General features: G+C 57.9%; 56 protein-coding genes and 1 pseudogene (1 of these 57 only partly in view). 39 read left to right on the top strand and 18 right to left on the bottom strand.

Going from position 1 to position 56,211, the window contains the following annotated elements; translation table 11 throughout:
• From JUE30_RS02895 to JUE30_RS02880, 4 genes are all read left to right on the top strand, one after another.
• Window positions 1-426 carry the 3' portion of a GNAT family N-acetyltransferase gene (locus JUE30_RS02895; protein WP_203623541.1) on the top strand. 93 nt of this gene lie to the left of the window's left edge, so only the last 426 of its 519 coding nucleotides appear in the window; its start codon lies off the left edge, out of view; the stop codon is at window positions 424-426.
• 9 nt (window positions 427-435) lie between these two features.
• Window positions 436-1,602 (top strand): cation:proton antiporter, encoded by a 1,167-nt coding sequence (locus tag JUE30_RS02890; RefSeq protein WP_125756082.1) that lies wholly within the window; start codon window positions 436-438, stop codon window positions 1,600-1,602.
• Window positions 1,599-2,252 (top strand): HAD hydrolase-like protein, encoded by a 654-nt coding sequence (locus tag JUE30_RS02885; protein WP_125756080.1) that lies wholly within the window; start codon window positions 1,599-1,601, stop codon window positions 2,250-2,252. Before JUE30_RS02890 ends, JUE30_RS02885 begins: the two co-directional genes overlap by 4 nt.
• Before the next feature lie 268 nt (window positions 2,253-2,520).
• Entirely contained in the window at window positions 2,521-3,222 is a 702-nt protein-coding gene (locus tag JUE30_RS02880; RefSeq protein WP_239061347.1) for a LysM domain-containing protein, read from the top strand.
• 109 nt (window positions 3,223-3,331) lie between these two features.
• Here JUE30_RS02880 and JUE30_RS02875 read toward each other — a convergent pair whose 3' ends face one another.
• The gene (locus JUE30_RS02875) at window positions 3,332-3,778 is read right to left on the bottom strand and encodes a MarR family winged helix-turn-helix transcriptional regulator (protein ID WP_164506187.1); all 447 of its coding nucleotides are present in this window, start codon (window positions 3,776-3,778) and stop codon (window positions 3,332-3,334) included.
• 98 nt (window positions 3,779-3,876) lie between these two features.
• Here JUE30_RS02875 and JUE30_RS02870 point away from each other — a divergent pair, with 98 nt between their 5' ends.
• Window positions 3,877-4,800, top strand: a complete 924-nt coding sequence (locus JUE30_RS02870) for an alpha/beta hydrolase (RefSeq protein WP_203623540.1) — start codon at window positions 3,877-3,879, stop codon at window positions 4,798-4,800.
• On the opposite strand, the gene nrdI is transcribed toward JUE30_RS02870, so the two are convergent.
• Complete coding sequence (gene nrdI, locus JUE30_RS02865) at window positions 4,797-5,249, bottom strand: class Ib ribonucleoside-diphosphate reductase assembly flavoprotein NrdI (protein ID WP_191988014.1); 453 nt, start codon at window positions 5,247-5,249, stop codon at window positions 4,797-4,799. The genes JUE30_RS02870 and nrdI overlap by 4 nt on opposite strands.
• Before the next feature lie 144 nt (window positions 5,250-5,393).
• Between nrdI and JUE30_RS02860 the strand changes: the two genes are divergently transcribed.
• The 6 genes from JUE30_RS02860 to JUE30_RS02835 all read left to right on the top strand — a co-directional run bounded on the left by JUE30_RS02860 (window position 5,394) and on the right by JUE30_RS02835 (window position 10,564).
• On the top strand, window positions 5,394-6,344 hold the full coding sequence (locus JUE30_RS02860) for a hypothetical protein (RefSeq protein WP_125756072.1): 951 nt from the start codon (window positions 5,394-5,396) through the stop codon (window positions 6,342-6,344).
• A 369-nt stretch (window positions 6,345-6,713) separates the two neighbouring features.
• A complete protein-coding gene (locus tag JUE30_RS02855) occupies window positions 6,714-7,187 on the top strand; it encodes an S-ribosylhomocysteine lyase (protein WP_125756070.1) in 474 nt (157 codons plus the stop codon).
• Window positions 7,188-7,350: 163 nt separating this feature from the next.
• Window positions 7,351-7,602: a hypothetical protein gene (locus tag JUE30_RS02850; RefSeq protein WP_203623539.1), complete on the top strand. Its 252-nt coding sequence runs from the start codon at window positions 7,351-7,353 to the stop codon at window positions 7,600-7,602.
• Window positions 7,599-8,723, top strand: a complete 1,125-nt coding sequence (locus JUE30_RS02845; RefSeq protein WP_203623538.1) for a hypothetical protein — start codon at window positions 7,599-7,601, stop codon at window positions 8,721-8,723. The genes JUE30_RS02850 and JUE30_RS02845 overlap by 4 nt, the downstream gene beginning before the upstream one ends.
• A 12-nt stretch (window positions 8,724-8,735) precedes the next feature.
• Window positions 8,736-9,851, top strand: a complete 1,116-nt coding sequence (locus tag JUE30_RS02840) for a hypothetical protein (RefSeq protein ID WP_203623537.1) — start codon at window positions 8,736-8,738, stop codon at window positions 9,849-9,851.
• Window positions 9,852-9,874: 23 nt separating this feature from the next.
• Window positions 9,875-10,564 (top strand): ATP-binding cassette domain-containing protein, encoded by a 690-nt coding sequence (locus JUE30_RS02835; RefSeq protein ID WP_239061349.1) that lies wholly within the window; start codon window positions 9,875-9,877, stop codon window positions 10,562-10,564.
• 47 nt (window positions 10,565-10,611) lie between these two features.
• Here the strand turns inward: JUE30_RS02835 and JUE30_RS02830 are convergent, their stop codons facing one another.
• Window positions 10,612-11,433, bottom strand: coding sequence for an HAD family hydrolase (locus tag JUE30_RS02830; RefSeq protein WP_203623535.1), 822 nt, complete (start codon window positions 11,431-11,433; stop codon window positions 10,612-10,614).
• A 153-nt stretch (window positions 11,434-11,586) separates the two neighbouring features.
• Entirely contained in the window at window positions 11,587-13,008 is a 1,422-nt protein-coding gene (locus JUE30_RS02825; protein WP_203623534.1) for a DHA2 family efflux MFS transporter permease subunit, read from the bottom strand.
• A gap of 460 nt (window positions 13,009-13,468) precedes the next feature.
• Between JUE30_RS02825 and JUE30_RS02820 the strand changes: the two genes are divergently transcribed.
• From JUE30_RS02820 to JUE30_RS02790, 7 genes are all read left to right on the top strand, one after another.
• Window positions 13,469-14,452 (top strand): LacI family DNA-binding transcriptional regulator, encoded by a 984-nt coding sequence (locus JUE30_RS02820; RefSeq protein ID WP_203623533.1) that lies wholly within the window; start codon window positions 13,469-13,471, stop codon window positions 14,450-14,452.
• A gap of 31 nt (window positions 14,453-14,483) precedes the next feature.
• Entirely contained in the window at window positions 14,484-15,650 is a 1,167-nt protein-coding gene (locus JUE30_RS02815; RefSeq protein ID WP_203623532.1) for a galactokinase, read from the top strand.
• 45 nt (window positions 15,651-15,695) lie between these two features.
• The gene (galE, locus tag JUE30_RS02810; RefSeq protein WP_203623531.1) at window positions 15,696-16,691 is read left to right on the top strand and encodes a UDP-glucose 4-epimerase GalE; all 996 of its coding nucleotides are present in this window, start codon (window positions 15,696-15,698) and stop codon (window positions 16,689-16,691) included.
• The gene (locus JUE30_RS02805; RefSeq protein WP_203623530.1) at window positions 16,688-18,151 is read left to right on the top strand and encodes a UDP-glucose--hexose-1-phosphate uridylyltransferase; all 1,464 of its coding nucleotides are present in this window, start codon (window positions 16,688-16,690) and stop codon (window positions 18,149-18,151) included. Before galE ends, JUE30_RS02805 begins: the two co-directional genes overlap by 4 nt.
• A gap of 11 nt (window positions 18,152-18,162) precedes the next feature.
• Entirely contained in the window at window positions 18,163-19,164 is a 1,002-nt protein-coding gene (locus JUE30_RS02800) for an aldose epimerase family protein (protein ID WP_203623529.1), read from the top strand.
• A gap of 160 nt (window positions 19,165-19,324) precedes the next feature.
• Window positions 19,325-20,776: an ABC transporter permease gene (locus JUE30_RS02795; RefSeq protein WP_203623528.1), complete on the top strand. Its 1,452-nt coding sequence runs from the start codon at window positions 19,325-19,327 to the stop codon at window positions 20,774-20,776.
• Window positions 20,777-20,791: 15 nt separating this feature from the next.
• Window positions 20,792-21,472, top strand: coding sequence for an ABC transporter ATP-binding protein (locus JUE30_RS02790; RefSeq protein ID WP_203623527.1), 681 nt, complete (start codon window positions 20,792-20,794; stop codon window positions 21,470-21,472).
• A gap of 67 nt (window positions 21,473-21,539) precedes the next feature.
• Here JUE30_RS02790 and JUE30_RS02785 read toward each other — a convergent pair whose 3' ends face one another.
• From JUE30_RS02785 to JUE30_RS02775, 3 genes and pseudogenes are all read right to left on the bottom strand, one after another.
• Window positions 21,540-22,043, bottom strand: a complete 504-nt coding sequence (locus tag JUE30_RS02785) for a DUF4811 domain-containing protein (RefSeq protein ID WP_203623526.1) — start codon at window positions 22,041-22,043, stop codon at window positions 21,540-21,542.
• Window positions 22,040-23,493 (bottom strand): annotated as a pseudogene (locus JUE30_RS02780) (MDR family MFS transporter). Before JUE30_RS02780 ends, JUE30_RS02785 begins: the two are co-directional and overlap by 4 nt.
• Before the next feature lie 169 nt (window positions 23,494-23,662).
• Window positions 23,663-25,048 carry a hemolysin family protein gene (locus tag JUE30_RS02775; protein ID WP_203623525.1) on the bottom strand — a complete coding sequence of 462 codons (1,386 nt, stop codon included), beginning with the start codon at window positions 25,046-25,048 and terminating at the stop codon, window positions 23,663-23,665.
• 96 nt (window positions 25,049-25,144) lie between these two features.
• On the opposite strand from JUE30_RS02775, the gene JUE30_RS02770 reads away from it, so the two are divergent.
• Window positions 25,145-25,891, top strand: coding sequence for a TIGR02452 family protein (locus JUE30_RS02770; protein ID WP_203623524.1), 747 nt, complete (start codon window positions 25,145-25,147; stop codon window positions 25,889-25,891).
• A gap of 47 nt (window positions 25,892-25,938) precedes the next feature.
• Here JUE30_RS02770 and JUE30_RS02765 read toward each other — a convergent pair whose 3' ends face one another.
• Window positions 25,939-26,514 carry a bifunctional 2-polyprenyl-6-hydroxyphenol methylase/3-demethylubiquinol 3-O-methyltransferase UbiG gene (locus JUE30_RS02765; protein ID WP_203623523.1) on the bottom strand — a complete coding sequence of 192 codons (576 nt, stop codon included), beginning with the start codon at window positions 26,512-26,514 and terminating at the stop codon, window positions 25,939-25,941.
• 60 nt (window positions 26,515-26,574) lie between these two features.
• Window positions 26,575-27,864, bottom strand: coding sequence for a diaminopimelate decarboxylase (lysA, locus tag JUE30_RS02760; protein ID WP_203623522.1), 1,290 nt, complete (start codon window positions 27,862-27,864; stop codon window positions 26,575-26,577).
• 124 nt (window positions 27,865-27,988) lie between these two features.
• Here lysA and dapF point away from each other — a divergent pair, with 124 nt between their 5' ends.
• Window positions 27,989-28,984 (top strand): diaminopimelate epimerase, encoded by a 996-nt coding sequence (dapF, locus tag JUE30_RS02755; protein ID WP_203623521.1) that lies wholly within the window; start codon window positions 27,989-27,991, stop codon window positions 28,982-28,984.
• Between the two features lie 63 nt (window positions 28,985-29,047).
• Here dapF and JUE30_RS02750 read toward each other — a convergent pair whose 3' ends face one another.
• The 3 genes from JUE30_RS02750 to JUE30_RS02740 all read right to left on the bottom strand — a co-directional run bounded on the left by JUE30_RS02750 (window position 29,048) and on the right by JUE30_RS02740 (window position 30,747).
• Complete coding sequence (locus tag JUE30_RS02750; protein WP_203623520.1) at window positions 29,048-29,413, bottom strand: hypothetical protein; 366 nt, start codon at window positions 29,411-29,413, stop codon at window positions 29,048-29,050.
• A gap of 64 nt (window positions 29,414-29,477) precedes the next feature.
• Window positions 29,478-30,266, bottom strand: a complete 789-nt coding sequence (locus JUE30_RS02745; protein WP_203623519.1) for a tyrosine-protein phosphatase — start codon at window positions 30,264-30,266, stop codon at window positions 29,478-29,480.
• 88 nt (window positions 30,267-30,354) lie between these two features.
• On the bottom strand, window positions 30,355-30,747 hold the full coding sequence (locus JUE30_RS02740; RefSeq protein WP_203623518.1) for a helix-turn-helix domain-containing protein: 393 nt from the start codon (window positions 30,745-30,747) through the stop codon (window positions 30,355-30,357).
• A 289-nt stretch (window positions 30,748-31,036) separates the two neighbouring features.
• On the opposite strand from JUE30_RS02740, the gene JUE30_RS02735 reads away from it, so the two are divergent.
• The 3 genes from JUE30_RS02735 to JUE30_RS02725 all read left to right on the top strand — a co-directional run bounded on the left by JUE30_RS02735 (window position 31,037) and on the right by JUE30_RS02725 (window position 33,123).
• A complete protein-coding gene (locus JUE30_RS02735; protein ID WP_125756028.1) occupies window positions 31,037-31,486 on the top strand; it encodes a universal stress protein in 450 nt (149 codons plus the stop codon).
• Window positions 31,487-31,632: 146 nt separating this feature from the next.
• The gene (locus JUE30_RS02730) at window positions 31,633-32,166 is read left to right on the top strand and encodes a DNA-3-methyladenine glycosylase I (RefSeq protein WP_203623517.1); all 534 of its coding nucleotides are present in this window, start codon (window positions 31,633-31,635) and stop codon (window positions 32,164-32,166) included.
• 30 nt (window positions 32,167-32,196) lie between these two features.
• Window positions 32,197-33,123: a DMT family transporter gene (locus tag JUE30_RS02725; RefSeq protein WP_203623516.1), complete on the top strand. Its 927-nt coding sequence runs from the start codon at window positions 32,197-32,199 to the stop codon at window positions 33,121-33,123.
• Window positions 33,124-33,175: 52 nt separating this feature from the next.
• On the opposite strand, the gene JUE30_RS02720 is transcribed toward JUE30_RS02725, so the two are convergent.
• Window positions 33,176-33,364, bottom strand: coding sequence for a hypothetical protein (locus tag JUE30_RS02720; protein WP_125756022.1), 189 nt, complete (start codon window positions 33,362-33,364; stop codon window positions 33,176-33,178).
• A gap of 135 nt (window positions 33,365-33,499) precedes the next feature.
• On the opposite strand from JUE30_RS02720, the gene JUE30_RS02715 reads away from it, so the two are divergent.
• Window positions 33,500-33,994 (top strand): hypothetical protein, encoded by a 495-nt coding sequence (locus JUE30_RS02715; protein WP_203623515.1) that lies wholly within the window; start codon window positions 33,500-33,502, stop codon window positions 33,992-33,994.
• A 3-nt stretch (window positions 33,995-33,997) separates the two neighbouring features.
• Here JUE30_RS02715 and JUE30_RS02710 read toward each other — a convergent pair whose 3' ends face one another.
• On the bottom strand, window positions 33,998-34,237 hold the full coding sequence (locus JUE30_RS02710) for a hypothetical protein (protein WP_203623514.1): 240 nt from the start codon (window positions 34,235-34,237) through the stop codon (window positions 33,998-34,000).
• Window positions 34,238-34,390: 153 nt separating this feature from the next.
• On the opposite strand from JUE30_RS02710, the gene eis reads away from it, so the two are divergent.
• The gene (gene eis / locus JUE30_RS02705; protein ID WP_203623513.1) at window positions 34,391-35,557 is read left to right on the top strand and encodes an enhanced intracellular survival protein Eis; all 1,167 of its coding nucleotides are present in this window, start codon (window positions 34,391-34,393) and stop codon (window positions 35,555-35,557) included.
• A 154-nt stretch (window positions 35,558-35,711) separates the two neighbouring features.
• Window positions 35,712-37,148: an amino acid permease gene (locus JUE30_RS02700; RefSeq protein ID WP_203623512.1), complete on the top strand. Its 1,437-nt coding sequence runs from the start codon at window positions 35,712-35,714 to the stop codon at window positions 37,146-37,148.
• A gap of 73 nt (window positions 37,149-37,221) precedes the next feature.
• Here JUE30_RS02700 and add read toward each other — a convergent pair whose 3' ends face one another.
• The gene (gene add / locus JUE30_RS02695) at window positions 37,222-38,241 is read right to left on the bottom strand and encodes an adenosine deaminase (RefSeq protein ID WP_203623511.1); all 1,020 of its coding nucleotides are present in this window, start codon (window positions 38,239-38,241) and stop codon (window positions 37,222-37,224) included.
• Window positions 38,242-38,358: 117 nt separating this feature from the next.
• Between add and JUE30_RS02690 the strand changes: the two genes are divergently transcribed.
• The 5 genes from JUE30_RS02690 (at window position 38,359) to cydC (ending at window position 45,714) form a co-directional block, all read left to right on the top strand.
• The gene (locus JUE30_RS02690; protein ID WP_203623510.1) at window positions 38,359-39,663 is read left to right on the top strand and encodes a pyrimidine-nucleoside phosphorylase; all 1,305 of its coding nucleotides are present in this window, start codon (window positions 38,359-38,361) and stop codon (window positions 39,661-39,663) included.
• 144 nt (window positions 39,664-39,807) lie between these two features.
• On the top strand, window positions 39,808-41,232 hold the full coding sequence (locus JUE30_RS02685; protein WP_203623509.1) for a cytochrome ubiquinol oxidase subunit I: 1,425 nt from the start codon (window positions 39,808-39,810) through the stop codon (window positions 41,230-41,232).
• Window positions 41,229-42,236, top strand: coding sequence for a cytochrome d ubiquinol oxidase subunit II (gene cydB, locus JUE30_RS02680; RefSeq protein ID WP_203623508.1), 1,008 nt, complete (start codon window positions 41,229-41,231; stop codon window positions 42,234-42,236). The genes JUE30_RS02685 and cydB overlap by 4 nt, the downstream gene beginning before the upstream one ends.
• Window positions 42,237-42,263: 27 nt before the next feature.
• Window positions 42,264-44,006, top strand: a complete 1,743-nt coding sequence (gene cydD / locus JUE30_RS02675) for a thiol reductant ABC exporter subunit CydD (protein ID WP_203623507.1) — start codon at window positions 42,264-42,266, stop codon at window positions 44,004-44,006.
• Complete coding sequence (gene cydC, locus JUE30_RS02670) at window positions 43,993-45,714, top strand: thiol reductant ABC exporter subunit CydC (RefSeq protein ID WP_203623506.1); 1,722 nt, start codon at window positions 43,993-43,995, stop codon at window positions 45,712-45,714. The genes cydD and cydC overlap by 14 nt, the downstream gene beginning before the upstream one ends.
• 162 nt (window positions 45,715-45,876) lie before the next feature.
• On the opposite strand, the gene JUE30_RS02665 is transcribed toward cydC, so the two are convergent.
• The gene (locus tag JUE30_RS02665) at window positions 45,877-46,845 is read right to left on the bottom strand and encodes a polyprenyl synthetase family protein (RefSeq protein WP_125757730.1); all 969 of its coding nucleotides are present in this window, start codon (window positions 46,843-46,845) and stop codon (window positions 45,877-45,879) included.
• 85 nt (window positions 46,846-46,930) lie between these two features.
• On the opposite strand from JUE30_RS02665, the gene JUE30_RS02660 reads away from it, so the two are divergent.
• The 5 genes from JUE30_RS02660 to sfsA all read left to right on the top strand — a co-directional run bounded on the left by JUE30_RS02660 (window position 46,931) and on the right by sfsA (window position 51,491).
• On the top strand, window positions 46,931-47,845 hold the full coding sequence (locus JUE30_RS02660; RefSeq protein WP_203623505.1) for a prenyltransferase: 915 nt from the start codon (window positions 46,931-46,933) through the stop codon (window positions 47,843-47,845).
• 44 nt (window positions 47,846-47,889) lie between these two features.
• Window positions 47,890-48,981, top strand: coding sequence for a metallophosphoesterase (locus JUE30_RS02655; RefSeq protein ID WP_203623504.1), 1,092 nt, complete (start codon window positions 47,890-47,892; stop codon window positions 48,979-48,981).
• A 579-nt stretch (window positions 48,982-49,560) separates the two neighbouring features.
• A complete protein-coding gene (locus tag JUE30_RS02650) occupies window positions 49,561-50,112 on the top strand; it encodes a DUF2785 domain-containing protein (RefSeq protein WP_203623503.1) in 552 nt (183 codons plus the stop codon).
• Between the two features lie 146 nt (window positions 50,113-50,258).
• Window positions 50,259-50,720 carry a universal stress protein gene (locus JUE30_RS02645; RefSeq protein ID WP_125757739.1) on the top strand — a complete coding sequence of 154 codons (462 nt, stop codon included), beginning with the start codon at window positions 50,259-50,261 and terminating at the stop codon, window positions 50,718-50,720.
• 45 nt (window positions 50,721-50,765) lie between these two features.
• The gene (gene sfsA, locus JUE30_RS02640) at window positions 50,766-51,491 is read left to right on the top strand and encodes a DNA/RNA nuclease SfsA (RefSeq protein ID WP_203623502.1); all 726 of its coding nucleotides are present in this window, start codon (window positions 50,766-50,768) and stop codon (window positions 51,489-51,491) included.
• A gap of 53 nt (window positions 51,492-51,544) precedes the next feature.
• Here sfsA and JUE30_RS02635 read toward each other — a convergent pair whose 3' ends face one another.
• Complete coding sequence (locus JUE30_RS02635; RefSeq protein ID WP_255533253.1) at window positions 51,545-52,900, bottom strand: MFS transporter; 1,356 nt, start codon at window positions 52,898-52,900, stop codon at window positions 51,545-51,547.
• Window positions 52,901-53,093: 193 nt separating this feature from the next.
• On the opposite strand from JUE30_RS02635, the gene JUE30_RS02630 reads away from it, so the two are divergent.
• Window positions 53,094-53,807 carry a class A sortase gene (locus tag JUE30_RS02630; protein WP_125757745.1) on the top strand — a complete coding sequence of 238 codons (714 nt, stop codon included), beginning with the start codon at window positions 53,094-53,096 and terminating at the stop codon, window positions 53,805-53,807.
• Between the two features lie 78 nt (window positions 53,808-53,885).
• On the top strand, window positions 53,886-54,935 hold the full coding sequence (locus JUE30_RS02625) for an AI-2E family transporter (RefSeq protein WP_203623500.1): 1,050 nt from the start codon (window positions 53,886-53,888) through the stop codon (window positions 54,933-54,935).
• Between the two features lie 29 nt (window positions 54,936-54,964).
• On the opposite strand, the gene JUE30_RS02620 is transcribed toward JUE30_RS02625, so the two are convergent.
• Window positions 54,965-55,174 carry a hypothetical protein gene (locus JUE30_RS02620; protein ID WP_203623499.1) on the bottom strand — a complete coding sequence of 70 codons (210 nt, stop codon included), beginning with the start codon at window positions 55,172-55,174 and terminating at the stop codon, window positions 54,965-54,967.
• A 159-nt stretch (window positions 55,175-55,333) separates the two neighbouring features.
• Between JUE30_RS02620 and JUE30_RS02615 the strand changes: the two genes are divergently transcribed.
• Complete coding sequence (locus tag JUE30_RS02615; RefSeq protein WP_125757751.1) at window positions 55,334-56,026, top strand: 2,3-diphosphoglycerate-dependent phosphoglycerate mutase; 693 nt, start codon at window positions 55,334-55,336, stop codon at window positions 56,024-56,026.
• Window positions 56,027-56,211: the final 185 nt, after the last annotated feature.

The following is a 56,211-nucleotide window of genomic DNA, read 5'->3' as shown; positions in this document are numbered from 1 at the left end:
CACATCAACCAGTGGCAGGGGACTTATCCGGATAAGCCAGCAGTTGAAGCTGACATCGAAAAAGAGACCAACCGCCTGCTGATCGTCGATGGGGCGGTGGCCGGCAACGCCAGCTTGCTGGAAGGGCCGGACCCCTTCTACGGTAAAATCGATGGTGACGGTTGGCAGGGGAACGCGCCGTACATGATGATCCACCGCTTCGCTGTCTCCGCGAAAATTCGCGGCCAGCACCTGAGCAAGCTCTTCATGTCGAACCTGATCACCGAAGCATACGGCCGCGGGTTCCGCGACCTGCGTATTGACACGCACGCCCAGAATCAGATCATGCAGCACGTCATCTTGGGCAACGGCTTCACGTACCGGGGCATCGTGTATCTGGATGAGCCGGTCCCGGAGCGCAACGCCTACCAGCTGCTGCTGCAGTAAGGAGGACATATGGCCTATTTGGGCACTTTGGCGCTGATTTTGCTCGCCACTCTGGTGCTGAGTCATTTTAGTTTACAAATCGGGATTCCCGCGGTGATCGGCGAACTGCTGGCCGGCATCCTTTTTGGTCCCGCGGTGCTCGACTGGCTCCATCCCAGCACCATGATCACCGAGTTTTCGGAGATCGGGGTGGTGCTTTTGATGTTCATCGCCGGGCTGGAAAGCGACCTGACGCTGCTGAAAAAGTATTTTCGGCCAGGGGTGCTGGTCGCGGTGATCGGCGTCATCGTGCCGGTGGTGACGATTTTTGCCTTTGCCGAGCTGTGGGGCTTTTCGTTTGTGGCCGCCGCGTTTCTGGGCATTACCTACGCCGCGACGTCGGTATCCATTTCCGTCGAGGTGCTCAAGGAGCTTAACGCCTTGGATAGCAAAAGCGGCGCGACCATCCTGGGCGCCGCAGTGGTCGATGACATTTTGACGGTGATCATCCTGAGCGTGGCCGTCAGCGTGTTCGGCACCGGCAGTGCAACGAGCACGGCGCCGCTGTGGCTGACCCTGCTGGAAGAGGTCGCGTACTTTGGCCTGATTTTCCTGGTGGTTAAGTGGCTCGCGCCGTTTGTCATGCACATGGCCGAGCGGCTGCTGCCAAGTTCCTCGGTGACGATCGGGTCACTGCTGCTGTGCCTGGGGATGGCGTACTTGGCCGACCTGTTCGGCCTGTCAGCGGTGATCGGCGCGTTCTTTGCTGGAGTGGCCGTCAGCGAAACCAAGTACCGCGCAGAGGTGGACAAGGCGCTTGAGTCAATTGGCTACGCGGTGTTCATTCCTGTGTTCTTTGTCTCGATCGGCATGAACATGCGCCTGGACAGTATCGGCCGCGACTTCTGGTTCATCGTCATCATGACGGTGCTGGCGCTGCTCACCAAGTGGATCGGCTGCGGTGCCGGGGCTAAGCTGTCGGGAATGTCTTGGCACGAGGCCAACATCATCGGCGCCGGCATGGTCAGCCGCGGCGAAATGGCACTGATCGTCGCCCAGATCGGGTTTGATGCGAACCTGCTGCACCGTGATTTTTATTCCAGCGTCATCATTGTGATTATTTTGACCACGCTGATCGCTCCGTTCATGTTGAAGGACGCCCTGAACCGCCACCGCGCACTGGAGGAGAAAGCTTGAAGACTCTGTTTTTTGACCTAGATGGCACCATCGCCGATTCCCAAGAGGGAATCATCAACAGCATTCACTACATGATCCAAAAGCAGCACCTGCCGCTGCTCGATGATGACACCTACCGGCAGTTCATCGGTCCGTCGCTTGGCAGCAGCCTTAACAAGTATTACCCGGCGCTGTCCGAGGCCGAGGTCGACCAAACCATTCAGTACTACCACGAGTTCTACCTGGCCACGGGAATCTTCCAGCAGAGCCTGTATCCCGGCATTCTAGAGGCCCTGGACCGGCTGATGCGGGCGGGGTATTCGCTGAACATCGCCTCAGCCAAGCCCGAACCGATGGTGGTTCAAATTGCCGAGCGCTTCGGGCTGAACCGCTACTTCACCGGGCTCTACGGCGCCACCATGGACGAGCGGGTGCGCTCGTCGAAAACGGCGGTGCTGGAATACGCGCTGAAAGAAAGCGGCGCCGACCCGCAGCAGGCGCTGATGATCGGCGACCGCGACACCGACATGATCGGCGGGGCGAACAACCACGTCAAGACCCTCGGGGTTACGTACGGCTTCGGCGATGCGGCCGAGCTGGCCAAGGCGCACGCCACGGCCGTCATCGACGCGCCGGGAGAGTTGCCGCGCGGCGTCGCGTCATTGTTGTAAAAAGTGAGTAACCGCGTCTGGTGAGCGATCGCCAGGCGCGGTTTTATGCCTAAAAAGTGAATTTTGCCTCAGTTATGCGACATTTTCATGACAATAATACAAATTTTCCATGATTCGTAACGTGGCTGTGGTATCCCTGTGACCTTCAATCGTTAACATGGTGAGTGTTGAATTGATACTGGACAAAACTTAGGAGTGAATAATTATCAAAAACTCACATTTAGCATGGCTCTTCACAACGGCAGCAGCCTTAAGCACGGCAGTGGTCATGGGTCACACCACCACCACGACCGATGCTGCTACCACAGACGAGTACGTGGTTAAAGCGGGTGATACTCTGTCTGCGATTGCCGCAGCTATCAACACGAACGCCGACAAGCTGGCCGTTGCCAACAACTTGGCCAATAAGAATCTCATCCACGTCGGGCAGATTCTGAAGGTGACTGAAGCAGCTGCTAAGCCTGCCGCCCCGACGACTTACACCGTCAAAGCTGGCGATACGCTTTCAGACATTGCCAAGACCACCGGCGTCAGCCAGGCGACCCTGGCTTCTCTGAACAACATTACTAACCCTAACCTGATCGCGGTTGGCCAGGTCCTGAAGCTCACCGGCTCCGCCGCACCGGCCACCACGCCTACCCAAACCGCAGCGCAGACTAGCGCTCAGCCGCAGGCCCGCAGCTACACGGCGCCGAAGAGTTACAGCGCGCCGCGGACCACGACCAGCTACACCAGCAGCGCCTCTGGCAATGAGGCCGCCGCGAAGGCTGCCATCGCCCAGCGCGAATCAGGCGGTTCCTACAGCGCCCGCAACGGCCAGTACATCGGCAAGTACCAACTGACCAATTCCTATCTGCACGGCGATTACTCCGCCGCCAACCAGGAACGCGTCGCCGATCAGTACGTCTCCAGCCGCTACGGCAGCTGGTCCAAGGCCCTGGCGCACTCGAACGCATACGGCTGGTACTAAACTTAAACACGCATCCGCTTTGACACCGCCACCGCATTTTGGCCGCGGTGTTTTTTTATGCCCTTGCGCAAAAAGGCCCCGCCGGTGAGCGGGGCCGCAGGCAGGGCAATCAGCGCGGGGTTTGTGCCTGGTGAAGTTGATCTTCAGCGTCTTGCAACATATTTAGCAGGGCCAGCAGCTTATCCTTGCCAAGGATCTGAACCCATTGGTCAAAGGCGGCGTTCGAGGCTTTGGTGGCCTCAGCCTCGACGCGCTTACCGAGCGGGGTGAGCTGCAGCAAGCGGCGCCGGCGGTCGTCCTTGGCCGTCGTCTGGGACACGTAACCCAAGTCGCGCAGCACACGCAGCTGGCGGGCAATCGCGGGTTTAGTGACCTTGCGGCGCTTGACGATGTCAGTCAGCGTGGTGGCCTCATTACTGGCGAGGTCGGTCATTATCTGGTATTGTTCAAACGATAGCTTAAAGTCTTCCAGCGGGCGGGAAAGATCTGCTTCAACGTGTTTGATCAGGCTGAAATAGATATCGATAAAGCCAGCGCGTAACGCTTTTTCGTTCATGGGTCGGTGCCTCCTCCGTATCATTACCATAAGTCTAACCTATATTGCATTGCGCGCCAACCATTAACGCCTGAAAATTTAATTGATTGGAGAACCTCATGAAACGCAAATGGACAATTCTGTTGAGCGGCCTCGGGATGGTCATCGTGGCGGCCATCGCCGGCGCGTCCTTGTACTTCTACAATTATGCTTTTGTGCCGAGCCACAAGACCTTCCTCAGCAGCACGACCGAGCCGGCGGTCCGCAAAGCGCAGGCCTGGCTGAAAACAGTGCCCAAGGAGACCTGGCACGAGCAGGCGGCCGGGGCCAACTTGCGGCTGGTCGCCGACTGGGTGCCGGCTTCGCATGACACCCCCAAAACGATCGTGGTCGCGCATGGCTACATGAACACCAAAGAAGACATGGCCCGGCAAATCAAATTTTTCCACGAGGCCGGCTTTAACGTCCTAGCCCCGGATGACCGCGGCCACGGCCAGTCCCAAGGCAACTACATTGGCTACGGCTACGCGGACCGGTTGGATTACCTCAAGTGGCTTCAACAAGTGATCCGGCGCGTCGGGCCCACCAGTCAGATTGGGTTGTATGGCGTCTCGATGGGCGGGGCCACAGTGATGTACCTGAGCGGCGAAAAACTGCCCAAGCAGGTGGTTTCGATTGTTGAGGACTGCGGCTACACCAGCATCATGGATGAACTGGCCGCCCAGGGCCAGGCGTTGTTTTCATTGCCGCGTTACCCGCTGATCCCGGCGGTGGCCCTGACGGCCAGCCTCAAGGCCCACTACAACGTGTTTGCCGCGTCGACGATTGTTGCGCTGAATCACAACACCAGACCGCTCCTGTTCATCCACGGGGCCAAGGACGCCTTTGTGCCAACCAGCATGGTGCACCGCGAGTACGCCGCAGACCACAGCGAAAAAAAGCTCTGGATTGTGCCCAAAGCCGGGCATGCCCAGAGTCTTAAGCTGCAGCCAAACCGTTACCAACACCGCGTGGTAGGCTGGTTCAACGCCCACTGGCGTTAGGCCTGGTTGACTTTCACCAAAATGTCGTAAATGCGGCTGGCGTCTTTGGCTGTGCCGCGCAGCTCGTAGTCAGCCAAAAATGGCACATTGAATTCCTTGCAGTATTCCTTGGCCGTCAGGCAGTACTGCTCGTTGAAGTTGCGGTTGCCGGAGCCGATGATGCCGCGGCACCATTCGGCGTTGCCGGGTTCGCGCAGGTAGTCGCCCATCGCGGTGGTCATCAGCTCGTGAAAGCCGTTGTCGATGCCGTTGCCGCCGTCCAGGTAAGTGGGGATCATGACGAAATACGGCGCAGTCTCGCCTTCGTTTTGGGTGGCATCCGACACCTCTTCCAGATGAATCAGCGGCTGCTCGACGTTTGCCTGGTGCTGGGCCTTGGCGTATTCAGCGAGGTGCTCGGCGAACGCGCGGGTGTTGCCTGAGATGGATATGTATAACAAATTGATCACGGTGAGGGCTCCTTTTCTGACAGGTTCTGGGTCTAATGTAACACGAACCACCCGCAACCGGTAGTAGCGTTTTTGCGATGAGCCACTACATATGGTCCGACATTGGTCGGCGAACTTCGGTATAATAGCCGTGGAGGAAAACTTATGGCAAGGACTCGATACACGGCGGTCAGCCGCGGCTGGCTGATGGTTTTTGGCTTAATCTACTGCGTGATCCTGGTCATTTTTGGCGTGGGCTTCGGGTTCGCAATCACGTTTGGCAACACGGATCAAATGATCCAGACGGTCACCAACCCGCAGAGTTTGACCAACCTGCAGCAAACGTTGAACAACAGCGCCTTGCGCCAGACAGCCAAGGCCGGTGTGACGCTGCCGCCAACGACTGAGCTCATTGACCCGCAGGCGCTCAGACGCGGGGTGGCGACCGGCATTGCCATCAGCGCCAATTTTGGCGACGTGCCGCAGCGAAGCAAGTGGGTCGACCAAGCTTACATCAGCAAAACCGACCCCAGCCACATGACGTTGAAGCCGCTGCTGAAGCCGCTGAATTCGCGGCTGGCGGCTGCCGCCAAGGCCATTGACCCCAATTACTCCGGTGAGGTGCGCGTGTCGGTCGAAAAGGCCATCGCGGCACACTACAACGAGGTGATCCTGGACACCATGATGCTGCACGGCATCGGCATCGCCTACCCGATGATGGTGCTGATCTGCCAGACGGCCGCGATCGTCGGCGCCATCCTTGGTGTCATCGTGCTGGCCGTGATGCGCGTTTGCGCGCACTCCTGGGAGCGGTGGCTGCGCGTGACCGGCCGGCTCACTTACAGCATCGCGATTCTCGCCGGCCTGGGCGCGCTGGTCGTGTCGATTCCAGCGCTGGCGCAGTACATCAGGCTCGGCGGGGTCAGCCAGATCGTGGTCGAGCAGATCCAGGCCGCCGTCACGCCCACCTGGCGCATTGTGGCCGGGGTGATTTTGCTGATTGGCATCGGCATGTCGGTCGCGGCCGCCGTGATGCGGATGCAGGCCCGCAAGCAGGCGGAGAAAGTGGCGGCGCAGCTGGAAAATGCCGTTGACACGATGAAGAAAAGAAATTAGGATAGCCACATAGTTGATTTTCATTCACGTGCTTTGCGGAGAAGAGTAACCGAAATCAAGCGCTAAAGAGAACCCGGCTGGTGAGAAAGGGCGCGCAACGAGTCGGTGAAGATGAGCTCCAAATAGCTGTTCAGCGGTTCACGCCGCTGGACCGGGCGCAACCGTTACCTTGCCGGGTATCAACTGGTACTCAAGAGGCGGAGCATTCCGCAAACAAGGGTGGCACCGCGCGCAAACGCCCCTTGGCTTAGGTTAACGGCTAAGCCAAGGGGCGTTTTTTTCTCGCAATGTGTGAAGATCAACTCACCGGCTCTGCGTCGGCATCAGTTTCGGCAGTTTGGCATTTAAATTTTTTAGGAGGCACTAGCTATGGCTAAAGTTGAAAGTTTCACATTGGATCACACGAAAGTTAAGGCACCATACGTCCGGTTGATCACTGAGGAACACGGGCAAAAAGGGGACACCATTTCCAATTACGATCTGCGCCTGGTGCAGCCAAACACGGCCGCGATTGACACCGCGGGTCTGCACACCATCGAGCACTTGCTGGCCAGCCTGCTGCGCGACCGCATGGATGGCGTCATCGACTGCTCACCGTTCGGCTGCCGCACCGGGTTCCATTTGATCACCTGGGGCGAGCACAGCACGACCGAAGTGGCCAAGGCGCTGAAGTCGAGTCTTGAAGCCATCGCCAATGACATCACCTGGGATGACGTGCCAGGCACGACCATCAAGTCCTGCGGCAACTACAAGGACCACAGCCTCTTTTCCGCCAAGGAATGGGCGAAGCTGATTCTCAGCCGCGGCATCTCCGATGATCCGTTCGAGCGTCACGAGGTTTAACCGTTAGCTGCTTCATTCAGGCGTCACCGTTCGCGGTGGCGTTTTTTTGTGCGCAGGAACGAAAGCGCTTAATTATTTGACAAAAATGAGCAAAAGATTAGTTATCCGTTGTATAATGAGAAAAATTCTTATTATTGGGTGCCGGGTCAACGGGGGACGTGCGATGGCAAACAACGTGGGGCTGGAATGGAAAAGACAACCTTGGCAGCTGGGGCTGGTCGGCCTGTTGCTGGGCTTTTTGGTGTTGATCGTGCCGCTGATTCACTGGCAGCCGGCGCCGCTCTTGCTTCGCGATGCGAGCTGGCCTCAGCTTTCAGTTGGCGGCGGGATCGCGGTGTTATTGGGCTGGACAGCCGGGCTGTTAGGGCTGTGCTGGCTGCGGTTAAAGTGGCATCCAAGGGGGCAGGACCAGTGAAACGACAAATTCGCTTCGAGTGGCTGCGCGTGGTGCGCGACTGGGGCTGGCTGGGCTTCGCGCTCGTGTTCGCCTTGCTTCTCATGTGGCCCAACACCGCGCGCCTGGCGCCGAGCAGCGGTTACGACGCGGAAGTGCCGGCACTCCAAGAACTGATGAAGGCGGATGCTAAGCTTCAGAAGAAGGCTCCGGACAAAGCCGATGCAAAAGGGGCCCGGCCGAATCAGGAGGACCTGCGCAAGGAACAAGACCAGCTATACGATCTGACCTCGGCCATTGAGAATCAGGCGTCGCCATGGCGCCTCACCCAGCTGATGTACCGCCTGCGCCGCTCGATGGTGGCGCAGATCAACGCCGGCCGGGTCTATGTGGATAGTGGCGGCACACCGATGGACGTACTGCCGGTCCGAGAAGACGATGTGGTGCTAAAAATCTTGATCGAGCGCCATCAGGTCTTTATGCCGCCGGCCGCGACTAATCTGCCGGCTAGCCTGGCCCTTGCGCGCACGCTCCAACGCGGGGTGCCCGCACTTTGGCTACTGCTGTTTGTCGCGGTGTGGAGCAGCTATTACCTGATTTGGGATAAGCGAAGCCGCGTCGGCGAGTTCACGGCGCTGGTGCCGGTGCGGCAGGGGACAATCCTTTTGGCCAAGCAGCTCGTGTTTTGGGTGATTGCTGCTGCCACCACGATTGCGGTGTTCGCACTGGCACTGGTGATTCCTGTGCTCACCAGTGGCTTTGGGGATGCGCGCTATCCGCTGGCCTTCGCGCCGGCGGGTCAGGCCATCCAAGTCATGACGGCCGGCCGGTTCGTGCTGTTGTTTCTGCTCAACATCTTGGCGCTGTTAGCCTTTATGGCGGCCGTCAACAGTTTGCTGCAGCAGTTTATCCGCAATTACTTCGTGGTGTTACTGCTGCTCGCGGCGCTGTGCGTGTTTGGTCCAACACTTCAGCTTGGTCCGTGGGCACCGTTTCCGTACCTGGACCCTGCAGCGACTCTGCTGCCCCAAGGGACCTTAGGGATTCTTGCGCCGGGCTGGGGACCGGTGATACTGGCCGGCTGGGCCGCAGCGCTAGGCAGTTTAAGCCTGATCATTGCGGCGTGCCGGCAACGACTATAAAAGGAGAACGCGATGAAACAACAAAAATGGGAGTGGCTGCTCGCCCTTAAGCGGCCGGTGATCTGGCTGATTCCGCTGGTGATCACAACGCTGTTCATACTGCCGATGCTGCGTGGGCGGATGGTGGCCCGGGGCACTACCGCCGCCGTCCTGCGCGACGATGCCAGCACTGTCATGGAATCGCGTGATTTAGCAACGATCCGGCGCGTGATCAAAGCCGGCCCCAAGGCCCAACCCACGGTCATGACCTACCAGCAGGCCAAGAAGCTCTTGCCGCTGGCAAAAAAAGTGACCGCGGCGGTCAACGCGGGTGATCGAGTCGCGTATCCCAAGGCGGTGACCGCCTTTTTTTCCGCTACTGACATGCGCGCCCCCAAGTACGAGTACCTCGCGGCGCATCACGTGCCGTTCTATGATTTTGTTGATACGCAGACGCCGTTCACCAATTATCTGCTGAACCAAGTGATGTATTTTGGGAACACCACGTACGTCGTGCTGGCGCTTGCGGTGCTGGTCGCTTTCTTGACCACCATGGGACGCGGCAAACGTGATGAGTTTGCCGCTCTCCTGCCAATGCGGGCGAATCAGGTACTGCTCAATCAGCAGGTGGTCATCGGCCTGACCACGTTTGGCATGGTGCTGTTGGCATTGATACTGATGGCGGTGCCTGTCATCGTACGCGGCGGAATGGGCTCGTGGCAGACCGCATTCTTCTCGGGCTCTGGGGTCGACTTTAAAGCTGATACGCGTGCCATCATCGTGCCAGTGCTCAAGGCGCTGGCCTTCTACCTGCTGGGGCTGCTTGCAGTGAGCTTGATGCTGACGGGGCTGGCGCTGCTGCTCAAGCAGTGGCACGCCAATTTGATCACCACAGCGCTTGCCTTGGCCGCCGTGGTCATGCTGCCGAGCCGGGCCGTCTTGCAGTGGCTGCCGTCGCTTGCAGGAGTCTTGCAGGTCTTGCCTGGCAGTCACACGGACATCAGTATGATGCTGATGATGAGTCAGGAGACCTATCCTGCCGGGCCATTCGGCGGCCAGGGTTTGCTCGGACTAACGGTGTTATTTGCCTGGGCGGCGGTCTTCCTGATTGCCGGCCACGTTGTCGTCCACCGGCGCCAGGCCGCGTGAAAGGAGTGAGTCTCTTGCTTGAAGTGAAAAACCTTTCCTTTAATTATGGTAAGCAGCCGATTCTTGATGACCTGAGTTTTACGATCGAGGCAGGCACCATCGTCGGGCTCGTGGCCCCAAACGGTACCGGCAAAAGTACGCTGCTGCGCAATGTGACCGGGTTGCTGCGCGCCAAGCACGGCACCGTGAGCCTGCTAGGCCACGATTCCTGGCACGACCGGCAAGCATTTTTAAAGCATCTCTTTTTCCTTGAAGATTCTGCGCGGCTGTACGAGGGTCTCAATCCCAACGAGCTGTTCGGTTACGTGAAGGACGTGTGGGGCGGGCCGCTGTCAGTCGACCGCGTCGTCAAGGTGCTGCGCATGGAGAAGTACCGCAAAAAGCGGGTTGCCAGCATGTCGCTGGGGATGAAGCAGCACGTGCTGCTGGGGATGTACCTGATTTCGGGAGCGGACCTGCTCTTGTTTGATGAGCCCCTGAACGGGCTTGACCCGACCAGCATTGAGCTGTTCACGCGCATCTTTTCGCAGCTGAAGGATCAGGGCAAAAGCATTTTGATGTCGTCGCATCAGCTGGGCAATGTCACGACCATGGCTGATTCCGTCATGTTCTTGAGGGAGGGACACTTGCAAACTTATCAGACAGCGGCCATCGACCTGCAGCAGAAGTACGATGAATTGTATGCCGTGGATGAGACGCTGCTAGAACCCTAGGCCATACGAAAAGCCCGGCAAGGCGCCGGGCTTTTATGATACGGCGGTCAATTTTCTTCAGCGCGACCGAGGAACTTGTCGAGCGCCACCGGGACACCGTCGTGGTCCAGGTCAGCGGTGTGAAACTTGGTGGCGGCCTTCACCTGGTCGTTGGCGTTCCCCATCGCGATGCCGTAGTGAACAGTTTGCAGCATTTCGAGGTCATTGGAGCCGTCGCCGAATGCCATGGTGCGTGCCAGCGGCTGGATAAGCTCGCGGCACACCCGGAGGATCGCCGTCGCCTTGTTGACGCCATGGGCTGTGATCTCAATGTTGTTGATGTAAGAACTAGAGGCGTCAACGTCAGCAAGCTCGTTCATTTCGACGCGAGCGCGGGCGACTTTTTCCAGGTCCGGGTCGATGGCGATGGCATTGATGATCTTGCCGCTGTTGGCCCGCAACTGCTCAAGCGTGTCAATGGCGACATACTTGCTCGGGTCCTCGCCGGCGATGCGGTTCTTGCCATCGCCGGAGACTTCCTCAGGCAGCGGCGTGAGGTAGAGCACTTTGTCCAAGGTGAAAAAATACTGCGGGAGCTGATACTTTTTGGCGACGCGCCAAATGCCTTCCAGCGCGTTGGTGGAGAGGTGCTGCGCCGCGATTTTGCCGCCGATGCGGGTGACCGTGCCGTTGGAGCAGATAATGTCCAGGTCCGGGCCGATGCGGTCGGCCATCATGCTGGCGGAAAACAGCGGCCGGCCCGAGGCGATGAAGAAGCGGTGGCCCTGTGCGCGGTACTTGGCGATCGTCTCAACGACGCGCTTGGTGGGATACTGGCTTTCGCCGACCAGGGTGCCGTCGATATCCATAAAGACAGTGTATGGTGACATGAGTGACCTTCCTTTAGCAGTTGTTGTGGGAACAAATCTAAGCGGTTTCATTATACCAAATTCCGTCTCTAATTGATGAGGCCAGACACAAAAACAGTCTCACACAACCGTGAGTTTCACGATCGCATGAGGCTGTTTTATAACGTAAACTGACTAATTCAGCGGCACGTCTTCACTCTTGACCTTGCCCTTGACGCCCAGTGAAATGACGAAGGCGACGATGGCGATGATCAGAACGAAACCGAAGCCGAGGTGAGCGCCTGTGGTCAAACCGGCAACGCCAGCCTGGCTGGCACTCCCCAAAGCGAGCATCGAAGTGGCAATGGCAGTTGCCACGGCGCCAACGATTTGCTGCAGGGTGTTCAAGATAGCACTGCCATCAGCACTCTGTGAGCCAGGCAGCGAATTGAGACCGTAAGTCTGAGCAGGTGACATCGCCAGTGGCGCACCGATCATTAAGATGATGTGGCCGGCGATGACTTGTGACAGGCTGCTGTGGGCGTTCGTCGACATCAAGATTACGACGCCGATTGCGGCCACGATGAAGCCTGCGCGGGTGAGCCACTTGGCCCCGAAGCGATCATACAAGCGACCGGCAACGGCAGAGACTGCGGCGTTGACAATCCCGCCTGGCAACATGGCCAGCCCGGTCATGGCAACCGGCAGACCCATCACGTTTTGCAGGTATTGTGGCAGTAAGTACATTGAAGCGAGAATGACGCCGAAGTCAAGCATGACCAGCAAGGTACCGGTGGTGAAAGCGCGGTTTTTGAACGCTTTCAGGTTCAGCATTGGCGCGCTTTGGCTCAGCTGACGGCCGGCGTACAAGGCCAAGGCCGCGATGCCGACGACCAGTGCGAGAATCACGCGCACTGAAAGCCAGCCGGCGTCACTGGCCATCGAGGTGCCGATGACGATACCGCCAAAGCCGATGGTGGAAAGGGCAATCGATGCCCAGTCGATTGGGATACTTTTCTGTTCAAACGCGTTGTCCAGCGCGATGGCAGTGAGAATGAACGCAACCGCCAAAAACGGCACGAGCAGCCAGAAAATGGCGTGCCAGGAAGCAACCCCCAGCAGGATCCCGGTGATGGTCGGGCCGATGGCAGGGGCGAACATGATGACCAAAGCGGCCAGCCCCATCACCGTGCCCAGACGGTAAGGCGGAAAAATCTGCATGGCGACCGCGAACATCAGCGGCAGGACCAGCCCGGTGCCGATTCCCTGCAGCATCCGGCCGAACAGCAGGACGGGGAAGGCCGGCGCCATGGCGGCGATCACAGCGCCAATTAAGAAGGCACCGAGGCCGAACAGGACGATTTTCTTGGTGTCAAACCGCTTGGTCAGCATACTGGACAGCGGCATGCAGATGCCGATTACCAGCATGTAGCCGGTGACAAGCCATTGCACGGTGCCCTGGGTGACGTGCAGTGACGCCATCAAAGACGGCAGTGCGATATTCAGCGCAGTTTCTGAGAACATGCCGACGAACGCGCCGATCATGAGGCCCAGCATCGCAATTGCGGGATGGGCGATTTGCACACGCGCTTTTGGCAAACTTTCTGACATTTCCATAAAATAAAAACTCCTTACCAATTAGATTGCCCTTACCAAACCGACAAAAAAATCCCCACAGCGAAGGCCATGGGGACTTGGCAGCACCATAATAGGCGGAATGGCGCTGCGATTTGTTCTGTTCTGGGGCCGAAGCCCAACGTCTGGTTATATTACACGCTCACCCGGGCCAAAGTCAATTGTTTTCTGAAAATGAGGCGAACCAGCCACCGCCGCGATGGCCCTGATTTGAACCCACCAACGGATTACGCTAAAAAGTTTTGCGTGTGTTTTAGTAAATGTTTTAGCCGCTTCCGGATTTAAACGAATCTCATTGAAATGCTGATATGACAGCCATCATATTCGTGACCGCCGACTAGGAATATTTTTTGAACCACCTAGAAATATCTACGAAAACGCTGAATGCGCTTTACTTTTTACCGGTATTCAGTAAAATTGGAGAAAGAGAGGAGGCGTGTGCATGGCAACACTTAAAGATGTGGCCGCAGCCGCCCAAGTATCGATTACGACTGCCAGTCGCGTGCTGAACCGCGACGAGAGCTTTTCCGTCACGGATCAGACCCGGCAAAATGTCCTGAAGGCCGCGGCCACGTTGGGCTATGCGCGGCCCACGGTCCGCCATAAGAATAGCGGGACGGTCGTGCTGTATCAGTGGTACCCAGACGCCAAGGGCATGAGTACCGATTACTACAGCACGATTCGCCAGGCCGTGGAGCAGGAGCTTAGCGCCGTCGATCTCGGGGTCGTGCGCTTTTTCCCAGGCGACACGATGCCGTCCTTGGCCCGGTATGATGGCGTATTGGCCCTTGGCAAGTTTAGCCCCAGTCAGCTGGCCAAGCTCACCTCGCGCGACCAGCCGCTGATTGTCATCGACCAGGACGTGCTTTCGCGGCAGCTGTCCTGCGTCGTCCCAGATTTTGAAGGGGGCGTGGCGCAGGTGGTCGCCCACATGAAGCAAACCGGGGTCAAGCACCCGCTGTTTTTGGCAGGCCAGGAACACGCCAGCGACGGCTTTGCCTTGGCGGACCCGCGCACCCGCTTCTTCCCGCAACTGGCGGCAGAGGCGGGGCTGAGCCTTGCGACCACGCTGACCTCAGATTTCACCATGAACGACGCGTACAAGGTCATGGCGCAGTTTTTGGATCAGCCAAAAGCGTGCGACTTTGACGCCATTTTTTCCGCCAACGACGAAATGGGCATTGGCGCGCTCAAGGCCTTGCAGGAGCGCGGCATCAAGGTGCCCGAGCAGGTTGCCGTGTACGGCTTCAACGACCTGAACATGGGCCGGTTCGTCAGCCCGGCGCTGACGTCGGTGCGTGTGCGCAGCCAAGAGCTCGGCGCCGCGGCGGTGCAGCTGCTGCAGGCCAAGCTCGATGGAACCTTGGCGTTCCCGCTGCGCATCACGCCGGAAAGCGAACTGATCCTGCGGGGCAGCACCAATTAATTAGTTAATTAACTTTAAGGAGGAAACAACGATGAATGTAGAGGAATTGAAGGCAAAATTTGCGGCAGTGTTCGGCGAGCCGGCTGCAGCGGCGTACTTTGCGCCCGGCCGGATCAACTTGATCGGCGAGCACACTGACTACAACGGCGGCCATGTTTTCCCTTGCGCGATCAGCCTGGGGACGTACGCGGCGGTCGCCCCAAACGACGCGAAGGCGCTGCGGCTGTACTCGGGCAACTTTGACGAGGTGGGGATCGTTGAGGTGCCGCTGAGCGACCTGGCCACGCCTGCAGACAAAAAGTGGACCGACTACTTCAAGGGCATGGCCCAGCTGTTGCAAAAGGACTATCCTGCCTTCACCCAAGGCCTGGACGTCTACATCTTCGGCAATCTGCCAAACGGCGCCGGCCTGTCGAGTTCGGCTTCTTTGGAGCTGCTCGCCGGGACGATTCTCAAGGACCAGTACGGCCTGAAGGAGTCCATGCTGGATCTGATCAAGCTGGGCCAGAAAGTCGAAAATGGTTACATCGGCGTCAACTCTGGCATCATGGACCAGTTCGCGATCGGCATGGGCAAGGCCAACCACGCGACCCTGCTGGACACGAACACGCTGGAGTACGAATCCGTGCCGCTGGATCTGCAAGACAACGTGATTCTGATCATGAACACCAACAAGCGCCGCGAGCTAGCGGACTCCAAGTACAACGAGCGCCGCAGCGAATGCGAAGAGGCGCTGCGCCGCTTGCAAACCAAGCTGGATATCAAGACGCTCGGCGATTTGAACGAGGATCAGTTCGACCAGGCCAGCTATCTGATTTACGACGGCACGCTGATCCGCCGCGCCCGTCACGCCGTGTTTGAAAACCAGCGCACCATCAAGGCCGCGGCCCAGCTCAAGGCCGGCGACCTGGTCGGCTTTGGCCACCTGGTTTCCGCTTCCGGTGTCAGCTTGGCGTATGATTATGAAGTGACTGGCCCAGAGCTCGATACGCTGGTTAAAGAAGCGGTCAAGCAGCCCGGCGTCTTGGGGGCCCGCATGACCGGCGCCGGTTTTGGCGGATGCGCAATCGCGCTGGTGGCCAAGGACCACGTCGAGGCGGTCAAGGCCGCAGTCGGCGCCAAATATGAAGAAACCATCGGCTATGCACCATCGTTTTACGTCGCAGAGATTGCCGATGGGCCAAAGCGGCTCGACTAGTTTTCAGGTTCACACAGTGCGGATATCAGAAAGGAAGTTTTGTTGATGACAATTGCAGTTTTAGGTGGGGCCGGTTATATCGGCTCGCACACCGTGGCACAGCTGGTCAAGGCCGGCGAGGACGTCGTAGTGCTGGACAACTTGATTACGGGCCACCGTCAGGCCGTGGACCCGAAGGCACGCTTCTACCAAGGCGACATTCGCGACTACAAGTTCCTGAGCAGCGTGTTTTCGCAGGAAAAAATCGAGGGAATCATTCACTTTGCGGCGTTTTCCATCGTGCCGGAATCGATGAAGGATCCGCTCAAGTACTTCGATAACAACACGGGTGGCCTGATCACGCTGCTGGAAGCTATGCACCAATTCGGCATCAACAAGATCGTCTTTTCTTCGACCGCCGCCACGTACGGCGAGCCCAAGTCGATTCCGATCAAGGAAACCGACCCGCAGGTGCCAACCAACCCGTATGGCGAGTCCAAGCTGGCCATGGAAAAAATCATGCACTGGAGCGACGTCGCGTACGGCATCAAGTTCGTCGCGCTGCGCTACTTCAACGTCGCCGGTGCGATGCCGGATGGCAGCATCGGTGAGGACCACCACCCGGAGACTCACCTGATCCCGATCATTTTGCAGGTCGCCGCGGGAACGCGCACCGGGCTGCAGATCTTCGGCGACGATTACCCGACCAAGGATGGCACCAACGTCCGCGATTACGTCCACGTGGTCGACTTGGCTGATGCGCACATTCTCGCGCTCAAGTATCTGCGTGAAGGCCACGACTCCAACGCCTTCAACCTGGGCTCCGCGACTGGTTTCTCGAACCTGGAAATCCTGAACGCGGCCCGCAAGGTCACCGGCAAGGAGATTCCGGCCAAAATTGGGCCACGCCGCGCCGGCGACCCGAGCACACTGATCGCCGCTTCGGACAAGGCTCGCGAGATTTTGGGCTGGCAGCCAAAGTACGACGACGTGGAGAAGGTCATCGAAACCGCCTGGAACTGGCACGAAAGTCACCCGAAAGGTTACGGTGACCGGGCATGACAGCAGTCGAGCGGCAAGTCGATTACATTCTGGAGCTGAACACTGGGTATTCGGAAATGGATCGGGGCTATTTAGTGAATCGCATCCTGAACCTGGTCGGGGATGCCGCACGAGACCTACCTGAACAGGCGGCGCCGCTGGCCAACCTGGATCAGCTGGTTGACGCCGCGGTGCAAAACGGCAAGATTGAAGACCGCCTGAGCGCCCGGCAGATCCTTGAGGCCGAGCTGATGGCTTTGGCCACGCCGACCCCGAGTCAGGCCAATGCCGTCTTTTGGCAGAAGTACCAGGCCTCGCCGAAAGCGGCGACAGACTGGTTCTACGGGTTGTCCCGGGCGAACAACTACATTCAGACTCGCGCGATTGCCAAGAATATTGGCTTCACCACCAAGACCGACTACGGCGACCTGGAGATCACCATCAACTTGTCTAAGCCGGAAAAAGATCCCAAGGACATTGCCGCGGCCGCGCATGCCAGCGCTGATGCGACGTATCCGGCCTGCCAGCTCTGCATGGAAAACGAGGGGTACGCCGGCCGCAGCGACTATCCGGCGCGCGGCAACCATCGCATCATCCGCTTCAGCCTGGGCGGCCGCACCTGGGGCTTCCAGTATTCGCCGTACGCGTATTTTGGCGAGCACGCGATCTTCCTGGACAGCGTCCACGAACCGATGAAAATCACCCGTACCACGTTCACGAATCTGCTCGAGATATTGACGCTGTTCCCGGATTATTTTGTCGGCAGCAACGCCGACCTGCCGATCGTCGGCGGCTCGATGCTGGCGCACGAACACTACCAAGGCGGCAAACACGTCTTTGCGATGAACAAGGATGAAGTCGAGAAGGCGTTTAAGCTGGCGCAGTGGCCGAGCGTTTCCGCCGGGATCGTGAAGTGGCCGATGAGCGTGATTCGCCTCGAGTCGGCCGACAAAGAGGCGCTGGTCGAAGCGGCTGAGCACGTGCGCGCAGCCTGGGCCGAATACACCGATGAATCAGTTGATGTGCGGGCGCACACCGATGGGGTGCGCCACCACACCGTGACGCCGATAGCCACTCGCGATGGTGAGACGTTCCGGTTGGATCTGGTGCTGCGCGACAATCAGACCTCTGCCGCATTTCCCGACGGCATTTACCACCCACACCAGGACGTGCAGCACATCAAACGCGAAAATATTGGCCTGATCGAAGTCATGGGTCTGGCCATTTTGCCGGCGCGGCTCAAAACCGAGTTGGTTGAAGTGAAAAAGTACCTGCTGGGGCAGCCCAACCAGATTGCGGCCAGTCATAAGCCGTGGGCGGATCAGCTCAAGCAGCAGGAGACCTGGACGCTGGCCAACGCCGATGCCCAGCTGAACGATGCGGTGGGCCACGTGTTCGCCCGCGTGCTCGAAGACGCCGGCGTGTTCAAGCGCGATGACAACGGGCGCGCCGCGTTTGGTCGGTTCATCGCTAGCCTTTAAGGAGGAATCTCATGACCATTAAGCTGCAAAAGTATGGCACCTTGCGCGGCGAGCCCTTGTACGAGTTCACGCTGACCAATCAGGCGGGGATGGCCGTGCACCTGCTCAATTACGGCGCGACCTTGGCCCGCGTGGTCGTGCCGACCGCCCGCGGCCCGCTGGATCAGATTCTGACGCTGCCGAGCGTTGCCGACTACGCCAAGGAACGCAACTTTTTAGGCGGCACGGTCGGCCGCGTGGTCGGTCGGCTGCCGGGTCATGTCTGGCACCGCGAAGGCCGCGACGTGACGCTGCTGCCTGGTGAAGGCGATAACGCGATTCACGGCGGCCCGGAAGGCTCGGACACGCAGGTGTTTACCGCCACTTACCGGGAAGGCGACACGGAAGATCAGGTGACCTTCACCTTCGTCGATCCGGCCGGCCACAACCGCTTCCCGGGTAGCGTCAAAACGACCGTGACCTACACGCTGCACGCGAGCAATACGCTGACCTATGCGCTGCATGCCGTGACCGACGAGGAGACGCTGTACAACCCGACGAATCATGTTTACTTCGCGCCGGATGGGCTGGAAGCCGGCATTGCCGACACCACCGTGACCCTTGCGGCCGATTACTACGCGCCGCTCGATGAGCACCACCTGCCAAGCGGCGGCTGGGCGAGCGTGGCCGGCACGCCGTTTGATTTCCGCAGCGGCGCCAAGCTCGGCGACCGGATGCCGCAAGTCCTGGCTGGCCAGGGCTTCGACCACCCGTTTTTGATTAAAAAGGCGCAGGCCGTGCTGCTGACCGGTAAGTCTGGCCGCAAAATGGCCTTGACCACCACGGCGCCGGCAATTGTCATGTACACCGCCAACCACTTTGACCACACCGGCGTCCCGCACAACATTGGGGCGCACAGTGGGGTCGCGCTTGAGGCGCAGATCGCCCCGCCAAGCGGCCTTGACTGGTCCAGCATCACGCTGATGCCGGGCGAGCCGTACGACCTGGAAACCAGTTGGCGCTTTTTTGAATAATGGTGTCACCCCTTCGCCGCAACGGAGGGGTTTTCTTGACTGTTAAAAAGTCATTTTTTACCATGGGGAATCACTGCGAAAAATTCATAATTTAAACCTAATTGGCCGATAATCTAATCTCTGTCGTGAAGACGAAATCATTCAGATTGGAGCATCGACCATGAACTTTATTAAACGTGCGTGGCTTAACCTGATTGCCAGAAAGAGCCGCAGCCTGTTGCTGATTTTGGTGACCGGCGCCATCATGCTCTTCGTTATGGCAGGCCTGTTGATCAAATCGGCGGCGGGTCAAGCCGTTGCGAACGCCAAAGCCAGCGTCGGGGCCACCATCACCCTGACCGCCAACCGGCAGGCGGCTTTCAAAAAAATGCGCAGCAGCAGCGCTCCCAGCGGTCAGCCAGGGAAGCGGCCCAGCCTGACGCTGACCCCGGTCAAGCTGAGTACGGCTAAGCAGATTGCGAAACTGAACAACGTTTCCGGTTACAGCATCGCCGTGTCGGCAGCGGCCAACGCCAAAAGCTTTGACGCTATCAGCACCACTTCTTCCAGCAGCCAGGGGCCGGGCGGCATGGCGGCCAGCACCGGTGACATCAGCATCTCTGGGGTGTCGAGCACCAGCAGTAGCAGCAGTTTTGCCGATGGGACGGATAAGATTACGCAAGGGCGGGGCCTGAAGACCAGCGACATTGGCACCAATCACGTGGTGATCGAAAGTGAGCTCGCCACGCAAAACAGCCTTAAGGTCGGCGACGCAATCACGGTCAAGGCGACGAGTGGAACCAAGAAGACGCATAGCCTGAAAATCGTCGGCATCTATAAGGCGAAGAGTACCGCCACGGCGGGCATGGGTCCCGGCGCCAGCGACCCGGCCAACACCATCTTTACGAGTTACACGCTGGCCAATACGCATAAAGGCAGTAAGTACCAAGGCACGGCGGATTCGGTGGTCTTCACTGTCAGCGCCCCGAGTCAGGTCGCCGCAGTCAAGAAGCAGGCGAGCAAGCTGGTCTCCAGCAAGTACAGTTTGAGCCTGGATGACCAGAACTATCAGATGGTCAAATCCTCAATGAGCAGCGTGACGAGTTTTGCGGACAAGGTCTTGTGGCTCGTCGCGATCGCCGGGACCATCATCCTGGCCTTGATCGTGATTTTGATGATTCGCGAGCGCCGTTACGAGATTGGGATTTTAATGGCGATGGGCGAAAGTCGCTTTAAGATCATTGCCCAGTTCTTCGTTGAACTGTTTGTCGTGCTCCTGGTCGGCGTTGGCATTGCGGCCGCTGGCGGCGCGTTCGTTGGTAACAAGTTGGCCGCCCAAGTGACGGCCAGCGCCTCGAGCACCAGCACCGGCCAAACCGCGAGCCAAATGCTCGGCGGCAAGGGCGGCGCGCCGAGTGGGCAAGCACCAGCTGGCGGTCCTAGCGGCCAAATGCTTGGGAGTGCACGGACTGGTGCGGCCACGCAGCAAAAGCAGACCAAACTGGCGGTCAAGGTGACGGCCAAAGACGTCGCGCTGCTGTTCGGGCTAGGGCTTGCCATCATTTTATTGGCGATTCTGGCTGCGGCTGCGGGCATCTTACGGCTTCAGCCCAAGATGATTCTGATCCAATAGACTGGAGGGTCAACGATGTTAGAAACTGAGAAGATGACTTACTGGTATACGACCGCATCGGACTACTTGTTCAAGGACGTCGACCTGCGGTTTGAGCCCGGGCGCTCTTACGCCATTGTCGGGCAGTCTGGCACTGGCAAAACCACCATGGTGTCGCTGCTGGCGGGACTGGACGCACCCAAGGCCGGGAAGATCAAGATTGCCGGTCAGGACATTGCCAAAATGGGTCTGGGCACTTATCGCAGGCGGCAGGTCAGTGTCGTGTTTCAAGCGTTCAATCTCTTCACCTACATGTCGGCGCTGGAGAATCTGATGACCGCGATGGCCATCACGAAGTCCAAACGCCGCGGTGATCAGAAATTTGCGCGGGACATGCTGCGCAGGCTGGGCCTCACGGATGAACAGATGAGCCAGAATGTCCAGCGCCTCTCGGGCGGTCAGCAGCAGCGCGTGGCCATCGCCCGCACGATGGTTTGCGATGCGCCGCTGGTGGTCGCCGATGAGCCCACTGGCAACTTGGACGAGGCCAACACGGATGAGGTGATTGCCTTGTTCAACCAAATCGCCCATGAGCAGGGCAAGTGCGTGATCATTGTCACCCATGAGCCCAGCGTGGCCGAGCAGTGCGATGGCGTGCTGCGCCTGGCTCAGCGGACCTTCAGGTGGGAGAAAACGCCCACCGCCGCAGACGTGTGACGGGTGAACATAGGAATTAACCTGACAAAAAAGCTCAACCCGCTGAGGTTGAGCTTTTTCGCTAGATTTACTTGCGCTCGCTGACGCGCCAGGATTGCGGAATGGCGAAGTCGTAGGTGGTGTTCAGCACCTGGCCATTTTGGCCGGAGCCGGCGAAGAGGAAGGCAGCAAAGGTGTCCTTGTAGCGCAGCTCGGTGCGCTTGATGGTCACATGCGCTTGCTGAGAGTTGGTGCGGTGCAGCTTCACGTCAGTATTGATGCCGGGCTTTGCCACGGCAACTTTTTTGCTGAGCGGATTTTTGCGATAGACCACCGCGAGGTTTTGCTTGGCGGTGCCAATCGGGGCGGTCATGATCGTGTGATCAGCCGCACCAACAATTTCAGTGGTTTGAGTGAGCACCTTGGTGGTCATGCCGAAGCGCGAGGCGTCGTTGGCCGCAATGGCGCCGACGCTGGCAATCAGCAAGACGCCGAGCACCGCAATCCAGACCCGGCGGCGCAGGGATTTTTGCCCCAGCACGGCGACGAGAAACAGCGCAAACGCGGCTATCACTAAGATAACGAGAATCATGAGCGGTCGCCTCCTTGATCAATCGTATCGTTGGTTAGGCGCAAGCTAAGCAGAAACCCGATGGCGGCAAAAATCAGCGACACCACGAAGGCGGCGCGGTAGCCGGCCACGGTCGCGGTTTGCATCTGGCGCGCAAAGGCAATTGGGTTGCTTTTGGCTAAGCCGGCGGCTGGCCCTTAGTGACCGAGGCCAGCACAGAAACCAGAATTGCGGTGCCAATTGACGCGGCGATTTGGCGGACGGTGTTGTTGACGGCGGTGCCGTGATTAATGAGGTTGTCCGGTAGGGCGTTCATGCCGCTGGTGGTGACAGGCATGGTGACCATGGTAATACCGAACATCCGGACCGTGTACAGCACCGTCACAAACAGGATCGGCGTGTCAGGGGTCAGGGTGATCAGCGGGAACGTCCCGACCAAAAGCAGGAACAGGCCGGTCGTGGCCAGCCGCTTGGCGCCCATCCGGTCAAAAATCCGGCCGGTGATCGGCGACATGATCCCCATCATGATGGCCCCAGGCAGGAGGATCAGCCCGGAGTGGAAGGCGCTTTGGCCGCGAATCGTCTGGATGTACATCGGCAGGACCATTTCCACGCCGACCATCGACATGAAGGCGACGGCCGTCAGGATCACGGACAGGGTGTAGGTTTTGCTGGTGAACACGCGCAGCTCGAGCAGCGGTTTGTCCAGGTGCAGCTGGCGGTAAACAAAGGCCGCCACGACCACAATGCCGAGGACTAAGCTGCCGATGACGATCGGCGAGCCCCAGCCGGCATCGCCGACGCTGGAGAAGCCGTACAGCAGCGAGCCAAACCCGATGGTGGACTCAACGACGGACAGCACGTCGATCTTGGGATTCGTCGTGGTCAGCACCTTGCGCATCGAATACGAGGATAGGATGAGCACCAGCGCGGCGATCGGCAGAATGACGGAAAACAGCGAGCGCCACGAGTGGTTAAGCAGGATCCAGCCAGACAGGGTCGGCCCGACCGCCGGTGCCAGGCCGATGACGATGCCGGCTAGGCCCATCGCCGAGCCCCGCTTGTTGGGCGGGAAGACCGAGTACATCACGGTCTGGAAGGTCGGCGCGGACATGCCGACGCCCATCGCTTGAATCAGCCGCCCTGCCAGCAGCATGGGGAAGCTGATGGCAAAGCGCGAGATCAACGTCCCGACGAAAAAGATCGAAATGGCGGTCATGTAAAGGTATTTGACGTTAAATTTACTGAGCAACCACGCTGAGACCGGGATCATGATCCCCATCACCAGCATGAAGCCCGTGGTCAGCCACTGAACCGTCGAAGCGTTGATGTGAAAAGTCTTCATCAGCGTCGGAAAGGCCGTAGTCAGGATGGTTTGCGTTAAGAACGTGGTGAACGTCCCAATCAGCATTGTGACCACGAGCAAGTTGCGGTTGTACGGCTTGCCGTTGACATCTGTGGGCTGTGTCATGAAATTTTCATTCCCTTCGATAATTAAAATTGCAAATAATAATTCTATCACTAATTTCTGGTAAGTGCCACCGCTTGATGGGGCCTAAATCAGCCCTGTGCCTGCGGGCCGTTGCGCTGCGCAGGCAAAAAAATAGACCTGCAAGCAGGCCTAGGTTATTTTCTGAAATTTAGACAGGCACTTCTTCATCCTCGCCGTCGCCGTCCACGTCCATGGCCTTCGGAATCTCCGGACCCACCGTGACGTTGAACCAGTTGGCAAAGCCGCGGCTGTAATCCGTCACGGTCAGGTTGAAGCGGTCGAGCACCACCGAATCGTTGAGCTTGAGGTCAGGGTAATCTTCCATCAAAAAGCCGGCGATGGTGACGATGTTGGCATTTTCGAACTGCTTGAGGTCGACGTGGAAGAAGCGCTCGAAGTCGTACAGCGTGGTTTTCCCCGAGACCTTGAAGACGTTCGGCTGGGCGGTTTTAATAATGTACTCGTCGGACACGTCGTCGATTTCGTCCTTGACGGTCCCAAACAGCTCCTCGTAAATGTCCTTGTCAGTGACAATCCCGCTGGTGCCGCCGTATTCGTCGACGACCACGACAATCGGCGTCTGCTTTTTGATCATCTGCTGCAGAATCGAGTTGATCGGCGTGGCTTCAGGCACCGTGACCATGGCCCGCAGGAGCTTGGACACATGGACCGAATCGTCGACCTGGGCTTGCTTGACCAGGTCATAAATGTAGACATAGCCCAGCACCTTGTCCTTGTCGCCGTCAGCCACGACTGGGAAGCGCGAGTAGCCTTCCTGCAGGTAGTCGCGAATGACTTCGTGGACCGTGGCGTTGATGTCGATGACCACCAGACTGGTGCGGTCGACCATGATGTCATGGGCGGTTTTGTCGTTGAGGTCAAAGGCCCGCTGCATGTAGGTGACATCGTTTTGCTCCATGTCGCCGTTATCGATGGCGGCCTTGGACAGATTCAAAATCTCGGCCTGGCTGAAGGCCTCGTTGCTTTCGTCGGCCGGCTGCATGCCCATCAGGCGCACTATGCCGTTAGCGCTGACGTTCAGCAGCCACACGAACGGGTAGAACAAGCTGTGAAAATAGTGCAGCGGGGTGACAACGACCATCAGCACCTTGATTGGGATGTCGATCGCGATGTTTTTCGGCACGATTTCGGTGATGACGACTTCCAGGTAGGTCAAGACGATGACCCCAAGGACGGCCCCGATGGCGTGCAGACTCCCGTTGGGCAGCTGCAGGTGTGTCATCTGCATCACGTCGATCAGCAGGAAGGTGACAAAATCTTCGCCGATCCAGCCCAAGATGATCCCGCAGACCGACGTGCCCACCTGTGTCGTGGACAAATATTCGTTCAGCCGCTGGACCATGCGCAGCGCCCGCTGAAGCTTCTTGCGGTTGCCCTGGCCCTTATCGATCATGTCCTCCAGCGCGCTGGGGCGGCTTTGCACCAAGGCAAACTCCGCCGCCACAAAAAAGATGGCAAAAATGAACGTAATGACTAACACAACTAGACTAGAGGCAACTTGGCCACTATCCATTGATTCGATTCCTCATTTCTTGGTATTCTATGAAGCTATTGTAGCATTATACACGTACCAGTGAGTTATGCTAGGAAAAGAGGGGAGTGATTCATCATGGATCAAATCGAAATGCTGCGCCGCAGTCTGGCCGCCTATCAGCAAGATCCGCGCAAGCCGCACAGCCAGCTGATCAGTGCCCGCTTGCCGCAGACGCCGGCCATAGGCAATACGTCGGCGCAGTGGACCGTCGTCAACGAGGATGTCGTCAAGACTATGGCGCGCTTGCCCGGCCGCATCGGCGTGATGAACTTCGCCAGCCCAACGACCCCTGGCGGCGGGGTGGAGTATGGCGCCCGCGCCCAGGAGGAAAGCATCGCCAAGTGCACCTATTTGCTGCCGGCGCTGCGGCAGTTTGAGGCGACCTACTATCAGCCCAATCGGCGCGATCCCAATTCCGGCCTGTTCAGCAGCGCGCTGATTTACTCGGCCGAGGTGCGGCAGGTGTTTGACGAAACCGGCCGCGAGCTGTCAGACCATTTTGTGGACGTCGCGACTGTCGCTGCGCCCAACCGCAGTGCGTACCCGGCACTGACCGAGGCGGCAACCGGCCCTGACATCACCCTGAAAATCAGTCAGACGCTGCGCGCGTTCAAGCAGCACGGCGCCGATCACCTGATCCTGGGCGCGTTTGGCGGTGGTGTCTTCGGCAATCCACTGAAGCAGGTCGCGCAGATTTTTCGCCAGCAGCTGCTGCGCCCAGAGTTCAACGGCGCGTTTCCGGTCATCGTGTTTGCGATTTACGATCCCGACGGCGGCCGGGTGCAGACCTTTGAGAATGCGTTAAGTGGGCGCTCAAACTAAAAAAGTTTCCTGCGTGCGACTGCTTGCAGGAAACTTTTTTGGTTGGTTTACTGGCCGCGATTACGCCGCCGTTTGGGCGCCGGCGGCGTGATTTTCGCCCGGTGCGCCACCACGACGAACAGTTTGGTGCCAGCGGGCTGCTGGCTCGGCGCAAAGCATTCGCTGACGGCAATCAGACTGGACAGATTCGCCTTGACCTGACTGGCATCGGCGGCGCCGGTGACGGCCAGCACCATTTCGCCGCTTGGCCGCAGCAGCTTAGCCAGCTGGTGCGTGCCTCGGCGCAGGTCCTCAGCCGGGTAGGCAAACGGCCCAATGACCAGGTCGTAAGGGCCGGTCAAGAGGTCGAAGCGGCGATCTGGCATGATGCGGTAGCGCAACCGATCCGAACTGGCCACGTCGCGCGCGGCACTGATGGCGTAACGGTCACGGTCGACGCCCAGCACGGCGATCGCGCCGGCGTTGATCGCGCCGCGGCAGAAGGCACCGTCGCCGGAATGAATGGCCAAAACGCGCTTGCCGGAAAGGTCTGGTGCCTTTTGTGTCAACACCTGCCACAGGGGCTGGTTGCTGCTGGTCGGCAAATCGCCGCCAGCTGGTTTCATCGTGGGATAGGGTTCCATTTTTGCACAACCTTTCGCCATTATTATAGAAGAACCGGCCCCTGGGCGCCAGACCGGCCGCTAGAGATAGCTCAGGTCATTGCGGGTCAAGTCGGCGTAGCTTTCGCGTCGCACGACCAGCTTGGCTTGGCCATTTTCGGCGAAGACGACCGCCGGGCGCGGGTTGCGGTTGTAATTGGACGCCATCGAGTAGCCGTACGCGCCGGTGGCGAGCACCGCGACCACCGCGCCGGCTTCAAGGTGCGGCAGCTTCGCTTGGTCAATCAAAATATCGCCGGACTCGCAGTATTTGCCGACCAGACGGACCGTTTCGGTGCTTGCCGCGTGCGGGTCGGCCGCCGCGACCGCCTCGTAGTCGGCCTGGTACAGCGCGGGCCGAATGTTGTCGCCCATACCACCGTCCACGGCGACAAACGGGGCAAGCCCAGGCACGTCCTTGCGGCTGCCGACGGTGTAGAGCTGGTAGCCGGCAGGGCCGACAATCGAGCGGCCGGGTTCGATCCAAATGGCCGGGGGGTCAAACGGCAGGTCAGCGGCTGCGATCGCATCGAGAATCGCGGCAACAAACGCTTCCGCTGGCAGCGGGTCGTCTGCATCGGTATAGGCAATGCCAAAGCCGCCGCCGAGGTTGAGCACCGTGGGGGTGAAGGCCAGGCTGTCGTGCCAGTCCGTCAAGATGGCGAGCAGGCGCTGCGCCGCGGCCACAAAGCCTTTGACCTCAAAAATCTGGCTCCCGATGTGGGCGTGGATACCCAACAGGTGCAGCTGCGGGTTGGCCAGCGCGCGGGTCGCTGCGGCCTTGGCCTGCCCGGAGTCGACATCAAAGCCGAACTTGCTGTCGGTTTGGCCGGTTTGATCATACGCGTGGGTGTGAGCGGAAATGCCCGGGGTTACCCGCAACAGGATATTCTGAACGCGGCCTGCCTGCTGCTTGAGCAGACTCTCAAGCAGGTCCAACTCGTGAAAATTATCCACGATGATGGTGCCGACATGGGCGTCAAGCGCCTGCGCCAGTTCCGCTTCGCTTTTGTTATTGCCGTGAAAAGAGACATGGGCCATCGGAAACTGCGCGGCCTGGGCCGTGTACAGCTCGCCGCCGGACACGACGTCGACATGGGCGTTTTCCTGGGCCGCGACCTGGTACATGGCGACCGTCGCGAAGGCCTTGCTGGCGTAGCTGACCGCATATTTGGCGCCATGGTCCTCAAAGACCTTGGCAAACGCGCGAAACTGCGCCCGAATCTGCCCGACGTCATACACGTACGCCGGCGTGCCGAACTGCTGCGCCAGCGTCAGCGCATCACAGCCGCCGATGGTTAAGTGGCCTGCCGCATTGGTTTCAATCTTCATGGTAATGCCTCCCGAGGTGAGTTTAAGCAAAGTCTAGCCTTTGCCGGCCGGCCGGTCAATCATCGATGGCGAGGGGCGGCCGCTTGTGCTACAATTTAGCCACTATTTACTGGGAGGCTTTTGGATGGCTGAATTAAGACGCGTGCACGGCTCGGAGAACACTTTTTTTCTCATGGATCAAACCACGCTTGATCACAAATTGTCTCATCAGGAGCTGGTGGCGCTGACCAAACGGCTCAGCAGCCGGGACAGTGGGCTGCTCGGCGGGGCCGACGGCATGCTGATCGTCGACGACGCGCCAGGCGCTGTGGGCCGCATGACCGTCATTAACGCGGATGGCAGTCTGGCCAAGATGTGCGGCAACGGCCTGCGCACGGTGGCCCGCTACCTGAGCGAGAAAACCGGGCAACAGCAGTTCACCGTCCAAACTGAGGAGGCGCCACTGCGCGTGCGTCACGTGGCCGATTTTGCCGCCGGCGTGCCAGGCTATTCGGTTGAGATCTCACCGGTCAGCTTTGATGCTGCTGCCTTGCCGTTTGCGGCGCTGGACACGGCGAAGATCGTCGATCAGGTGCTGCCGGCGCTGGACCCGGCGCTGCGTTTCACGGCGGTCGCAGTCCCGAACCCGCATCTGATCGCCTTTGTTTCGGAGGCCGAGCTGAACGGCGAGAAAATCGGCGCACTGGGCCGCAAGCTCAACGCGGCCAACCCGTACTTCCCAGAAGGCGTCAACGTGACGTTTGCCGCCATTGAAGGACCCCACACGCTGTTTGCCCGCACTTACGAGCGGGGCGTCGGCTTCACCAACGCGTGCGGCACGGGGATGGCGGCCACGAGCCTGGCGTTTGTGCTGACGCATCCCGAAGCCGCAGCGCTGGACCAGCTCAACACGGTTTACAACCCGGGCGGCGTGGTTCAAACCAACGTGCACGGCAGCGGCGGTGACTACTGGATCGAGCTGATCGGCAACGCCACGACGACGCACTTGATCGACGTGCCAGAAGCCCAGCTGCACGAAGGTCAATTTACCGGTGCGCAAATCGCCGACACCGGTGAGGAAGCGGCCTACCAGCAGTTTGTGGGCACCTTGCCGTACCGCGACGTGATTGCCGCCATTTAATCTGCAGTCGAAAAAACGACCCGGTTCAGGTGTTCATGCCTGAACCGGGTCGTTTGCGTTTGGTTAATCCACAAAGACGAGCTGGAATTCGTTCTTCTTAGTGTCAATGTTGACGGCAACGTGGCGGTTGAGGTCCTGCACCATGTTGCGCGCAAAGTTCATCTTATCTTCGAAGTCCTTGTAGGCCTTGGTTTCCGGAATACTACTGTAATCGAAGTTTTCGCCGATGAAGGCGGGGTCGGTGACGAAGCGCAGATTGTTCTGGTCGTGCCGGCTGCCTGGCTTCAGCACGCTGTCAATGTAGTGGAAAAGCGTCGTCGGCGCAAAGTTGAGCGGCTTGTCGAGCTCCGTTTGAATGGTGAAGTTCGGCGCATCGTCAACCAGTGAGTCGTTCACCTGCACCTGGGTCAATCCTTGGTATAGTTTCATAAGCGCACACTCCTTTCCGCTTTGACTTTATTATAACGCAGATGCGCTTGAGCGGGTTTGTCCATCACTTGAGGTAAAGCGCGCGTAAATCGCGCCGCTGCGCATCGCTGAGTTGCAGTTCAGTTTTGAGGTAATTGGGCAGGTTCCCGTACTCGCGGTCAATGGTGTAAAGCGCCGAGTCCAGATACTCGTTGGCCACGCCGCCCAGCGACCGGTAGGAGGCCTGAAGGGCCGGCGAGCCGCCGGCCTCGATCACTTCGTCGACCATGCGCTGGCCTTCTGCTACCAGGTAGAGGTTTGAGGCCAGGTAGTCCTGGCGAATGGTGATCGGATCAACGCCCAGCGCCGTCAGCAGGTACACCGCGCCCATGCCAGTGCGGTCCTTACCGGCACTGCAGTGAAACAACGTCGCCCCGTCATCATCCGCGGCCAGCAGCACGTCGAAAAACTGGCGGTACGCCTTTTTTGCGCTGGGCTGGACGACGATGTCGGCGTAGGTGCTGACCATGCTGCGAAAGCCGGCCAAGGGGTCCTTGGCGAGCTCCGTGTGCCGCTCTTGTTCCGCATCGGCTGTGACTTTGGTCTCATCGGTGGGAAACACGGGGTCAAACACGTCCCGGGCCGCAGCCGGGACCCGGTCCGGGGCGTCGGCGCGTTCCTGCGGTGAGCGGAAGTCAACTGCGGTTTGCAGCCCGTAATCGGCCAAGTACTGCAGATCGGCGGCGGACAGCTCGTTCAGCCGGCCTGACCGAAGCAGCCGGTGGTCTTGCACCGTTTGCCCGGCCTTAGTGCGATAGCCGCCCAGGTCGCGAAAGTTGAAACCGTGGTGGATGGGAAGAACAATGGGTGTCACGATAATACCTCCTCAGTGGATTCGGTTTCAGTATACCGGAGGCGGACAAAAGAAAAAAGCCGCCTCAAAGGCGACTCTTTCACCGAAGCTAGTCCTGTTCTGCGGCACTGCCGATAATTAAACCAGCGGTGAAGGACGCCACGAGGTCTTTTTTGGCCTGCGGCAAGCGGGAGCCGTTGTAGGTCAGGATCGTGTTGTCTGCAAGCAGATCTTCAACACGGATCACATTGTACTCATCAAGGTCGATCGCATCCCGATCGGTCGCATACTTGTCCGGGTAGGCAAGCGCGAGAATGTTGTTCGGGTCGGTGTTGTAGTATTCCGCAAGCTTGCGGATACTGCGTTCACTGGGGATCGTTTGATCGTTTTCCCACTTGGTAAAGCTGGCCGGGGAGGTGTGCGTGGCCTTAGCGACTTCAACGATGGACTCGCCGCGGCCCTTGCGAATCTGACGCAAGGCACTGCCAACTGTTTCTGTCATGTTTTCACCACATTCCTATAAATTAGAATAACTAAACCAATTGAAATCGGTTCACCGTTTAATTTAGCTTTTTTGCTTGGTAAATGCAATTATTAGTGGGCAATTTTATCGATATTTTTATTGTCAACATTCAATAGAAACCCTTTGAAAATCTGAACTGCCGCGTTAGACGTTTTTTTATTCCCAAAAAAGCTTATTCGGGCTGCGACGGAGCGGCCCGATCATGATGCTTCTGCTTGTTTTTGGCCGGCTGATGATTTACGCTTGAGAAAAGAGAGGGTGTGATCACATGGATCAAGAATATACCACGATACTGGTTCCAGTTGATGGCTCCGATGAGGCTGAGCTGGCATTCAGCAAGGCGGTCAAGGTCGCACAGACCAACCACGCCCACCTGGACATCTTGAACGTCCTGGATACAAAGCAATTTATTGGTGGCTATGGCGGCATGATCTCTGGCGATGCGATTTACCAGCTGACCCAAGATGCCGAGAAGTATTTGGATGGCTTGCAGACCCGCGCTGAACAGGCTGGTTTGACCGACGTCGCGATTCACGTGCGCTTCGGCAACCCGAAGAATGTCATCGCGACCGACTTTCCGCACGACCACAAGACGGACCTGATCATGATCGGGGCCACCGGGCTCAATGCGGTCGAGCGTGTGCTGGTCGGCTCGGTCACCGAGTACGTCAACCGCACCGCGCCGTGCGATGTACTGATCGTCAAAACTGAAGCTTAAAGTTTTTGCAAGGGCTCGCTGCGGCGGGCTCTTTTTTCGTGCCAAAGAGCACAAGCCGCTGCCTTGACGACAGGCCGCGTCCTTTTTAAAGTAGGGGGCAAGAAAACTGAACTTTGGCGGCGTAATCTATCCGCGGAGGTGCTAAGATGGAAGAATCAGTTTGGTGGGCCAAAAGCCCGGTGTTAAAAGACTATCACGATCATGAATGGGGCGTGCCCAAGCATGATGATCGCCAGCTGTTCGAGCTGCTGAGCCTGGAAAGTCTGCAAATCGGACTGAACTGGGAGCTGGTGCTGAACAAGCGGGCCGCGTTCAACGAGGTGTTTCACGATTTTGAGATTGACGCTGTTGCGCGCATGACAGATGCGGACATTGAGCCGCTCATGGCAGACGCGCGGCTCATCCGCAATCGGCGTAAGCTCGCGTCGATTCCGCACAATGCCCGCGCGGTTCAACAGATCCAGCAAGCCTTCGGCAGTTTTGCGGCGTACGTGTGGCATTTTACCGCGGGTGAGCAGCTGGTTAACAAGCCGCGCCGCTGGGCCGACGTGCCGGCGTACACGGACCTGTCGACCGCGGTCGCCAAGGACATGAAAAAGCGCGGCATCACCATGATTGGGCCGACTTCGGCATACAGCTTCCTGCAAGGGGCTGGCGTGATCGATGACCATTTGGCCTGACTGAAAAAATTTATTGCTGGTAGGACAATCATGCACAATAAACGGTTACTTGGGTTAGGACTGGCGATTTTCGGCTCGTGCCTGTGGGGCGTGTCGGGGCCGGCCAGTGAAGTGCTTTTTCAACAGGGAACCGACGTGGCCTGGCTGATTTCGGCCAAGATGCTGATCGCCGGTATTTTGACGATGGCATTTGCCTGGATGCGTGAGGGCAAGCAAATTTTTGCCCCGTGGCACAATAAACATGACGCCTGGCAAATGACGATTTTTATCCTGTTTGGGATGATCACGATGCAATTCATTTACTTTAAGGCCGTGGAGGTCGCTAACGCCCCGACCGCGACGACGCTGCAGTACCTGTCGCCAGTGGTGATTTTGCTGATCTTGGCGGTTCAAACGCGCCAGCTGCCGCGGCGGATCGATGTGCTGGTGATCGCCCTGGCGATGTTTGGCACGCTGCTGGTGGTCACCAAAGGGCATCTGACGACGCTGGCAATTTCGCCCAGCGCGCTTCTTTGGGGGCTGGGCGCGGCACTGGCCGCCGCACTGTACACACTGCTGCCGGCGGGACTGCTTGCGCATTACTCCCCGCTGGTCGTGGTTGGTTGGGCGCAGCTGATCGGCGGGCTGCTCATGACCGTGTATCGGCCGCTGTGGGTCGGCGTGCCGCACCTCAACTCGCTGGGCTGGGGCGCGTTCGGATTCGTCGTGATTTTCGGCACGCTGATTGCCTACCTGTCGTACTTGGCCAGCCTGCGCTACATTTCGGCGACGGCGGCCGGGCTGCTGGACGCCTTTGAGCCGATTGGCGCTACAATCACCTCGGTCCTGTTTTTACACCTGCACCTGGGGCCCGCCGAGCTGCTTGGCACCGCGGTGATCATTGGGACAGTATTTTTGATGGCGGCCACTGGTCCCAAAGCGCCCAAAACCGCGAAGACGCGGCGCACGCCGGCCTGACGAGATGAGTTAATAAAAAGATCACGCAGCCAGGCCGCGTGATCATCACCCCTTATTTGGTGTGGGGACTGTGTTCATGTAATTTGACGAGATTCGGTAAGCGGGTTTGATGCTGGTTGGATGTCAGCGCCAAGATGTAGCCATTTTTCACGCGCAGTTTGTACGTGATCCGGGGCTTTAGACGCAAGGGCCGGCCTTCCGCATCAAACACCGGCAGTGGCCGTTTTTTGATGTCAGGCATAATCATCCCTCCTTAGTTCTATTATAGCAGGGGTGGCAAGTCACCTAACCTTGGGCTGAAGCTTTGACCATGGTACAATGTTTTTGATGTTTTGACTCTGCCGGAAATTATCGGCACAAACACGTGGAGGTCATAATGGATCAATTTGGAATCAGTGAACTGGCGGACTGGCTGGAGGCCAATAACGATCAACTGCTCGATAAGGCAGAGTTGATGCCCACGGACAAAGTGTTGGCCGCTGTGGACTACCTCAAGGTACTGGCCCAGCCGGCCGCGGCATACTTGCCGATGAAGCAGGGCACGTTTGACCGGGAAGAATCCGATCACAAGCTGAACCTAATGGCCGACGACCAGCCGCTGTCGCAGGTGGAAGACCGGATCATGGTCAACCACGTCGATGGTTCCATCACCAAGGATGAGCTGAATTTCACCTACAACCATGAGCCGGTGTTTGAAGACGGCTACCAGGCCAAAAAGGACCTGAACATTGTGAAGTTCGGCCTTGAGGTCATCGGCGCTGTGGCCACCTCTGGTCACTTGGAAACCGTGACCGCTGCGCTGTCCAAGGATGCCGCTGTGACGCTGATTGTCGCGGCTGCGCGCTTCCGGCAGTGGCAGGAAGCCAAGTAGCCTTCAGGCGGGATCGGGCATCAACCAGTCGGAATCCATCAGTTGATGCAGGCGCGTCGACACTGGGACCCACAAACGAGCTTTGAGAATAGCGCTGATGGCCTGCCAAAATGCGGGGTCGTCGCGCTGTTTTTCGTTGGTCTCAACCGTCAGCGTCTTCCCGGTCTCGGTGCGGGCGATGATCTGCGGGTACTTGATGGTTTCGAGCTGAGCGGCAACAACGTGGGTTTGATTCAGTTCCATGACGATCTCCCTTTCTTGATGCGATAAGTTCAGGATAGCGGGGAGATGTGCGCTTTTCTCAGCGAGATTGTGAAGGTTGTGCGCTTTTACACATAAGAAAAGGTGACGGTGATACGGTATACTGAAGGCACTAAGATTCTAGGGAGGACAATTATGGTCGCAGTTGCTCGGTTGACCGCTTCAGATGAGGCCGCGTACTACGCGCTGGCCCGTTACGCCTTTAATTTGCCGCAAAGTGAAAGCCGTGATCGCGCTTTTGCCAGCCTGTACGCGCATTCCCAGGCCTGGGGCAGCGGGGAGCCGCTGGAAAGCGGAGTCTTGGGGACGCATTTTGAAGTCGACTTTGCCGGAACCACGTACAAAATGAGTGGTATCGGCTACGTGGCCTCGTACCCCGAAACCGCCGGTAATGGCGGGATCAGTGCCATCATGAAGGAAGCCTTCAAGGACATGCGCGCTGCCGGCGAGACCTTATCCTACCTGGCGCCGTTTGCCAGCACGTTTTATCGCCGGTTCGGCTATGAAGGGGCCTTCGACCAGGTCGATCATGTGCTGCCGGCCGCCGCGTTTCCCAAGGTGCCGCAGCGCAGCAATGAGGTCACCGTGCACCGCGTGCCGTTTCGCGCGGCGATCGCGGCTATGCGGGAGGTTTACGATCGCAGTTCAGATGCGACGCGCGGCGGGCTGCGGCGAGCGGACTGGTGGTGGCAAAACCTGGCCGACCATTATCCGGACCGCGAAGTGGCCGTGGCCACGCTGGGGGAGCGGCCGACCGGCTACGTGATCTACCAGCGCGAGGCGGCCACGTTTCGTATCATCGAGCAGTTCCACGATGACTTGGACACGCTGCTGGCGCTGGCCCGCTTTATCGGCGGCCATCGCACCGCGTACCAGCGGTTTGTTTACACTACTGGCAACCCGGAGTCGCTGCACGACTTGCTGCCGGATCCCAGTGTGCTAACCACTTCGGTGCACGCCTATATGATGGCACGAATCGTCGACGTGGCGGACTTCATGCGCCGCTATCCGTACCAGGTGACCGACCTGGCGCCGGTCTTGATCGGCATCACAGACGATTACATTCCGGAAAATGCCGGGGTCTGGCGCCTGGCGCTCGACGACGGCCAGGCGACGTTTGAAAAGGCGACGGGCAAGCCGCAGATTGCCTTGTCGATCCAGCAGCTGGTCAAGGCAACCTTCGGGGTGCGGCCGCTTCAGGACGCTTATAACCTGGGCCTGATCGATGGTGATCCGTTCACCATCACCAGCGTGGGGGCGGCCTTCATCACTCGCCAAGCCCAGCTGTATGATTACTTCTAAGCACACTGACAGACCGCTGCACTCAGGCGGTCTTTTTTGCGGCTTCATCGCATTCTCATTAGATTTTGAGGGCTGATTCACCGAATTCTCCACTCGGTTTTCGTACACTGAAAAGACGAGTCTGGTCTTTGACCAACAAGTAGGGGGAATTCTCATGGAAGAAAGCAAAAAACTGCGCTGGTACAACGTCGCCTTGATCGCATTTGTCGCCGTGTGGGGCCTCGGCAACGTGGTCAACAACTACGCCCAGCAAGGCCTGTCAGTGATCACCTCATGGATTTTGATCATGCTGCTGTACTTTGTACCATATGCGCTGATTGTCGGCCAGCTGGGCTCGGCGTTCAAGAACGAAAGCGGCGGCGTGTCCAGCTGGATCAAGCGGACGTCAACCAAGCGGCTGGCGTATTACGCCGCCTGGACCTACTGGGTGGTGCATGTGCCGTACCTGGCGCAAAAACCGCAGGGTATCCTGATTTCTTTAAGTTGGCTGTTTAAGGGTAACGGGAAATTCGTCAACGAGGTTTCGTCGATGACGGTGTCGTTGATCTGCCTCGTGCTGTTTCTGGCGTTCTTGTGGCTGTCGTCGCGCGGACTGGCGACGCTGAATCGCATCGGGTCGGTCGCCGGGACGGCCATGTTTATCATGTCGCTGCTGTTTATCATCCTCGCGGTGTCCGCGCCGTTCATGGTGAAGGGGACGCCAATTGCGACGCCGCACATGGACCGGCTGAGCACGTACCTGCCAAACTTCAACCTAAACTACTTCACCACGCTGTCCATGCTGGTGTTTGCCGTCGGCGGCGCGGAAAAAATCTCGCCGTACGTCAACAGCACCAAGCACGCGGCCAAGGAGTTCCCGCTGGGCATGCTGGTGCTCGCCGGCATGGTCGCCTTGTGCGCGATTCTCGGGAGCTTTGGGATGGGGATGCTGTTCAACTCGCGCCACATTCCCCAGGACTTGATGGCTAACGGTGCCTACCTGGCCTTTGCCAAGCTTGGCGGTTACTACCATGTTGGCAACCTGTTCGTGATTCTATACGCCTTGGCGCAAACCATGGCCCAGATCTCGGCGCTGGCCTTTTCCATCGACGCGCCGCTGAAAATCTTGCTGGGCGATGCCGACCCCGAATTCGTGCCGCGCGAGTTGCGCAAGCTGAACCAAAACGGGACGCCGGTGAAGGGCTACTGGCTGACCGGGGTGCTGGTGAGCGTGCTGATTGTGGTGCCGGCTTTGGGCATCGGCAACATGAACATGCTTTACAACTGGCTGCTCAACCTGAATTCGGTTGTGATGCCGCTGCGCTACCTTTGGGTGTTCCTGGCATACATTCTATTGAACAAGCATCTCGACCGGTTTAAATCAGACTACGAATTCGTCAAGAATCCCAAGGTGGGGATGGTCATCGGCGGCTGGTGCTTCTTTTTCACCGCTTTTGCCTGCGTGATGGGCATGATGCCAAAAATCTCGTTTGAAGCGGATCCTGGCACCTGGTGGTTTCAGATGGGCCTAAACGTCGTCACGCCGCTACTGTTCTTGGCGCTTGGCCTGATCCTGCCTGCCATCGCGCGGCGGCAGCAGCCGACACATTAACCGAAGGACTTAGGACGCAAAATGTGCCACCCTCAAGCATTCTGAGGGTGGCACATTTTTATGGCTGGTGGCGTTATAGGTATCGCCGATAATCCTTCTCCAGCCGCGCGTGCAGCACGGCTTTTTGCGTTTCAGTGCAAAATGACGCGTCGACCGCAGTGTGGTTAAAGGCCAAGAGATCGGCAATCGTGACGCCAAAGTTTTGAATAAATAGCCAGTACTCGCGGGTCAGCGTGGTGTTGGAGACGGTGCGGTTATCGGTGTTGATGGTGATCTTGGCGCCAGCGTCGTGCAGCGCGCGGTAGGGGAACTCCTTAAGACTGCGTGCGGCCTTAGTTTGCAGATTCGAGGTCAGGCAAAGCTCGGCCGTGGCTCCGGCGTTCACGAACTGGTGGATCAAGGCCGGCTGATCGTAAATTGCCGTGACATGCCCGATTCGTTTGATGCCCAATTGCAGGGCCTTTTCGATGTTTGCTGGCTCATGGCACTCACCGGCGTGCAAGGTCAGCGGCACGCCCAGCTGCTGGGCGCGCTTGATGGCGGGCTGGATCGCAACTGGCGGAAAGGCGCCTTCGTTGCCAGCAAAATCGCCGCCGACTAGGCCGTGGGAAAGCAGCGGCGCGGTTTGCTCAAACATGCGCTCACTGGTGCCGACCGGCAGCTGGCGCATGCCACACACCAACGCGCGGGCGATGATATCGAACTGACTCATCCCGCGGTGCAGGCCGGCAATCACGGCGGTCGTCGCCTCAGCAACAGTCAGCCCTTGGTCGGTCGACTGGTCTGGGGCAAAACGCACCTCAATGTAGCGGACGTTTTCAGCAGCTGCCTGGGCCACCACGTCGTACGCCGCCATTTCTAGCGCTTCTTGCGTTTGCAACAGCGGCCGGATGAAGTCGAACGTTTTCAGGTAGTCCATCAAATTCTCGCTCTCTGGCGGGGCGGTCACCAGTTTTCGCAGAGCCGAATCGCTTGCCGGCACGGGCACGCGGCTAAGCTTTGCCAGCTTGCGGATCATCTCCAGGCTCAGTGAGCCGTCCAGGTGACAATGCAGCTCGATTTTTCCGATATGGTGCAGCACTTTTTCGTCCATGATCGCCCTCCTTAGCTAACTGAAGTGTAACATAATGGGCCGGTCGGTAATCGGTTTCAACGCGCATTTGTTAGTCTGCTACAATAGAATTATCTCAACAGGAAAGCAGGGATCGCGATGCGCATGGTGGATCTGATTGCGAAGAAACGCGACGGGCAGACATTGACCAAAGAGGAAATCAACTGGATGATCACGGGATACGTCAAAGATGAGATCCCCGACTATCAGATGAGTGCCTTTTTAATGGCGACCTATTTCAAGGGCATGGGAGAGGCCGAGCAGGCTGACTTGGCCATGGCGATGCTCAACTCGGGGGACCGGCTGGATCTGTCCGACATCCCCGGCATCAAGGTCGATAAGCACTCGACCGGTGGGGTCGGCGACAAGATCAGCATTCCCCTGACGCCGCTGGTGGCCTGCCTGGGCGTGCCAGTGCCAATGATCTCGGGCCGCGGCCTTGGCCACACCGGCGGGACACTTGATAAGCTGGAAAGCATTCCCGGTTTTCGCGTTGACCTCTCCGAGCAGGAATTTAAGACGCAGGTGGCCAGCATTCACCAGGCCATTGTCTCGGCGTCCGGTGACCTGGCCCCGGCGGACCGGCGCCTTTACGCCCTGCGCGACGTGACCGCCACTGTGGAGTCAATCCCACTGATTGCCAGCTCGATCATGTCCAAAAAAATCGCCTCCGGCACCAGTGCATTGGTGTTCGACGTCAAAGTCGGCAATGGCGCCTTCATGAAAACCGAGGCGGACGCAGAAAAGTTGGCGCAGGCACTGGTGACTATCGCCAAGCAGGCGGGGGTTAAGAGTGTGGCGCTACTTACCAACATGGACCAGCCGCTTGGCATCACGATCGGCAACTCGCTTGAAATCGCTGAAAGTATCGCCATTTTGCGCAATCGCGGGCCGAAAGATGTCCGTGACCTCACTGTGACGCTGGCCGCCCACATGCTGGTGCTCGGCGGCAAGACGCAAAGCCTTGAGCAGGCAATCGGCATGGCAGAAGACGCCCTTCGCGACGGCCGGGCACTGAACGCATTCAAGCAATTGATCAAGGCGCAAGGTGGTGACCCAGCGGTGGTGGATGACCCAAGACGGTTGCCACAGGCCAAGTACCGGGTCGACGTGAAAGCGACGCAAGCTGGCGTAGTGACCGGTATCGACACCAATGCACTGGGGCTAGCCGCGATGCAGCTGGGCGGCGGGCGCGCCAAAAAAGGCGACCAGCTCGACCTCGCAGTGGGGCTGGTGCTCCATAAAAAGCTGGGGACGCCAGTGTCTGTTGGCGATACGCTGGTGACGCTGCATGCGGATAGCCAGGAGACCGCCGCCATCGAGCAGGCCGTTCATCAGGCGTTCACAATCGGTCAATCGGCCCCGGCCAAATTTCAGCTGATCAAAAAAGTGATTCAAGGATAAGCTCAACGCGGTTTCCGGCGGGGAAACCGTGTTTTTTTATCGGCCTGGTGCTAAACTAGAATCGTACTAGTGTAAGTGCTTTTTTCGACGTGGGGGACGTCGCAAATTTCGGTGCCAAAGCGGCACCGCAAGGAGGTTATGGCGATGATTGCAGGGTTATCTGTTCTTGGTCTTGCACGGTTCCAATTTGCCATGACGACTGTTTTCCACTTTTTCTTCGTTCCATTCTCCATCGGGATGGCGCTGGTCACCGCGATTATGGAGACCATGTACGTCCGGACGAAGGACGAGATGTATAAGAAAATGACGAAGTTTTGGGGCAGGATCTTCCTGTTGAGCTTCGCCGTTGGGGTCGTCACCGGTATTATTCAGGAATTCCAGTTCGGGATGAACTGGTCGAATTACTCCCGGTTCATGGGAGATATTTTTGGGGCACCACTGGCGATCGAAGCGCTGCTGGCATTCTTCATGGAGTCGACGTTTATCGGCCTGTGGATGTTCACCTGGGACCGCTTCAAGCCGGCTGACCACGCCGCGTTGATTTGGTTTGTGTGGCTGGGCACGACGCTGTCGGCGATCTGGATCCTCAGCGCGAACTCGTTCATGCAGCACCCGACCGGGTTTGCCATCAATGAGGCGACCGGGCGCGTCAAGCTGGTTAACTTCATGGCGGTGATCGGCAATCCGCAGCTCTGGGTCGAATTCCCGCATGTGGTCTTCGGGGCCTTTGTTACCGCGGCGTTTGCCGTGGCTGGCATGTCGGCCTGGCGGATTCTCAAGCATGACCACGTGGACTTTTACAAGAAGTCCATGCGCATTGGCCTCACGGTTGGGCTGATCGCGTCGATCGGCGTCGTCTTTGTCGGCGACTTGCAGACGCGATTCATGATGAATGACCAGCCGATGAAGTTCGCGGCAACTGAAGGAATTTACAAGGATACCAAGAGCCCGGCCTCGTGGGCGGTGGTTGAACTGATCAACACCAAGGATCACACGGTCAAGGGCAACATTGAAATTCCTTACCTGCTGAGCCTGCTGTCTTATCACAGGACGACCGGCGCGGTTAAAGGCATGGATACTGTCAACAAGGAACTAGAAAAGAAGTACGGGGCCGACAAGAACTATTACGTGCCGGTGAAGACGCTGTTTTGGTCCTTCCGGGTCATGGCCGGGATTGGCACTGGCCTGATCATCGGATCTGCCGCCGTGCTGTGGTTCTCCCGCAAGAAGAAGGACACGATTGAAAATAAGCGGTGGCTGCTGTATGTGACCGGCTTTGCGCTTTGGATGCCGTTTATTGCCAACACTGCCGGCTGGTTCATCACCGAACTGGGCCGGTATCCGTGGGTCGTGTACGGGTTGTACACGATCGCCGATGCGGTTTCGCCAACCACTACGGTCGGCCAGCTGCTGTTCACGAACATTGTGTACTTCCTGATCTTCACCCTGCTGGGCGGCGTGATGATTTACTATAGTCACCGCGTGCTCGTCAATGGGCCAGACGGACCGCTGGACACCAATTATGGGGTTGCCAAGGATCCGTTTGCTAAGGAGGCGTTCGCAAAATGAGCGGCTTACAAATTCTCTGGTTCTTACTGCTTGCCGTCCTGTTCATCGGCTTCTTCTTCCTGGAAGGGTTTGACTTCGGGGTCGGTATGGCCTCACGCCTGCTTGCCCACAACGAGGACGAGCGCACCCAGCTGGTCGCCACCATTGGGCCGCACTGGGACGGCAACGAAGTCTGGCTGATCACGGCCGGCGGGGCAATGTTTGCCTCTTATCCGCTGTGGTACGCCAGCCTGTTCTCTGGGTTTTACATCATGTTCTTCCTGGTGCTGTTTGGCCTGATCATTCGCGGCGTGTCGTTTGAATTCGCCGCCCACGCGGAAACCGCGCGCGGTCGCAGCATCTGGCGCTGGGCACTGTTTTGCGGCTCAGTGATCCCGCCGTTCATCCTCGGGATGATTTTCACCGCGATCATGCAGCCGCTGCCAATCGACGCGCAGGGCAACGTTTTTGCGACCCTGGGCAATCAGATCAACCTGCTGACGATCGTCGGCGGGGTGGCGGTCACCTTGATGTGCTTCATGCACGGGTTGAACTTCATCCGGCTGAAGACCACCGGCCCGCTGCGGGCCCGTGCGCGTCAGTACAACCAGGTGCTTTCCTGGGTGCTGTACGCCGGGGAAGTCGTCTTCGCGCTGTTGGTGTTCTTCTTCACTGACTTCTTCGCGAAGCGGCCAATTTCCACCACGCTGATCATTTTGCTGATTGTATGCGTGGCGGTGATCCAGCACTTCGGGGTGCTCAAGGACAACGAACTGGTGTCGTTCATCGGCTCTGGCCTGGGGCTTGCTCTGGTGGTCGGGCTGATTTTCAACGGCCTGTTCCCACGGGTGATGATCGCGCAAAATGCGGCCCACTCAATCATGATCGCCGACGCGTCGGCCAGTCCGTTGACGCTTGAAATCATGACCGGCGTCACCTGTGTGCTGCTGCCGATCGCGCTGGCGTACTTCATCTGGAGCTACGTCGTGTTCCACAAACGCGTCGCGCCAAAAGGCAATGCCTGATTTCTGAGACAACAAAGGAGTAACAGTATGATCGACAAACGACTTATGCGTTTGCCGGGAATGCGGACGATTATGACAATGCTTGCCGGGCTCGCGCTCGTGCAAGCATTTGTCATTTTAGGCCAAGGTCATTTTCTGGCCGCCGGCATCGTGCACGCCTGGCAGCGCAAACCACTTTCTGGGCTCTGGCTGTTCGTGATCGGCTTTGCCGCAGCCTACACGCTGCGCCAGCTGATCACCTGGCTGCGCAATGTGATTGCCGAACGCTTCGCCCGCAAAACTGCCGGCGCTTTGCAGCAGCAGCTGCTGGCCAAGGTGTATGCCTTGGGTCCGCAGCTGGCCGCCAGCGAAGGCACCGGCAACCTGGTGACGATGGCGCTGGATGGTATCCCAGAAACGCAGAATTACATTGAATTGATTTTGAACAAGATTCTCAACATGATGATCATTCCTTGGGTGTTGCTGGTGTACATCTTCATGCAGCAGCACCTGGCCGGGATCGCCCTGCTGATCATGTTTCCTGTGATTATTTTATTCATGATCATCCTGGGGTATGCGGCCCGGGACGAATCCGAAAAGCAGTACGCCGGTTTTCAGTCGATGTCGAACCAGTTCATCGACTCGCTGCGCGGGCTCAAGACACTGCAGCTGATGGGCATCTCCAAGCAGTACGCGGATAACGTTTATCAGGTCTCCGAACGTTACCGCAAGCAAACCATGAACGTGCTGAAAATTGCGATGCTGTCGAGTTTTGCAATGGACTTTTTCGCGACGCTGTCTATCGCGGTCGTCGCCGTGTTCATGGGCATTGATCTGCTGAACGGCAGTCTGGCCCTGTACCCGGCGATGGTCGCCTTGATCCTCGCGCCTGAGTACTTCATGCCGATCCGCGAGTTCGGCAATGACTATCACGCCACGCTCAACGGCAAAAATGCGATGAACGCGGTGCTGACGGTACTGGCCCAGCCGGTGCCGACGCCAGTTGAAGGACTGCCAGAGCTGACCGGGTGGGATCAGGACGCAACGCTTTCTGCCGAGCACCTGAATTTCACCTACCCGGGGCGCGAAACCGGCGTGTCTGACGCCAGTTTTACGCTGCACGGTGGCCAAAAGGTGGCCATCATCGGGCCCAGCGGCTCGGGCAAATCCACGCTGCTGAACCTGATTGGCGGCTTCCTGCAGCCGGATGCCGGTACCACGCCATTTACCGCCAATGGTCACGCGTTGCCGCACATGGCGCAGCCGGCCTGGCAGGATCACCTGTCCTATATTCCGCAGGCGCCTTACATTTTTGCGACGTCGATTGCCGACAACGTCCGCTTTTATCGGCCGGACGCGACCGCTGATGAGGTGGCCGAAGCCGTTGCCCAAGCTGGGTTAACTGACTGGATCAAAACGCTGCCCGACGGGCTGGACACGCGCATTGGGGAAGGCGGCCGCGGCATTTCCGGCGGTCAGGCCCAGCGGATCGCGCTGGGCCGCACGCTGCTGGATGCTAAGCGGCAGGTCTGGCTGTTTGATGAACCGACCGCGCACTTGGATATTGAAACCGAGGCGGCGCTTAAGGCCACGCTGGTGCCACTGTTCAAAGACCGGCTGGTGATTTTTGCCACGCACCGGCTGCACTGGCTGAATCAGATGGACTGGGTCATCGTGATGGCGGAAGGCCGGATCGTGGCGCAAGGCACGCCGGCCGACTTGCAGGCCCACTCAAAGCCTTATCAGGAGCTGGTCGCGGAAATGCGAGGTGAGTTCAATGTTCAAGCATGATACCTGGGTCAAACCAGACCTCAAACGCTACAAAAACCTGCTGTTTTGGTCGCTGGCCCTTGGGGTGCTGACCTATTTCTGCGCAGGGGCCTTGATGTTCACCTCGGGCTATTTGATCGACTTTGCGGCCACAATGCCGCTGTTTGCCGCGATCTATGTACCAGTCGTTTTGACCCGTGCGTTTGGGATCGGCCGGCCGGTGTTCCAGTACCTGGAACGCCTGACGTCGCACAACTGGGTGCTGAAAATCACCAGTCACATGCGCCGCAAGCTTTATCAGGTGCTGGAAACCGATGCCGCGTTCGTCCAGGAGCATCACCAAACCGGTGACATTCTGAGTCTGCTCAGCGACGATATCGGGCACATTCAAAACATGTACCTGCGCGCGATTTTTCCCACCGTAGTTGCCGGCGGTTTGACGCTGCTGATCACGCTAGGGTTGGGCATCTTCGACTGGCGTTTTGCCCTGTGGGTCCTGCTGCTGCTGTTGGTGCAGATCGTCCTGATCCCCTGGTGGGGGCTGTTAATTGAAACTAAGCGCAAGCTGCGGCAAAAGGAACTGAATCAAAAAGCCTATGTCGATCTGACCGATGCCGTGCTGGGCCTGTCCGATTGGGCCATCACCCACCGCCAAGAGCAGTTTGTCGACCAGGCCACGACGACTACGGCACAGCTGGCTGCTTCCACGCACCGGTCGAAAATGTTTGAGTGGGCGCGGGATTTTGTCGCGAACCTGTTTTTCGGCGCAGTGCCGGCCAGTTTGATGGTGTGGGCGAGCTGGTACTTTGCCGGCACGCAGCTGACTGCCGACTGGATTGGCTCGTTTGTCCTCGTGATGTTCCCACTTTCTATGGCCTTCTCCAATGTGGCGCAAGGCATCGGCGAGTGGCCAACCTATAAAACGGCGCTTTCCCACCTCAACCAACTGAAGCCGACGACGCGTGCCTTGCCTGAGCAGCTCGCCGCGCCGGCCACGGTGGGCGCTTTGACTGTGCAGGACTTGGCCTTCCAGTATGATGCCGAAAGCGAAGTCCTGATCGATCACCTGAACCTGATGCTCAAGGCCGGTCAGAAACTGGCAATCTTGGGTCCCAGCGGCATGGGCAAAACCACGCTGCTCCAACTGATCTTGGGCGACCTCACGCCGACCCGCGGTACCGTGACCCTCGACGGCGTCAATGTGCTGCAGTATCAGGACCAACGCACCAGGCTGTTCGCGGTGCTGGATCAGAGTCCATTTTTGTTCAACACGTCGATTCTCAACAACGTGCGACTCGGCAATGAAGCGGCCAGCGATGAAGACGTTCAGCGGGTGCTCAGGGAAGTGCAGCTGGACGAGCTGATCGCCGGTTTGCCAAAAGGCATGGACACGCCAGTCGAAGAGGCGGGCTTTGGCTTTTCCGGTGGCGAGCGGCAGCGGCTGTCGCTGGCGCGCATCCTGCTTCAAGACGCGTCAATCGTGCTGCTGGATGAGCCCACGGTCGGGCTGGATCCAATTACCGAACAGGCGCTGCTGGACACCATGTTCCGCGTTTTGGCGGGAAAGACTGTCCTGTGGGTGACCCATCACCTGCAGGGGGTCAGCCAGTGCGACCAGGTTATTTTCCTAGAAGATGGGAAGCTGACCATGGCTGGCAGCCCGGCTGATCTGATGGCCAACAATGAGCGGTACCGGCGGCTTTACGCGCTGGATGCCGGTCAGGCCTAATAATAGACTGCGACATCAAGCGGGTTTAGCCCAAAACACAAGGGCCTCTGTGCCACGATTCGTTTTTAGAATCGCGGTGCGGAGGCTCTTGTGTTTTGGGCGGTGCTTGATGGAACGCGACCAGGCCAGTATGGTGTGCGCTCGTTTTGATTGATTTCAAAGTTAGTTACTCCGTGTCAGGAGGTGCTGCGTCAGGTGGTGAAGTTCGTCCCGTTTGGAACCGGCGGGGAAGGCATTTAATGCTGCCAGGGCCTTATCAGTGTACGCGGTTGCCAGCCGTTCAGCCTCAGGAATGCCGGTAACACTGATCAGCGCAGCTGCCGCGGATAAGGTCTTTGGGTCCTCAGTCCTGCGCTCAAGCAGCGCCGCTAAGGTCCCGTCATCTTCGCGCAGCGCGTACAGTACCGGCAGGGTATAGATGCCATTTTGCAGGTCTTCCAGGCGCGGTTTTTGCATTTTCTCCGGTCGGCCCGTAAAGTCCAAGAGGTCGTCAATCATTTGAAAAGCCATCCCAACGCACCGGCCGTACCGGTAGGCGGCGGTTTGCTCGGCGGCTGAGGCCCCGGACAAGGTGGCGCCTTGATAGGCTGCGAGTCCAAACAAGGCGGCGGTTTTGCCGCTGATTTGCCGGAGATACTGGTGAACCGTCAGCTTGGTGCCGCGGCTGACGGCGTTTTGGTCGAGCTCCCCCATAAAAATCCGATGCATGATGCGCGCGTTGGTCCCCACATTTGCCACCGTGGGAGCCGCCTCGGCGAGCAGTTCGAAGTACACGGAAAATAGAAAATCGCCGGCGTAAATTGCGGCTTTGTTGCCATCAGTGGCCGTAAGTGTCGGCAGGCCGCGGCGGATGGCTGACGTGTCCAGCACGTCGTCATGCTCAAGGGTCGCCAAATGAAGAGCCTCGATCGCCGCCCCGGCGGAGATCAAAGACGGATTGTCAATGTTATGGAAACGCGCTAGCATAAACATAAGCCCACTACGAAGCATTTTGCCCCCAGCTGCCACCTGTGCCTGCACGCGGGCATTAACTGTCGGCACGCGCAGACGCGTGCGGTCTGCTAGGCGGGTCTGCACCAGGGTGAGTTTTTGATAGACTTCGGGGTATTGCTGCCACTGCGGCTGGACCATAACGTTGACCTCCACTTGTACGTCAACTCTACCCCAGCATCTTTAACAGTGTCAACGCAAAGACCGAGGATTAGGGGGAAAGCCTGTGAAGGCGAAAGTGTTTTTTGAATTAGTCGAAATTAAAGCTAAAACCGCGTCCGTATTTCCTTTCCTGATGGGGACACTGTACGCCTGGTACCATTATCACACGCTCCATCTACCTGAGCTGATCGTGTTTTTTATTGCGATGCTGCTGTTCAACATGGCCGTGGACGCGAATGATAACTACCAGGACTACCGGCGGGCCCAGCGTGTGGAGGCCGAGGCGTTTCAGCAAAAGACCAACATCATCGGCCGCGAGCACCTGAATCCAAGCGCCATCGGTTGGCTGATTGTGGCCATGATGGCCGCCAGTGCCGTTTTGGGGCTGTGGATGGTGAGCCGCACCGGCTGGCCGCTGCTGTGGCTGGGCCTGTTCAGCTTTGCTGTCGGGTACTGTTACGCCGGCGGCCCGCGGCCAATTTCCACCACGCCGACGGGGGAATTTTTCTCCGGCTTCACCATGGGGTTCGTGATCTTCCTGATTGCCGTCTATGTCAACGCGTTTTCGGTCGCAGCGTTTAACTGGGCGTTCATCTGGCCGGTCCTGCTGGCTTCCGGGCTGGCGCAAGGCGCGATTGCGGCGCTGCTGTTGGCCAACAACATCGCCGACGAGGAAGAGGACAAGCAGCTCAACCGGCGGACCATCGTGTACTACTTGGGGCGCCGGCGCAGCCTGATTTTCTTCGCCGGGCTCTACACGGTCGGTTTTTTGGCGCTCATTGTCGCTGTGTGGCTGCAGATTCTGCCGAAGCTGTCGCTGCTGACTTTGGTGACCATTCCAATCGTGGTCAAAAATGTGCGCACGTTTGCCAAACGCCCAGTGAAAACCGAGACGTTCCCGCTTGCGATTAAGAGCTTGTTTCTCACTACGCTGGCCCAGGTCGTGTTCATGGGCCTGGGTGTGTGGCTTAATTTCTGATAGAACACCAGTGGTGCCAATTGGGCATCGTCAGGAGGGCATCTATGCTGCTGCGTCCAAATATTTCTATTCGCCGCTTTGCCAAGGCGGATCTGACCAAGTTTGCCGAGTGGGTACGGCCCCAGCTGCCGGCTTCGGCCCTGAATTTTGCGGTGATCACGGACACCCATGACCGCACCGCCTTTTCGCGGACGTATTACGGGCCCAATGGCTACTGGCACGTGCAGGAGCAGCATTGGCTGGCAGGAGAGCTGCCGGTGTCCTGGCGCATTCACCTGGGCGACCTGGTGGACGGCTCGGAGCCGGCGTTCATGACCATGTGGCGGCTGCGCAACATCGCCGCGGATTTCAAGGCGGATGATCTGCCGTTTGTGATTGCCAAGGGCAACCACGACGACAACGATAAGTACGCCGAAAAAAATCGCCGGTTTGCGGGCAGTTTTCACCCCTGGGTGTTTAACGACACCGTGTTTCGGCCGATGACCCAGCAGGTCGGCGGGCCTTCAGTGACGCGCCACGGACTGTCCTTTTTCGATAGTGGGACCGTGCGGGTGATCGTGCTGAACACCTCTGATGTCCCGGTGCGCTGGATCGGCGGCCGCCGCAACTACGACCTGAAAAAAACGCTGGCGGTCACCGCCGAGCAGCTGCAGGAGCTCTGCGATGCGCTGGCTGGTGCAGGCACCCGCGACGTCTTGATCATGGCCCACGCGCCGGCGATGGTGCGCAGCGGCAAGCCCGGACTAAAGTTCAACGGGCGGCCGCTGCACGAGGTGCTGCGGGCCTTTAACGAGAAGTATGCCGGCCGGGTGGAATGCGGGACGCATCCCGATTTCGGCGGGAGCGCCCGGTTTGATTTTTCTCAGACTTCCGGCACCATCATCGGCTACCTGGCCGGCCACTGGCACACCGAAGAGGATTACCGCGTCAACGGGATTCACTACAGCCTGCTGAACTGCTCCGCGCTGATGGGCCGGCTGCACGGGTTGACCACCAATTACAATCGCAAGTGGAATCGCCTCATCAATACGCCCAGTGAGTATGCCGGGTACGTGGTGTCCATCGATCCAAACCGGCGGATGTTGCGGGAATTTGGCTACGGCGCAGCCAGTCCGCTACGGCAGTTTAAGTATTAAAAGACGACCTGATTTTTCTTTTAAAAATAACGGCGTAAGCGCTTGCACCATTCTGCGGACCATGGTATATTATAGATGGAGTTAAGGGAGGTCACTCGGAGAGATCCAAGAACTTGATCCACCAAGACCTGCTCGAAAGTGCCGGTTGTCCAACACATGATTAGAGCTAAGGCACAACTGATTCTGTGCCACCAAGTGAACTACCTGATAGAACCAGAAAGTTGTCAGTTTAATGGAGGTGTGAGTCTGCTAAAGAGACTCAATAATCCAAGCGGAATGACGACGAGATAAAGGTGCATATCGGTTGAATAAAGTAACAACACACAACGCCAAGTTATCTGGCAGCACCAAAGTACTTCAAGTTGTCTAACCGTACAAGTGAATAAGAGATATTAGAGGTGTCGCAGTATCCAAGTTTCTAGTAAGCAACTTCGCAATACCGAGGATCACCTTAACTCTTAAAGGGCTTCGAATCGTGATTAGTGCAAGATCCGATTTGAAGCCTATTTTTTTGCGCTTTTGCGCGTGTTCAGGGGCCCGGCGGCTATGCTATGATGTGGCCAAAGAAGGTGGTTGCACATGCAGCAGGAACTGGAACAAAAACTGACGCAGTCTGATCCGCTGACTTTTACTGATGCCGAAGTGACTTGGCTGCTGGCCCATGTCGGCGACCTAGACGGGCATGTGCGCGACGAGGTGACTTTCACCCTGATGGCCCGCGGACGGCTGGCCAGCGGGTTCACGCTCGCCCAGAAGGCGCAGATCAACCGGACAGTGGTTGCGGCAAAACCAATTTTGCAAGGCATCGATCAGCCGCAAAATGACCAGGTCTTTTTGCGCAGTTTTGCCGCGTTGCTTGGCAGCTTGATTCTGCGGGCGGATGCCGAGACGCCATTTCTGAGCCGCGATGATCGCGGGCTGTGGTTCCAGTGGGCGCTTGAGTACCTGTACCGGGAGCACGACTGGCGCGGTTATGTTCAGGGCCGCGGCTGGGCGCATGCGCTGGCCGAGGGTCGCGTGGCGGCGTTTTTGCCGGCCTGGCCGCCGGGTATCGCCTCAGCGCCTGGCATCGGGTGGTTCAAACGCTGTATTTTCTGGCGCCAGCCGTGCGCGATGCTTGTCAGCCGTTGATCACGCGCTACTTCCGCGAAACTGGCTGTCTGGATCGGTGACTGGCCGCGACAGGCAAATCAACGCCTAAAGTCCAAGACTGCGGTATAATCAATGGGAAAGCTGTTACCCGCGGCGCGCCGCGGTCAGACATAGGAGGCATGCACATGGCAACTGAACAGGATTTTGAAGTTGAGTCGATGCATTATAACCGCCTGCTGCTCGCGGTCGACGATGATGACGATGATTCTTCCCACAAGGCGTTTAACTACGCGGCCACACTGGCCAAAATCTACAACATCCCGTTGGGCATTGTTTCGGTTCTGGAAACTGGCGATTTGAACATTTACCAATCGCTTTCTCCGGACCTGTTGGCCGACCGGCGCAGCCAAATGGCCGCCCACCTGAACACCTACGTTGAAAAGGCGGAGGCTTTTGGCGCCCAGGACGTCCAACCGCTGATTGGCGAGGGCAAGCCGGCCGCTGTGATTCTCGACGAGATCGTGCCGGCCTTCAAGCCGGACCTGATTATTTTAGGCTCGCACGAACGGCGCGGGCGCTCGCGCCTGGGGCACGTCGCCGCGGAAATCGCGCGCGAAGCCGACGCCTCGGTCATCATCGTTCGTTAAGCCAAAGCCGGCAGTGATTGTCGGCTTTTTTGTCTGGAGGATAGCGTGAAATATTCAAATGTGGTCATCGGGCACGTGATCAAACGGATCAGCCGCTTTACCGTCACGGTGCAGTTGGCCGACGAACCAGTTGCCGCGCACCTCAGCAACACTGGCCGAAACAAGGAGCTGCTGCTGCCCGGCGCGCCGATCAGCGTTCGCAAGGCGGATAACCCCGCTCGCAAAACGCCGTACGACATCATCGCAGTCCAGCGCGACGGCCGGTGGATCAACATTGACAGTCTTGCGCCCAACCGCGTGGTCAATGCGGCACTAACTGATGGCAGCTTGGTGCTGCCCACCTGCGAAGAGCCTTACCAGGTGCGACCAGAGACGACCTACCTTGACAGTCGGTTGGATTTTGCCGGGCAGGACGCGGCCAGCCATGACTGGTTTGTCGAGGTCAAAGGTGTGACGTTGGCCAATGGGGAACGGGCCGCGTTTCCCGATGCCCCGACCACGCGCGGGCTCAAGCATGTCCACACGCTGACGCACGCGGCGCAAAGCGGCTACCGTGCGTTTCTGGTATTTGTGGTGCAGCTGCCTGGCATCGCCAGCATGACGATTTTCAAAGCGCGATTTCCAGAGCTGGCACCGGCGATCACCGCGGCCAAGGCGGCTGGCGTCCAGATTATCGCGCTCACGTGCCGCACGGGACCGGATGAAATCACGTTGGACCAGCCGATTTTGTTTGACGAGCGGCTGCCGTTTGAAGAAATCCAGTTGGACTAAAAAAGCTCGCTGCCGCTGTCTCAATTTGCTGAGACCAGCGGCAGCGAGCTTTTTTATGCTTCTCGTTTGCCTGGCATGGTCAGACCTAATAGCAGGCCGACGGCGCCGACGAGCGCAAAGGCGAAGAAAGTGGCGGTGAAGCCGGCATTTTGACTGCCGGTGGCCGTCTGCACGGTGCTTAAGATCATGGTGGCGACGGCGACCCCGGTGGAGCCCAGCAGCTGGCGAATGGTGGTGGTGACCGCAGTCCCATCGGAGATCAGCGCCTTGGGCAAGGCGTTCGCGCCGGCCGTGACCGCCGGCATCATCACAAATGCGTTACCGGCTTCGGTGAACATCGCGCCGATGATGGCGACGATCAGCGGCATGCGGCCGACAAGCAGACCCAGCAGCACAAACCCGATGACGATCAGACTCATGCCGATCGTGACGACGCGGCGCGGGCCAATTTTATCCAGCAGGGCCCCGGCGCGGGGGTTCAGCAGGCTGAGCAGCACCGCCGCCGGCACCAGGGACAGGCCGGAGATCAGCGGTGAGACTTTCAGGACATCTTGGAAGTACAGCGGCATGACGATGGTGGTGACAATCAGTGCGATGTAGGAAATGCCGGTCATCGACACCGCCTTTGTGAACAGCGAGGTCTTGAACACCTGCAGCTCGAGCAGCGGCTTTTTCATTTTTAGCTGGCGCGTGGTGAACCAGACCGCAGCCAGTACCGAAATGATCAAGATAGTCCACAGCGCGGTGTTCATGCCCGCGTGAGTGGCTTCAGACAGCACGTACAGCAAAGCAGGGAAGCTGGCAGCGAGGATGACCGACAGCCAGTCAAGCGCGGACAGCGCCTTGGGCATGACGTCCGTGATCGTGACGGTGGACGCCGCCAGGACTGCTAGGGCGACAATCAGAAACAGGGCAAACAGCGCCTGCCACGGGAAGAAGCTGAGCAGCACGCCCGAGATGATCGGCCCAACCGCCAAGGCGGAGCCCATTACCAGCCCCGCCAGGCCCATGGTCCGCCCGCGCGCGGCCCGCGGCGTGATCGTCAGCAGCACGGTTTGGTAGCTGGGGAAGATGATTCCGACCGCGAGGGCCTCGAGCAGCCGACCGACCATCAGCACCGTGAAGCTCGGGGCCCAGATGCAAAAGACCGTGCCCATGGCGAACAAAGCAACGATGCTTTGAAACAGTTTTTTAAACCCGACATTGTTCAAAAGCCATGGAGAAACGGGAATCATCAGGCTCATCACCAGCATGAACCCGGTGGTCAGCCAGGAAACAGTGCTGGCACTGAGCCCAAAGCTTTTCATGAACGTCGGATACGCGGTGCTTAGTGAGGACTGCGAAATCGACATGGAGAACGTGCCAGTCAGCAGCGTGGCGATAAATGCGGTGTGTTTGGAACGACTGATTGATGATTGCGACTGTGACAAAAAACTCATCCTCTCTAATGGCAGGCTTGGGGGCTTATTAGGCAACCCTTAACCTCTGTCCCAATTATAAACGTTCCAATTTATGGCGCAAGTCGCTCCGTTGTGCTCAATTAATTTACGGGTTATAATTAGCACAAGATTCAGATTTAGCGCGTTTACAGGAGGTAGCAAGATGGCGAAAGCCCGGAAGCACTCGAAGAAAAGTTCAAGGGCCAAGACCTGGGCCTGGCGGGTGTTTTTGACGCTCGGTCTCGTGGTCGGGTTAGCACTGGTTTTTAATGAACAAATCAAGCTGTTTGTTGTCGATTGGATGAGTCGGTCGACTTTGAGTACGCTCGATCAAAAGGTCGTCGCTAAGAACAATAAGAAGAAGGCCACCTATGATTTCTCTAAAGTTAACGACCTCGATTTAGGGACTGTGGGCAATGCGGCCATGAACACTAAGAACGCGATCGGCATGATCGCGATTCCAAAGGTGTCCCTGCACCTGCCGATTATGAAGGGGCTGGCCAACGATAACCTCTCAGTTGGGGCTGCAACCATGACGGCGGACCAGAAGATGGGCGAGGGGAATTACGCCTTGGCAGGGCATGACACCTCCCACAAAGGCGTGCTCTTTTCCCCGCTGGGTTACGTGAAAGCTGGCGACAACGTCTACCTCACTGACATGAAAAATGTGTATCGATACAAGGTGACCCTGAAGAAAAACGTTGATCAGTACGAAGTCCACTGGGTCGATCCGGTCCCGAACCAAAAGTTGATCACCCTGATCACCTGTGAAGTGAACACAGCGACGCGTGCTGATCGCATTATGGTGCGTGGTGAGTTGACAAAAGTTTCGAAGGCCACGAACAAGCGGCTTAAAGTGTTTAAAGCAGATAAGTGATGCAGGTTCAGGCGTCGCCCGAGGGGGGCGGCGCCTTTGTTCATCTGGGGTATAATGATAGCTGACGGGAGGGGTTTGATGACCAAGTACGAACGGTTTGTGGCCAATGTGAAACTGCGCCGCTGGGTGGTGCTGGCCAGCCTGGTAATCATTTTGTGGCTGGTGCGCGCGGTGATGAGCACGATTTTGTTGACGTTCATTTTCTCATTTTTGGTGACGCGGCTGATCAAGGTCATCAGACGCCATGTGCACCTGCCGGCGATGGTAGTCGTTGTGCCCTTGTACCTGCTGATTATCGCCGGGATGGCGTATGCGGTGATCCACTACGTTCCGGCGGTGGTTAATCAAACCATTCACCTGGTCAACTCGGTGAGCGACTTTTACAACAGCAAGGCCTTTGCGAACAATCAGGCCATGCAGTGGGTCGTGCAGGCCGCCAACCAGATGAATTTGAACGATCAGATCAAGACTTCGGTGACTGCGCTGTTGCAGTACGCTGGCAGCTTGACGGCCATGGGCGTGACGCTGGTTTTATCGCTGATCCTCAGCTTCTTTTTCTCGATGGAAATCGATGAGCTGAGACACTTTGGCCACAACTTCACTAATTCCACGTTTGGCTGGTATTTTCAGGACGTCGCGTACTTTGCAAACAAATTCATTGCGTCGTTCGGAGTCGTGATCGAGGCGCAGCTCTTTATTGCGCTGGTCAACACGACCATTACCACCATCACGCTGATCTTCCTGAAAATGCCTAACATTCCCAGCTTGGCCGTCATGGTCTTCCTGCTGTCGCTGGTGCCGGTCGCCGGGGCCTTGATCTCGGTCGTGCCGCTGGCCATCATCGCCTACACGGTCAGCGGTTTGCGGGGCGTGATCACGATCATCGCCATGATCATTGTGATTCACCTGCTGGAAACCTACGTCCTGAACCCGAAATTCATGAGCAGCCGGACCAAGCTGCCGGTCTTCTTCACCTTTGTGGTGCTGATGGTCGGGGACTGGCTTTTTGGCACCTGGGGCCTGATCGTCGGGATCCCGATTTTTACCTTCATTCTCGACCTGCTCGGCGTTAAGAAACTGCCGACGACAAAAAAAGCGCCGCCGATCACGGCTGCGCGAGCAAAATAACCTTTGATCAGCCGCATGCGGCTGGTTTTTTAATGGCGATGAAAAATTTTGTGCAATAAGCCGGCGATGATGGCGATGCCGCCGCCGATTAGCAGCAGGTCCATGACGCCGTGCAGCATGGATAAGCCGGTACTAGCATCGACTGCGGTCCGCAGCGCAGGACTGTTGACGTAGACCAGAAAGTACGCAATGCTGACCAGCCAGAGCACGACCACCGTCAGCCACCAATATTTACGCATAAAATTACCTCCGCTACGAGTCTACCAGAAATGATGCCTCAATGGGGACGACAACGCGCGGCAGGTAAAAGACGTCGCGCTTTTTCTGCAAGTGGTGTATCATTAAGTGTCGAAAACAGCTGTGAATGCAGCAAAATAAAAAAGTGAGGTAATCTCTCGATGGCAAAATTAGTGCTTATCCGTCACGGCCAAAGTGAATGGAACCTGTCCAACCAGTTTACCGGCTGGGTCGATGTTGACCTGTCCGAAAAGGGAACTGAAGAAGCGAAGGAAGCAGGTCGTCGCATCAAGAAGGCCGGCCTGGAATTCGATCAGGCTTACACGTCCGTTTTGACCCGTGCGATCAAGACTTTGCACTACGCACTGGAAGAATCCGATCAGCTTTGGATCCCAGAAACCAAGACCTGGCGGCTGAACGAGCGTCACTACGGCGCTTTGCAGGGCCAGAACAAGGCCGAAGCAGCCAAGAAGTGGGGCGACGAGCAGGTTCACATCTGGCGTCGTTCATACGACACTTTGCCACCGCTTTTGAGCGCTGACGACGAAGGCTCCGCTGCTCAGGACCGTCGTTACGCGAACCTCGACCCCCGGATTATTCCTGGCGGCGAGAACCTCAAGGTCACTTTGGAGCGCGTTATCCCATTCTGGGAAGATCACATTGCTCCGGACCTGCTTGACGGCAAGAATGTCATCATTGCTGCGCACGGCAACTCCCTGCGTGCTTTGACCAAGTACATTGAAAACATTTCCGATGAAGACATCATCAACTTGGAAATGACCACTGGTGAACCTGTTGTTTACACATTCAACGACAAGCTTGAAGTCACCGACAAAGTTAAGCTCGACAAGTAATTCACGATCCATCACGGTCCGTCTGCCAGCGCAGGCGGATTTTTTTATAGAGGCTTTAGCCGGGCTCGCGCGGAGACGCGCGAGGCTCAAAACCACCCGCTGTGCGGGTGGAGTCAAATGAGTTATACGAAAAACTCTCCTCGTCGATTAGAATATGGATGTTCAAGGCCATACTACATAATCGA

The sequence above is a fragment of the Lacticaseibacillus sp. 866-1 genome (assembly GCF_016861825.1).
GTDB lineage: Bacteria > Bacillota > Bacilli > Lactobacillales > Lactobacillaceae > Lacticaseibacillus.
This window is presented reverse-complemented; position numbering and strand designations above follow the sequence as displayed.

Excerpts from the sequence above, each read along its gene's own strand:
- JUE30_RS02875 (WP_164506187.1), bottom strand. The coding sequence starts at position 3,778 with ATGAACGAAAAAGCGTTACGCGCTGGCTTTATCGATATCTATTTCAGC.
- JUE30_RS02655 (WP_203623504.1), top strand. The coding sequence starts at position 47,890 with ATGCTGCTGCGTCCAAATATTTCTATTCGCCGCTTTGCCAAGGCGGAT.
- JUE30_RS02735 (WP_125756028.1), top strand. The coding sequence starts at position 31,037 with ATGGATCAAGAATATACCACGATACTGGTTCCAGTTGATGGCTCCGAT.
- JUE30_RS02830 (WP_203623535.1), bottom strand. The coding sequence starts at position 11,433 with ATGTCACCATACACTGTCTTTATGGATATCGACGGCACCCTGGTCGGC.
- JUE30_RS02620 (WP_203623499.1), bottom strand. The coding sequence starts at position 55,174 with ATGCGTAAATATTGGTGGCTGACGGTGGTCGTGCTCTGGCTGGTCAGC.
- JUE30_RS02880 (WP_239061347.1), top strand. The coding sequence starts at position 2,521 with ATGGGTCACACCACCACCACGACCGATGCTGCTACCACAGACGAGTAC.
- JUE30_RS02870 (WP_203623540.1), top strand. The coding sequence starts at position 3,877 with ATGAAACGCAAATGGACAATTCTGTTGAGCGGCCTCGGGATGGTCATC.
- JUE30_RS02775 (WP_203623525.1), bottom strand. The coding sequence starts at position 25,048 with ATGGATAGTGGCCAAGTTGCCTCTAGTCTAGTTGTGTTAGTCATTACG.
- JUE30_RS02730 (WP_203623517.1), top strand. The coding sequence starts at position 31,633 with ATGGAAGAATCAGTTTGGTGGGCCAAAAGCCCGGTGTTAAAAGACTAT.
- cydD (WP_203623507.1), top strand. The coding sequence starts at position 42,264 with ATGATCGACAAACGACTTATGCGTTTGCCGGGAATGCGGACGATTATG.
- JUE30_RS02645 (WP_125757739.1), top strand. The coding sequence starts at position 50,259 with ATGGCAACTGAACAGGATTTTGAAGTTGAGTCGATGCATTATAACCGC.
- JUE30_RS02890 (WP_125756082.1), top strand. The coding sequence starts at position 436 with ATGGCCTATTTGGGCACTTTGGCGCTGATTTTGCTCGCCACTCTGGTG.
- JUE30_RS02800 (WP_203623529.1), top strand. The coding sequence starts at position 18,163 with ATGACCATTAAGCTGCAAAAGTATGGCACCTTGCGCGGCGAGCCCTTG.
- JUE30_RS02850 (WP_203623539.1), top strand. The coding sequence starts at position 7,351 with ATGGCAAACAACGTGGGGCTGGAATGGAAAAGACAACCTTGGCAGCTG.
- cydC (WP_203623506.1), top strand. The coding sequence starts at position 43,993 with ATGTTCAAGCATGATACCTGGGTCAAACCAGACCTCAAACGCTACAAA.
- JUE30_RS02690 (WP_203623510.1), top strand. The coding sequence starts at position 38,359 with ATGCGCATGGTGGATCTGATTGCGAAGAAACGCGACGGGCAGACATTG.
- JUE30_RS02860 (WP_125756072.1), top strand. The coding sequence starts at position 5,394 with ATGGCAAGGACTCGATACACGGCGGTCAGCCGCGGCTGGCTGATGGTT.
- JUE30_RS02625 (WP_203623500.1), top strand. The coding sequence starts at position 53,886 with ATGACCAAGTACGAACGGTTTGTGGCCAATGTGAAACTGCGCCGCTGG.
- JUE30_RS02720 (WP_125756022.1), bottom strand. The coding sequence starts at position 33,364 with ATGCCTGACATCAAAAAACGGCCACTGCCGGTGTTTGATGCGGAAGGC.
- JUE30_RS02785 (WP_203623526.1), bottom strand. The coding sequence starts at position 22,043 with ATGATTCTCGTTATCTTAGTGATAGCCGCGTTTGCGCTGTTTCTCGTC.
- JUE30_RS02790 (WP_203623527.1), top strand. The coding sequence starts at position 20,792 with ATGTTAGAAACTGAGAAGATGACTTACTGGTATACGACCGCATCGGAC.
- JUE30_RS02750 (WP_203623520.1), bottom strand. The coding sequence starts at position 29,413 with ATGAAACTATACCAAGGATTGACCCAGGTGCAGGTGAACGACTCACTG.
- JUE30_RS02710 (WP_203623514.1), bottom strand. The coding sequence starts at position 34,237 with ATGGAACTGAATCAAACCCACGTTGTTGCCGCTCAGCTCGAAACCATC.
- JUE30_RS02615 (WP_125757751.1), top strand. The coding sequence starts at position 55,334 with ATGGCAAAATTAGTGCTTATCCGTCACGGCCAAAGTGAATGGAACCTG.
- JUE30_RS02740 (WP_203623518.1), bottom strand. The coding sequence starts at position 30,747 with ATGACAGAAACAGTTGGCAGTGCCTTGCGTCAGATTCGCAAGGGCCGC.
- JUE30_RS02715 (WP_203623515.1), top strand. The coding sequence starts at position 33,500 with ATGGATCAATTTGGAATCAGTGAACTGGCGGACTGGCTGGAGGCCAAT.
- JUE30_RS02840 (WP_203623537.1), top strand. The coding sequence starts at position 8,736 with ATGAAACAACAAAAATGGGAGTGGCTGCTCGCCCTTAAGCGGCCGGTG.
- JUE30_RS02795 (WP_203623528.1), top strand. The coding sequence starts at position 19,325 with ATGAACTTTATTAAACGTGCGTGGCTTAACCTGATTGCCAGAAAGAGC.
- lysA (WP_203623522.1), bottom strand. The coding sequence starts at position 27,864 with ATGAAGATTGAAACCAATGCGGCAGGCCACTTAACCATCGGCGGCTGT.
- JUE30_RS02815 (WP_203623532.1), top strand. The coding sequence starts at position 14,484 with ATGAATGTAGAGGAATTGAAGGCAAAATTTGCGGCAGTGTTCGGCGAG.
- JUE30_RS02685 (WP_203623509.1), top strand. The coding sequence starts at position 39,808 with ATGATTGCAGGGTTATCTGTTCTTGGTCTTGCACGGTTCCAATTTGCC.
- JUE30_RS02700 (WP_203623512.1), top strand. The coding sequence starts at position 35,712 with ATGGAAGAAAGCAAAAAACTGCGCTGGTACAACGTCGCCTTGATCGCA.
- JUE30_RS02630 (WP_125757745.1), top strand. The coding sequence starts at position 53,094 with ATGGCGAAAGCCCGGAAGCACTCGAAGAAAAGTTCAAGGGCCAAGACC.
- JUE30_RS02665 (WP_125757730.1), bottom strand. The coding sequence starts at position 46,845 with ATGGTCCAGCCGCAGTGGCAGCAATACCCCGAAGTCTATCAAAAACTC.
- JUE30_RS02650 (WP_203623503.1), top strand. The coding sequence starts at position 49,561 with ATGCAGCAGGAACTGGAACAAAAACTGACGCAGTCTGATCCGCTGACT.
- dapF (WP_203623521.1), top strand. The coding sequence starts at position 27,989 with ATGGCTGAATTAAGACGCGTGCACGGCTCGGAGAACACTTTTTTTCTC.
- JUE30_RS02825 (WP_203623534.1), bottom strand. The coding sequence starts at position 13,008 with ATGGAAATGTCAGAAAGTTTGCCAAAAGCGCGTGTGCAAATCGCCCAT.
- JUE30_RS02725 (WP_203623516.1), top strand. The coding sequence starts at position 32,197 with ATGCACAATAAACGGTTACTTGGGTTAGGACTGGCGATTTTCGGCTCG.
- add (WP_203623511.1), bottom strand. The coding sequence starts at position 38,241 with ATGGACGAAAAAGTGCTGCACCATATCGGAAAAATCGAGCTGCATTGT.
- JUE30_RS02805 (WP_203623530.1), top strand. The coding sequence starts at position 16,688 with ATGACAGCAGTCGAGCGGCAAGTCGATTACATTCTGGAGCTGAACACT.
- JUE30_RS02765 (WP_203623523.1), bottom strand. The coding sequence starts at position 26,514 with ATGGAACCCTATCCCACGATGAAACCAGCTGGCGGCGATTTGCCGACC.
- JUE30_RS02770 (WP_203623524.1), top strand. The coding sequence starts at position 25,145 with ATGGATCAAATCGAAATGCTGCGCCGCAGTCTGGCCGCCTATCAGCAA.
- JUE30_RS02855 (WP_125756070.1), top strand. The coding sequence starts at position 6,714 with ATGGCTAAAGTTGAAAGTTTCACATTGGATCACACGAAAGTTAAGGCA.
- cydB (WP_203623508.1), top strand. The coding sequence starts at position 41,229 with ATGAGCGGCTTACAAATTCTCTGGTTCTTACTGCTTGCCGTCCTGTTC.
- eis (WP_203623513.1), top strand. The coding sequence starts at position 34,391 with ATGGTCGCAGTTGCTCGGTTGACCGCTTCAGATGAGGCCGCGTACTAC.
- JUE30_RS02820 (WP_203623533.1), top strand. The coding sequence starts at position 13,469 with ATGGCAACACTTAAAGATGTGGCCGCAGCCGCCCAAGTATCGATTACG.
- galE (WP_203623531.1), top strand. The coding sequence starts at position 15,696 with ATGACAATTGCAGTTTTAGGTGGGGCCGGTTATATCGGCTCGCACACC.